Annotated in this window: 43 protein-coding genes, 4 tRNA genes and 1 pseudogene; 34 read left to right on the top strand and 14 right to left on the bottom strand. The window is 61.2% G+C overall.

From position 1 onward, the window contains the following. On the top strand, positions 1-205 hold a 205-nt coding region (locus tag KIH75_RS06265), incomplete at its 5' end, for a hypothetical protein (protein ID WP_219055904.1). A gap of 89 nt (positions 206-294) precedes the next feature. On the opposite strand, the gene KIH75_RS06260 is transcribed toward KIH75_RS06265, so the two are convergent. After that, a tRNA-Pro gene (locus KIH75_RS06260) sits at positions 295-368 on the bottom strand. 192 nt (positions 369-560) lie between these two features. Here KIH75_RS06260 and lysS point away from each other — a divergent pair. The 5 genes from lysS to KIH75_RS06235 all read left to right on the top strand — a co-directional run bounded on the left by lysS (position 561) and on the right by KIH75_RS06235 (position 5,946). Further along, positions 561-2,234, top strand: coding sequence for a lysine--tRNA ligase (lysS, locus tag KIH75_RS06255; RefSeq protein ID WP_219055903.1), 1,674 nt, complete (start codon positions 561-563; stop codon positions 2,232-2,234). Positions 2,235-2,610: 376 nt separating this feature from the next. After that, the gene (locus KIH75_RS06250; protein ID WP_219055902.1) at positions 2,611-3,309 is read left to right on the top strand and encodes an Abi family protein; all 699 of its coding nucleotides are present in this window, start codon (positions 2,611-2,613) and stop codon (positions 3,307-3,309) included. 81 nt (positions 3,310-3,390) lie between these two features. After that, a complete protein-coding gene (gene menA / locus KIH75_RS06245) occupies positions 3,391-4,347 on the top strand; it encodes a 1,4-dihydroxy-2-naphthoate octaprenyltransferase (RefSeq protein ID WP_219055911.1) in 957 nt (318 codons plus the stop codon). 167 nt (positions 4,348-4,514) lie between these two features. Next, the gene (locus tag KIH75_RS06240; RefSeq protein WP_173552377.1) at positions 4,515-5,255 is read left to right on the top strand and encodes a phosphoglyceromutase; all 741 of its coding nucleotides are present in this window, start codon (positions 4,515-4,517) and stop codon (positions 5,253-5,255) included. Positions 5,256-5,391: 136 nt separating this feature from the next. Next, positions 5,392-5,946, top strand: coding sequence for a TetR-like C-terminal domain-containing protein (locus tag KIH75_RS06235; protein ID WP_219055901.1), 555 nt, complete (start codon positions 5,392-5,394; stop codon positions 5,944-5,946). A gap of 530 nt (positions 5,947-6,476) precedes the next feature. On the opposite strand, the gene KIH75_RS06230 is transcribed toward KIH75_RS06235, so the two are convergent. Together KIH75_RS06230 and phoU are read right to left on the bottom strand one after the other, a co-directional pair. Beyond that, positions 6,477-8,354: an oleate hydratase gene (locus tag KIH75_RS06230; RefSeq protein WP_219055900.1), complete on the bottom strand. Its 1,878-nt coding sequence runs from the start codon at positions 8,352-8,354 to the stop codon at positions 6,477-6,479. 246 nt (positions 8,355-8,600) lie between these two features. Further along, positions 8,601-9,281, bottom strand: coding sequence for a phosphate signaling complex protein PhoU (gene phoU / locus KIH75_RS06225; protein ID WP_219055899.1), 681 nt, complete (start codon positions 9,279-9,281; stop codon positions 8,601-8,603). A 224-nt stretch (positions 9,282-9,505) separates the two neighbouring features. On the opposite strand from phoU, the gene KIH75_RS06220 reads away from it, so the two are divergent. Beyond that, positions 9,506-10,783 carry a sensor histidine kinase gene (locus tag KIH75_RS06220; protein ID WP_219055898.1) on the top strand — a complete coding sequence of 426 codons (1,278 nt, stop codon included), beginning with the start codon at positions 9,506-9,508 and terminating at the stop codon, positions 10,781-10,783. A 126-nt stretch (positions 10,784-10,909) separates the two neighbouring features. Here KIH75_RS06220 and KIH75_RS06215 read toward each other — a convergent pair whose 3' ends face one another. Together KIH75_RS06215 and serC are read right to left on the bottom strand one after the other, a co-directional pair. Next, on the bottom strand, positions 10,910-11,164 hold the full coding sequence (locus KIH75_RS06215; protein WP_219055897.1) for a DUF2530 domain-containing protein: 255 nt from the start codon (positions 11,162-11,164) through the stop codon (positions 10,910-10,912). A 10-nt stretch (positions 11,165-11,174) separates the two neighbouring features. Continuing rightward, positions 11,175-12,317 carry a phosphoserine transaminase gene (gene serC, locus KIH75_RS06210; RefSeq protein ID WP_219055896.1) on the bottom strand — a complete coding sequence of 381 codons (1,143 nt, stop codon included), beginning with the start codon at positions 12,315-12,317 and terminating at the stop codon, positions 11,175-11,177. Between the two features lie 231 nt (positions 12,318-12,548). Between serC and KIH75_RS06205 the strand changes: the two genes are divergently transcribed. The 3 genes from KIH75_RS06205 to KIH75_RS06195 all read left to right on the top strand — a co-directional run bounded on the left by KIH75_RS06205 (position 12,549) and on the right by KIH75_RS06195 (position 15,680). Then, the gene (locus KIH75_RS06205; RefSeq protein WP_219055895.1) at positions 12,549-13,463 is read left to right on the top strand and encodes a CHAP domain-containing protein; all 915 of its coding nucleotides are present in this window, start codon (positions 12,549-12,551) and stop codon (positions 13,461-13,463) included. A gap of 203 nt (positions 13,464-13,666) precedes the next feature. Next, the gene (locus KIH75_RS06200) at positions 13,667-14,404 is read left to right on the top strand and encodes a C40 family peptidase (protein ID WP_236028085.1); all 738 of its coding nucleotides are present in this window, start codon (positions 13,667-13,669) and stop codon (positions 14,402-14,404) included. Positions 14,405-14,645: 241 nt separating this feature from the next. After that, on the top strand, positions 14,646-15,680 hold the full coding sequence (locus KIH75_RS06195) for a universal stress protein (RefSeq protein WP_219055893.1): 1,035 nt from the start codon (positions 14,646-14,648) through the stop codon (positions 15,678-15,680). Between the two features lie 116 nt (positions 15,681-15,796). Here KIH75_RS06195 and KIH75_RS06190 read toward each other — a convergent pair whose 3' ends face one another. After that, positions 15,797-16,210, bottom strand: coding sequence for an OsmC family protein (locus tag KIH75_RS06190; protein WP_219055892.1), 414 nt, complete (start codon positions 16,208-16,210; stop codon positions 15,797-15,799). Between the two features lie 334 nt (positions 16,211-16,544). Here KIH75_RS06190 and KIH75_RS06185 point away from each other — a divergent pair, with 334 nt between their 5' ends. The 3 genes from KIH75_RS06185 (at position 16,545) to KIH75_RS06175 (ending at position 18,722) form a co-directional block, all read left to right on the top strand. Further along, the gene (locus KIH75_RS06185) at positions 16,545-17,345 is read left to right on the top strand and encodes a thymidylate synthase (RefSeq protein WP_219055910.1); all 801 of its coding nucleotides are present in this window, start codon (positions 16,545-16,547) and stop codon (positions 17,343-17,345) included. A gap of 75 nt (positions 17,346-17,420) precedes the next feature. Next, positions 17,421-18,083 (top strand): dihydrofolate reductase, encoded by a 663-nt coding sequence (locus KIH75_RS06180; RefSeq protein ID WP_219055891.1) that lies wholly within the window; start codon positions 17,421-17,423, stop codon positions 18,081-18,083. 117 nt (positions 18,084-18,200) lie between these two features. Next, positions 18,201-18,722, top strand: coding sequence for a low molecular weight protein-tyrosine-phosphatase (locus KIH75_RS06175; protein WP_219055890.1), 522 nt, complete (start codon positions 18,201-18,203; stop codon positions 18,720-18,722). Between the two features lie 226 nt (positions 18,723-18,948). Here KIH75_RS06175 and KIH75_RS06170 read toward each other — a convergent pair. Continuing rightward, positions 18,949-19,024 (bottom strand) — tRNA-Phe (locus KIH75_RS06170). A 44-nt stretch (positions 19,025-19,068) separates the two neighbouring features. Continuing rightward, positions 19,069-19,142: transfer RNA gene (locus KIH75_RS06165), tRNA-Asp, on the bottom strand. Positions 19,143-19,320: 178 nt separating this feature from the next. Between KIH75_RS06165 and trmB the strand changes: the two genes are divergently transcribed. Both trmB and KIH75_RS06155 read left to right on the top strand, forming a co-directional pair. Continuing rightward, positions 19,321-20,181 carry a tRNA (guanosine(46)-N7)-methyltransferase TrmB gene (gene trmB / locus KIH75_RS06160; RefSeq protein ID WP_219055889.1) on the top strand — a complete coding sequence of 287 codons (861 nt, stop codon included), beginning with the start codon at positions 19,321-19,323 and terminating at the stop codon, positions 20,179-20,181. Between the two features lie 167 nt (positions 20,182-20,348). After that, a tRNA-Glu gene (locus tag KIH75_RS06155) sits at positions 20,349-20,420 on the top strand. Positions 20,421-21,407: 987 nt separating this feature from the next. Here the strand turns inward: KIH75_RS06155 and KIH75_RS06150 are convergent. Together KIH75_RS06150 and mscL are read right to left on the bottom strand one after the other, a co-directional pair. Continuing rightward, positions 21,408-21,968 (bottom strand): 3'-5' exonuclease, encoded by a 561-nt coding sequence (locus tag KIH75_RS06150; protein ID WP_219055888.1) that lies wholly within the window; start codon positions 21,966-21,968, stop codon positions 21,408-21,410. A 41-nt stretch (positions 21,969-22,009) separates the two neighbouring features. Further along, positions 22,010-22,546 (bottom strand): large conductance mechanosensitive channel protein MscL, encoded by a 537-nt coding sequence (mscL, locus tag KIH75_RS06145; RefSeq protein WP_219055887.1) that lies wholly within the window; start codon positions 22,544-22,546, stop codon positions 22,010-22,012. A gap of 293 nt (positions 22,547-22,839) precedes the next feature. Here mscL and fucO point away from each other — a divergent pair, with 293 nt between their 5' ends. Further along, positions 22,840-23,991 carry a lactaldehyde reductase gene (gene fucO / locus KIH75_RS06140; RefSeq protein ID WP_219055886.1) on the top strand — a complete coding sequence of 384 codons (1,152 nt, stop codon included), beginning with the start codon at positions 22,840-22,842 and terminating at the stop codon, positions 23,989-23,991. Between the two features lie 259 nt (positions 23,992-24,250). Here fucO and KIH75_RS06135 read toward each other — a convergent pair whose 3' ends face one another. Together KIH75_RS06135 and trxA are read right to left on the bottom strand one after the other, a co-directional pair. Next, complete coding sequence (locus KIH75_RS06135) at positions 24,251-25,246, bottom strand: aggregation-promoting factor C-terminal-like domain-containing protein (protein WP_219055885.1); 996 nt, start codon at positions 25,244-25,246, stop codon at positions 24,251-24,253. A 142-nt stretch (positions 25,247-25,388) separates the two neighbouring features. Continuing rightward, on the bottom strand, positions 25,389-25,736 hold the full coding sequence (trxA, locus tag KIH75_RS06130) for a thioredoxin (RefSeq protein WP_219055884.1): 348 nt from the start codon (positions 25,734-25,736) through the stop codon (positions 25,389-25,391). A 128-nt stretch (positions 25,737-25,864) separates the two neighbouring features. Here trxA and KIH75_RS06125 point away from each other — a divergent pair, with 128 nt between their 5' ends. The 15 genes from KIH75_RS06125 to KIH75_RS06055 all read left to right on the top strand — a co-directional run bounded on the left by KIH75_RS06125 (position 25,865) and on the right by KIH75_RS06055 (position 44,886). After that, on the top strand, positions 25,865-26,482 hold the full coding sequence (locus KIH75_RS06125; protein ID WP_219055909.1) for a DUF4916 domain-containing protein: 618 nt from the start codon (positions 25,865-25,867) through the stop codon (positions 26,480-26,482). 122 nt (positions 26,483-26,604) lie between these two features. Beyond that, complete coding sequence (locus tag KIH75_RS06120) at positions 26,605-27,450, top strand: alpha/beta fold hydrolase (RefSeq protein WP_219055883.1); 846 nt, start codon at positions 26,605-26,607, stop codon at positions 27,448-27,450. A 3-nt stretch (positions 27,451-27,453) separates the two neighbouring features. Then, the gene (gene nudC, locus KIH75_RS06115) at positions 27,454-28,584 is read left to right on the top strand and encodes an NAD(+) diphosphatase (RefSeq protein ID WP_219055882.1); all 1,131 of its coding nucleotides are present in this window, start codon (positions 27,454-27,456) and stop codon (positions 28,582-28,584) included. A 140-nt stretch (positions 28,585-28,724) separates the two neighbouring features. Continuing rightward, positions 28,725-30,347: a L,D-transpeptidase gene (locus KIH75_RS06110; protein WP_219055881.1), complete on the top strand. Its 1,623-nt coding sequence runs from the start codon at positions 28,725-28,727 to the stop codon at positions 30,345-30,347. Positions 30,348-30,401: 54 nt separating this feature from the next. Further along, positions 30,402-30,803, top strand: a complete 402-nt coding sequence (gcvH, locus tag KIH75_RS06105; RefSeq protein ID WP_219055880.1) for a glycine cleavage system protein GcvH — start codon at positions 30,402-30,404, stop codon at positions 30,801-30,803. Then, the gene (locus KIH75_RS06100) at positions 30,800-32,017 is read left to right on the top strand and encodes an App1 family protein (protein ID WP_236028083.1); all 1,218 of its coding nucleotides are present in this window, start codon (positions 30,800-30,802) and stop codon (positions 32,015-32,017) included. The genes gcvH and KIH75_RS06100 overlap by 4 nt, the downstream gene beginning before the upstream one ends. An 88-nt stretch (positions 32,018-32,105) precedes the next feature. After that, entirely contained in the window at positions 32,106-34,649 is a 2,544-nt protein-coding gene (locus KIH75_RS06095; RefSeq protein WP_219055879.1) for a S9 family peptidase, read from the top strand. 76 nt (positions 34,650-34,725) lie between these two features. Beyond that, positions 34,726-35,772: a 3-isopropylmalate dehydrogenase gene (locus KIH75_RS06090; protein ID WP_033522276.1), complete on the top strand. Its 1,047-nt coding sequence runs from the start codon at positions 34,726-34,728 to the stop codon at positions 35,770-35,772. A 210-nt stretch (positions 35,773-35,982) separates the two neighbouring features. After that, complete coding sequence (locus tag KIH75_RS06085) at positions 35,983-36,654, top strand: TM2 domain-containing protein (protein ID WP_219055878.1); 672 nt, start codon at positions 35,983-35,985, stop codon at positions 36,652-36,654. 20 nt (positions 36,655-36,674) lie between these two features. Beyond that, on the top strand, positions 36,675-37,862 hold the full coding sequence (locus KIH75_RS06080) for a lipoate--protein ligase family protein (RefSeq protein ID WP_219055877.1): 1,188 nt from the start codon (positions 36,675-36,677) through the stop codon (positions 37,860-37,862). A gap of 150 nt (positions 37,863-38,012) precedes the next feature. Then, complete coding sequence (locus tag KIH75_RS06075) at positions 38,013-38,708, top strand: Crp/Fnr family transcriptional regulator (protein WP_219055907.1); 696 nt, start codon at positions 38,013-38,015, stop codon at positions 38,706-38,708. 260 nt (positions 38,709-38,968) lie between these two features. Further along, positions 38,969-41,308 (top strand): transglycosylase domain-containing protein, encoded by a 2,340-nt coding sequence (locus tag KIH75_RS06070; protein ID WP_236028082.1) that lies wholly within the window; start codon positions 38,969-38,971, stop codon positions 41,306-41,308. 123 nt (positions 41,309-41,431) lie between these two features. Beyond that, the gene (locus tag KIH75_RS06065) at positions 41,432-42,799 is read left to right on the top strand and encodes an NADH:flavin oxidoreductase/NADH oxidase (protein ID WP_219055876.1); all 1,368 of its coding nucleotides are present in this window, start codon (positions 41,432-41,434) and stop codon (positions 42,797-42,799) included. A 30-nt stretch (positions 42,800-42,829) separates the two neighbouring features. Continuing rightward, positions 42,830-43,978, top strand: coding sequence for a quinone-dependent dihydroorotate dehydrogenase (locus KIH75_RS06060; RefSeq protein ID WP_219055875.1), 1,149 nt, complete (start codon positions 42,830-42,832; stop codon positions 43,976-43,978). Between the two features lie 89 nt (positions 43,979-44,067). Next, a complete protein-coding gene (locus tag KIH75_RS06055) occupies positions 44,068-44,886 on the top strand; it encodes a DeoR/GlpR family DNA-binding transcription regulator (protein WP_219055874.1) in 819 nt (272 codons plus the stop codon). A gap of 110 nt (positions 44,887-44,996) precedes the next feature. On the opposite strand, the gene KIH75_RS06050 is transcribed toward KIH75_RS06055, so the two are convergent. After that, complete coding sequence (locus KIH75_RS06050) at positions 44,997-45,974, bottom strand: YihY/virulence factor BrkB family protein (protein ID WP_219055873.1); 978 nt, start codon at positions 45,972-45,974, stop codon at positions 44,997-44,999. A 398-nt stretch (positions 45,975-46,372) separates the two neighbouring features. On the opposite strand from KIH75_RS06050, the gene KIH75_RS06045 reads away from it, so the two are divergent. From KIH75_RS06045 to KIH75_RS06035, 3 genes are all read left to right on the top strand, one after another. After that, positions 46,373-47,749, top strand: coding sequence for an MFS transporter (locus tag KIH75_RS06045; RefSeq protein WP_236028081.1), 1,377 nt, complete (start codon positions 46,373-46,375; stop codon positions 47,747-47,749). Between the two features lie 307 nt (positions 47,750-48,056). Further along, complete coding sequence (locus tag KIH75_RS06040) at positions 48,057-48,329, top strand: ACT domain-containing protein (RefSeq protein ID WP_003827114.1); 273 nt, start codon at positions 48,057-48,059, stop codon at positions 48,327-48,329. A gap of 57 nt (positions 48,330-48,386) precedes the next feature. Next, the gene (locus KIH75_RS06035) at positions 48,387-49,751 is read left to right on the top strand and encodes a PFL family protein (protein ID WP_070122717.1); all 1,365 of its coding nucleotides are present in this window, start codon (positions 48,387-48,389) and stop codon (positions 49,749-49,751) included. Positions 49,752-50,171: 420 nt separating this feature from the next. On the opposite strand, the pseudogene KIH75_RS06030 reads toward KIH75_RS06035, so the two are convergent. Beyond that, positions 50,172-50,354: pseudogene (locus KIH75_RS06030) on the bottom strand (hypothetical protein); the annotation flags it as partial.

Below are 50,354 nucleotides of genomic sequence, written 5' to 3'. Positions count from 1 at the left end.
GGTTCCGTCTCCTGGCTTCCAATCGCGGTTTTTTGTTTTGGCGAATGAAAATCGTACACAGGACGCGGGCCATGCCCTCCTGCGTCAGGGCCGGAATCCGAAAGTGCGCAAGATTTCGGACGTTATCATTGTAAAACGGAAGTACCTTGTGGGATTGGTAAAGAAAGTAAAAGTCCGGATGTCGGAAACGGGCTGCTGGGCGTGAGCGCAGACTGCCGGATGGCCGCCGGATGGGTGGGGAGTGGATGCTGGTGATACGAAAAAAGGCGGAACCGAAGTTCCGCCTTTCAGTTGTCGGGCTGGCGGGATTTGAACCCGCGGCCTCTTCGTCCCGAACGAAGCGCGCTACCAAGCTGCGCTACAGCCCGTTTGGCAACGTCCGCTAGTTTACGTCACTTGGTGGATATTGCCAAATCGGCGTGTCGGTGTCTGGGAGTGTGCGTGATAAGTGGTGCGTGAGACGCGCGATAATCCGCCTTCCATAAGGCTTTGCAAGCCGGCCGCAGCCAACTTTGCGTGACCCGCGTCAAATTCCCCCGTGTTGCGTACACTTGGCAACCATGTCTGAAGTAGTTGAGAACACTGAAAACGAAGAGGGCGAACGCGCCCCGCACATGACCACCGTCGAACGCGCCGAGATGCTGCTCGCGCAGGATGGCACCATCGCCGAACGCATCAACGGCGGTGCCACGCTGGATGAGGCCGTCGACCCGTCCAATAAGGAATTCGGCCCGCTGGCTCACTCCGAGCAGGTGCAGATGCGTGTCGCCAAGCGTGCCATGATGCTCAAGGACGGCGTTCAGCCCTACCCGGTGACCCTTGACGTCACCGCCACCATCGAAGAGGTGCGCGCCAAGTACGATGGTAAGCTCGAAGCCGGCGACGAGACCGAGGATGTGGTCGGCATCGCCGGCCGTGTGCTGTTCCTGCGCAACGCGGGCGGCCTGTGCTTCGTGCAGCTTTCCGCCGGCGACGGCACCAAGATCCAGGGCATGATTTCCAAGAAGGAGATCGGCGCCGACTCCCTGAAGCAGTTCAAGCAGCTGGTCGACCTGGGCGACCACCTGTTCATCAAGGGTCGCGTGATCGCCTCCAAGACCGGCGAGCTGTCCGTGTTCGCCACCGAATGGGCCATCGCCGCCAAGGCGCTGCAGCCGCTGCCGGCCCTGCACAAGGACCTGAACGAGGACACCCGTACCCGCAAGCCGTACATCGGCATGATCGCCGACGAGAAGATCCGCAACATGGTGCGCAACCGTTCCAAGGCCGTCGCATCCCTGCGCAAGACCTTCGCCGATCATGACTTCCTCGAGGTCGAGACCCCGATGCTGCAGACCGTGCACGGCGGTGCCGCGGCCCGCCCGTTCACCACGCATATGAACGCCTTCGACCTTGACCTGTACCTGCGCATCGCGCCGGAACTGTTCCTCAAGCGCTGCCTGGTCGGCGGCATCGACCGCGTGTTCGAAATCAACCGCGACTTCCGCAACGAAGGCGTCGACGCCACCCACGCCCCGGAGTTCACCATGGTCGAGGCCTACCAGGCCTACGGCAACTACGACACCATCGGCGCACTCGTCAAGCAGCTCGTGCAAGACACCGCCATGGACGTGTTCGGCACCCACAAGGTGACCCTGCTGGACGGCACCGAATACGATTTCGGCGGCGAATGGAAGACCATCAGCATGTACGATTCCCTTTCCGAAGCGCTCGGCGAGGAAATCGTGCCGAACGGTGGTCCGGACAATCCGGGCACTTCCGTGGAACACCTGGGCGAGATCGCCGACAAGCTCGGCGTGGAACGCGATGACGTGGAGAACCACGGCAAGCTCGTCGAACACCTGTGGGAGCACTTCTACGAAGACAAGCTGTACGAGCCGACCTTCGTGCGCGACTTCCCGGTCGAAACCTCCCCGCTGGTCAAGGGCCACCGTTCCAAGGCCGGCGTGGTCGAGAAGTGGGATCTGTATGTGCGCGGCTTCGAGCTGGCCACTGGCTACTCCGAACTCAACGATCCGGTTGTGCAGCGTGAACGCTTCGTGGCCCAGGCCAAGGATGCGCTCGCCGGCGATGAGGAAGCCTGCGATATCGATGAGGACTTCCTGGAGGCTCTCGGCGTGGGTATGCCTCCGGCAGGCGGCATGGGTATGGGCATCGACCGACTGCTCATCGCCCTGACCGGCGCCACCATCCGCGAAACCATCACCTTCCCGCTGGTGAAGCCGCTGAATTAAGGCAAAGCCTTAATTCAATATCGGCTTCACGCGAAGGCGGAATAGCGTACGGCCCTGTGGGCCGTGCGCCCGCCGGAACCTCTTCTCATGAAGCCACTGAATTAACGCAGATTTGTTAAAAGAGCAAGGCCTCCGAATCATGAACGATTCGGAGGCCTTGCTCTTGTTTGGTGGCTTGGCGATAATCAATAATCGTCTCGTATTGTCTGTCTAGGCATAAAGTTCACGGGATTTTGATCTGATCTCAATCTGAACCTATGGCGTTCAGCTGAAGCTTTTTATGCCTGTAAAAAGAAATCCCCGGGGTTTCATGATATTTCGCATGAGTGACGTTCCGGGGCATTCATCTGTATTATACCTCTCAATTATATCTCCCATGGCAGACGTTACATCCACATCCTTGCAGGATTTACAAGAGTGGTTTTCCGCGGAACGAATGGAAACGTATATCCGTTCGGCGCAGAACACCAGATGTGATGCGGTCGATTTATACGTTTGGAACGAACGAATATCCAAGGCTTTACTGGAAGACATAGCACATGTCGAAGTATTGCTGCGTAACTTCATCTCAAAACGACTGGCAGAAGATAGTGGTCGTGCCGACTGGTATCACGATAATGATCGTTTTCGTTTCAGCACGTCAAAATCAACGAAATTCAGAGATTCCGTAGTGGAAATTGAAAGAAACATCAGGCATGCCGGTAAACAGGTGCTTCCTGGTCGTGTAATCAGTGGCATGATGCTTGGGTCGTGGTGCTTCCTGCTGACCGGGCGACTTGAGCAGACGGTTTGGAAAGCCATAGTGAATCCCAGAAACGGTGGTATGCCTAACTATCCGTTACGCAAGCGTTCCGTATTCGAGCGTCACGTCAAAATGATGCGGGACTTAAGGAATCGGCTCAGCCATCAGGAGCATATTGTGATGTCGGATTTTTCCGAGGAAAGCCGATATCTTGATGAATGTTGTGACAATCTTATATGGATTGCAAGAATGATTGATCCCAAGGCCGCTGATTGGATTCAGGAACAATCGCGGGTTCGTGCATTGCGTCACATTCGCCCATTGAATCAATGAAATACAGTCCTGTCGTGAACGCGGGACCGCTGGTAGATGGTTGGAGGGTTGAAGGACGAACATGATTCTAGAATGGCCTTCATGGGAATTTCGACTTGGGTTCGGGGCGCTCGCCCGAGGACCTTGCCGTTGGCGATCGCGCCGGTGATGATCGGTGCGGCGCTGGCTTGGCGTGATGCGGGCGAGTATCGCATTGTGGTAGCGGTGTTGTGCGCGTGTGTGGCGCTGTTTCTGCAGATCGCGGCGAATTTTGCGAACGACTATTCCGACGGCATTCGCGGCACGGATGAGGGACGCGCGGTCCCGCCTGAAAGCACGTCCAATTCCATGGCCGCTGGCAAGGCAATGCCGTCACGCGGCCCTGCCCGCCTTGTCGCATCGGGCGTGAATCCTAGGAAGGTGCTGGCCGCGGCGGGCGTCAACGCGTTGATCGCCTGCCTGTGCGGTCTGGCCGTCATCGCGCTGACCGGCTACTGGTGGTTCATTCTCGTCGGCATTGCTTGTCTATTGGCCGGCTGGTTCTATGTCGGCGGCAAACACCCTTACGGCTACCGCTATTTGGGTGAGATATTCGTGTTCGTCTTCTTCGGTCTCGTCGCCACGTGCGGCACCATGTTCGCCCTGACCGGCACGATCTCCCCGGATGGCCTGATCGGCGGTACTGCGGCTGGTCTTATCGCCGTCACGGTCCTGTGCGTCAATAATCTGCGCGATATCGAATCCGACCGTGAACACGGAAAACATACCTGGATGACTGCTTTGGGACGGCAAAACGGCACTGTTCTCGCGATCATCATGCTACTGATGTCGGCTTTGCTTACGGCATATTGCCTGCTGGGGCGTCGAACCGTTTCTTCGCCGGTGCCGGAACCGACTGCGGCAATCATAAGAATCGTGATGTTCGCCGTTCTCTGCGTGGCGCAGGTTACCGCGGTTCGCGCGATCGCGAAAAGGAAGTATGGTAGCGCGTTGCCGTTATGTTCGCTGGACTCGCTGGCGGTCGCCCTCATATTCGTAGTGTCGTCGGCTCTTGCATAACGCTCGTGCAAGCGTTCGCGCAGCGAGGCGAGTACGTTGAAAAACGATGCGCGGTAACGGCAAAACGTGCGATATTACGCCATCATGACCCGTATGTGGTGCGAATACGGCTCGAATAATCGACAGATGCTTTATTTTTGGCCGTGCGGGGCGCTAGACTGGGCAGCATGAGTTACAAACTAGTACTGCTCCGTCACGGACAGAGCGCATGGAACAAAACCAATCAGTTCACCGGCTGGGTCGACGTCCCGCTGACCGAGCAGGGTGTCGAGGAAGCCAAGAACGGCGGCCGCCTGCTCAAGGAGAAGAACGTCCTCCCGGATATCGTCTTCACCTCGATGCTGCGTCGCGCCATCAACACCGCCAATGTGGCTCTGGATGAGGCCGATCGCCTGTGGATCCCCGTCCAGCGCAGCTGGCGTCTGAACGAGCGTCACTACGGCGCTCTGCAGGGCAAGAACAAGACCGAGATCCGCGAAGAGTACGGCGACGAGAAGTTCATGCTGTGGCGTCGTTCCTACGCGACCCCGCCGCCCGAGATCGATCCGAACGACGAGTACGCGCAGAACAACGATCCGCGCTACTCCGGCGATCCGGTTCCGGAAGCCGAGTGCTTGGCCGACGTGGTCAAGCGCGTTGAGCCGTACTTCAAGTCGGACATCGAGCCGCAGCTCAAGGCCGGCAAGACCGTTCTGATCGCCGCTCACGGCAACTCCCTGCGCGCCATCGTGAAGATGCTTGACAACCTCTCCGAAGAGGAGATCGCCAAGGTCAACATCCCGACCGCAATGCCGCTGCTGTACGAGCTGGACGAGAACTTCAAGCCGATCAAGCCGCGTGGCGAGTACCTGGATCCGGAGGCTGCCGCCGCCGGTGCCGCCGCCGTCGCCGCTCAGGGCCAGAAGTGATGCTTTCCGCGTAAACGCGGGCGCATACGACAAGCGGGAACCCGTACGGGTTCCCGCTTTTGCATACCGTCGCACGGCAAGGTGCGCGAGACGAGGAAGCCTCAAGCTAGGAAACATCAGGAAACAAAGGGGATGCATGGCATCGACCACCAAACGCGCGTTGGAATCGTCGCTGAAGAAACTGCTGCTGGAAAAGCCGCTGAACAAGATCACCGTCACCGACATCTGTGAGGATTGCGGCATCAGCCGCATGACGTTCTACTACCATTTCCAAGACATCTACGATCTGGTGGAATGGTCGTGCCAGGAGGATGCGGGCAAGGCGTTGGCGGGCAACCGCACTGCGGACACTTGGCAGAAGGGGCTGTTGAGCATTTTCCAAGTGGTGCGCGAGAACAAGCCGTTCGTCATGAACGTCTACCATTGCGTCAGCCGTGAGCGCGTGGAACGTTACCTGTATGACATCACCTATGATCTGCTGCTCGCCGTGGTAGACGAGGAGGCCGAGGGGCTGCAGGTGCATGAGGAGGACAAGCGGTTCGTGGCGGGGTTCTTCCGCTACGCGTTCGTGGGCGTGATGCTGGAATGGGTAGCCAAGGACATGAAGGACGATCCGGAGGGTATTGTCGAGCGGATCGACACGATTGTCAAAGGGGATTTCCGTAGCGCGTTGGAGCGGTTTGCCCTGTAGCGGCAGACGGGAGGGCACGGTCGGCGGTGAAAACGGGCGGCTGCCGCCCTTTTCGCCCGGTTTCGCTTATTGCCGCCCGTATTACTGCCCGCATCGCCGCCCATATCGCTTCCGCGAGGCGTGATTGTTTGCCGTTGGGCGTGATATTGGCCGCTACTTCGCTTATCTATGGCGGATTTCGGCCCTTGAAAACAACCAGGTGGCTTATATATGGCACCTAAACGGCAATAGCCCGAGTATGACCGTTGGAATTCCAATGCGCATACTTGGCCTAACACCCGATGGGTGCCATATATAAGCCACCTGGCAACGCGCAACCCCCTGAATCTGCCACATATAGGCGGAGTACCGCGTGAACATGCTCGCCGGCGCCCCGGAAACGAAGCAGAGTGCATAACAGGGAAGCAAGGAAGGCCTTCGACCCGGCTGTTGTCGGATCGAAGGCCTTCCTCTTATTGCTTGACCGGTACGCCCATGGGGAGCGCCGAAGCGTTCAGAGAGCGGGAGCGCTCAGGAACGTTCGGGAGCGCTTAGATGACGCCGGTTTCCCGAAGCAGCTTCGGAATGTCGGTGTCCTGCAGCTTGCGGCCGGCCACCTTCAGCGCGAGCCGTTCCGCAACGTTCAGGCCATCCTCCAGCGGTTTGCCGTCGCGCAGCTTCACCACCGCGTTGAGCAGGTTGCGCACGTCATACACCGAGCCCCACACTTCGGGTACGCCGCGATCCACATCACACAGCGTGTACACGGCCTCCATGCCGGTGCGCATCGAATATTCGGTGGTGAAGATCGTGTCGCGCGGCGTTTCCGCGAACTGGCCGAGGAAGGCGAAGTTCACGGCACCGTCCGGCACCACGTCGGGGCGGTCGCCCGCGGAGCGCGGCATGAAGAACGCGTCGATGTACGGCATCATCACGGGTATGGTGTTCGCATGGTTCTTGGCCAGATCCTCGATCTTGTCCGTCGGCACGCCCATGTGGTACAGCCATTCCTCGCAGATCTCCTCGCCGGTGCAGTCGCGCATCGGCTTCTTCACGTAGTTGCCGGGCTCGTCGGGGAACAGGCCGTACACCCAGACGCACAGCTGGTCCTTCGGCTGGTCGCGGAACTGCTGTTGGCGGTTCAAGGTCCAGCTCATCAGCCAGTTGGAATCCTTGACTGTCACGATGCCGCCGGTGACCACATGGCCGGTGAAGGGGTCGCGCTTGCAGATCTTGCGGATGTACGGCGGAATCTCCATGTCGAGCGTGGTGACGGTGGCGCTCATCCACTTCGAATGCTCCGGGTCGCCGCAGAACACGTCCGGACGTCCGAAGCTCGGATCCTGCCGGGCGATGCGACGCCACATGTCCCAGCCGCCGCCGGGGCGCAGCTCCGGATCCCACTTGGCGGGGGTGGTCTGGGAACCCATGGAGGAGTTCTCCACGCAACCGCCGTTGGTGATGAACACGAGATCGTTTTCGGTCAGATCAAGGTCGGTGTTGGCGCCGTCCGGGCCGATGAGGGTGATGCGCTTGGCCATCTTCTTGGTCGGTGTGCTGTACGGGTTGCGTGCGAACACGCCGGATTCCGCCTGCGCGAGCAGGATCTCGTCCTGCCCGACCGCGGTGTTCGGGCGTTCCGGCCCGTCTCCTCCGCCGATTTCGAATTCCACGTTCTCCACTTTGGTGTTGTAGTGGAATTGCACGCCGTGGCCTTCCAGGTACGTGATCATCGGCAGGATCATCGACTCGTACTGGTTGTATCGGGTGAAGCGCAGCGCACTGAAATCGGGCAGGCCGCCGATATGGTGGATGTAGCGCTTGATGTACAGTTTCATCTCCAACGCGCTATGCCAGTTCTCGAAGGCGAACATGGTGCGCCAGTACATCCAGAAGTTGGAGCCGAACACCTTGTCGTCGAAGAAGTCGGAGATCTTCTTGCCGTACAGTTCCTCGTCGGGCGTGAAGAACAGTTTCATGATCTCCTGGGAGGCTTCGTCCGAGAGCGCGAATTTGCCGTCGGTTCCGGCGTCCACGCCTTGATCGACGGTGGCGCGGCACAGCGAGTAGTTCGGATCCTCCTTGTTGAGCCAGTAGTATTCGTCCAATACGGACACGCCTTCGGTTTCGATGGAGGGGATGGAACGGAACAGGTCCCACATCACTTCGAAGTGATTGTCCATTTCGCGCCCGCCGCGCATCACATAGCCCACGCCGGGGATGTTCGCGCCGTCGCATGCGCCTCCGGGGACCGGGTCCTTTTCGAAGATGTGGATGTGGTTGCCGGGCATTTGGGCGTCGCGCACCAGATAGCATGCCGCGCTCAGGGCGGCCAAGCCGGTGCCGATGATGTAGGCGTTCTTATGGTCGATGCCTTCGGGCTTCTTCGGACGGGCGAATGCTTCGTAATTGCCGCTGGAATAATACATGGTCTCCTCCTTTGGAAACGCTTCGAATGCAGCCCATTATTCGCGTTGGCGGCCGGTCGCGCCATGAACAGAACAGCGGGTCTGTTCAGTTTTCGTGCATTTCGGTCGGATTGTCAGGGTGGTTCGCGATTGTGGCTGGAGGGATGGGAGGGAAAGCGCAGGCGCGCATACGCCGACGGCCCCCGATCAGGATTACCTGATCGGGGGCCGTCGGTCGAAAACGCGGATGACGAAGGGCGCGTGCCGTTACTCGGTCATGCCTTCCTTGTCGGGGCCGGGGGTCTTGGAGGGGTCGAAGCCGGAGACGATGAACACCACCTGACGTGCGGCGGAGACGGCGTGGTCGCCGAGACGCTCGAGGAAACGGCCGAGCAGCACGAGGTCGATGATCTGCTGACGGGTCATCTCCACGTCCTCGTTCAGCGCCAGGTCGAAGGTGCGCTGATGCAGGGCGTCGAGCTTGTCGTCTTCCAGAATGATGCGTTCCGCGGTCTTGGCGTCGCGGTCGGCCAGCATGGCGACCAGATTGTCGCTGGTCTCGTCAAGGAACTCCTGCATCTGGGTGAAGGATTCCTTCGCCTCTTCGGGCAGCGGGGAAGCGGGGTATGCGCGGCGGGACGCTTCGGCCACATGCTTGGCCAGATCGCCCATGCGCTCGAAGGTGATGGCCAGACGCATGGTGGAAACCACGACGCGCAGATCGGTGGCCACCGGGTTCTGCTTGGCCAGCAGCTTCACGCACTGGTCGACGACGCTTTCCTGCAGCGCGTCAAGTTCGGCATCGCCGTCGATGACGGTCTGGGCGGCTTCGACGTTGGATTCGAGCAGCGCCTCACCGGCACCGCGAATGGCTTTGCGCACGTTCTGTGCCATGTGGTCGAGGTCGTCGGCGACGGCCTTCATCTCTTCGTTGAAAATAACGCGCATTGGTTTGTTCGGCCTTTCGTATCATGCTGTGTGCGATATTGTGTGCAACCTTGCTCCAGTCTATTCGCTGCACCTCCCGCAGACGAGAGGTGACACGTAATCGCAACCTGAAATTGGTGCGGAATTCAACTCGATGTTCACCTTGCGTTCATGTTTGCCGCCGATTCGCGCCACGTCTCGTGTGTTGCGCGGTGGAGGCCGGGCGCGTGTGGAACAATGGGCGTATGTCTGATTCTCCTGTTCCCTCGCTGATCGTATTCGCCGTGTTCGCGATCGTGGGGTTCTGCATCATCGTGCTGTTGGGCACTACGCTGCTCGGCTGGCTGGAACCGCTGGTCGAACGTTGGCTGGGCGGTGTCTCCTTTACGGAATGGGTGAGCGAACGTCTGCACAAGGTGCGTCGACGGCGTTCCGAAGACGAGGACGACGCCGATCTCGACCAATCGACGTTCGGCCTGCTGTCCATTTTGCAAAGCGCATCCCTGGTCGTGGGGGACGACGATGAGGTGATCAACGCGAACCCCGAGGCGTACCGTTTGGGCATCATGCAGGATGATCGCATCGTGAACGCGAAGGTGCTCGAAGCGGTCCACGACGTTCGGGAGCATGGCGGCAGACGATTGTTCGACATCCAGACGGTCACCGCCACGCGCTTCGAATCAAGCGCCGAACCGTCCGAACGCGACCGCGACTACGACCATGGCGCGGGCGCGTACGGTGTGCAGCGGCCGAACTGGCTGAACGTCACCGTCGGTCGCGTGGATTCCCGGTACGTGGTGGTGCTGCTGGACGATGTGAGCGAAGGCGTGCGCTTCAACCAGATCCGCGACTCGTTCATCGTCAACGTGTCCGAACAGCTGCTCAAACCCACCGAAGCGTTGAACAAGCTCGCCGACGAGCTCGAACACGACGATCTTGACATCCAACGCGTCCACGCCACCGCGCATGAGGTGCGCACCGCCAGCGTCCACCTGAACCACATGGTCGCCGACCTGCTGCTGCTCATCAAAGCGCAGGAGCCCATCGTGCCCAGCGCGGCGAACCGCATCAACGTGATGGAACAGGTCGACGACGTGGTCGAATCCATGGATGGTGCGATACGCGAAGCCGGCGTTCGCGTGCACGTCGAAGGCGACCGTTCCCTGAGCATCAACGGCGATGTCTCGCAGATCAGAACCGCATTGACCAAACTGTTGGAGAACGCGATCCAATATTCGCCGCGCGGCGGGTATGTCGGCGTGTCCGCCGAGCCGAGCGACAACGGGGAGGACGTGCTCATCCGCGTGCTCGACCAGGGCAAGGGCATTCCGAAGGAGGAGCAGTCGCGCATTTTCGAACGGTTCTACCGCGGCTCCGACCAGTCCGGGCGCAGCGTCGACGGCGTGGGCCTCGGCCTGGCCATCGTCAAACATGTGGCGCTCACCCATCATGGTGCGGCGAGCGTATGGTCCGTGCCCGGGCATGGCAGCACGTTCACCCTGACGTTGCCGCGCGCTCGCTGATTGCGCTGATCGGGCCCAAGCGCAGCGCAATTCAGCGCAATTCAACGAAACACAACGAAACGCAACAAAAAACGTCCCCCATGGCAATTCATGGGGGACGTTCATGATGAACGGCGTATCTCGTATCTACTGGCCCAACCGGCGGTAATCCCAACGGTCGAAATGCTCCCAGACGAGGAGCAGCAACCCGATGATCACACCGGAAACGCACACGATGCAGGCTTCCTTCGTCTGAAATCCCATCGTGCCCAGCACGATGAAGGCGATCAGCGCGACGGCCCACAATCCGGTGCCCAGCGAGAATACGATGCGCAGGTCCACGCGCACCGGCTTGGGAGCCGGTTTGCGTGCGGCCGGATCGATGATCGGAGCAAACTTCATAGGGAGTAGCTTACATCCGTTCCGCCACATAATCGATGCAGCGGGTGAGCGCCAGCACATCGGAGGGTTCGACCGACGGGAACACGCCGATGCGCAGCTGGTTGCGGCCGAGCTTGCGGTATCCGGCGGTGTCGACGATGCCGTTCTCGCGCAGGATGGAGATCATCTGGCCGGCGTTGATCGACTCGTCCAGATCCACGGTGACCACGGCATGCGAACGTGCGTCCTCGTCGGTGACGAACGGCTTGGCATATTCGCTGGCCTCGGCCCATGCGTACAGCGTGGAGGCGGACTTGGCGCAACGTGCGGTGGCCCAGGCCATGCCGCCATTGTCGTTCAGCCAGCGCACCTGGTTCTCCATCATGATGAGGGTCGCCACGGAAGGCGTGTTGAGCGTCTGATCCTTGCGGGAGTTCTCCAACGCGCTCGTCAGCGAGAGGAACGGCGGAACCCAACGGCTCGCGCCGGGCAGGTTCACGTTGGCTTCCACGCGGCTCGCGCGTTCCACGGCGGCGGGGGAGAGGACCGCGACCCACAGGCCGCCGTCCGAGCCGAAGGCCTTCTGCGGGGAGAAGTAGTAGGCGTCGGTCTGGCTGATGTCGACCGGCAGCGCGCCAGCGGCGGAGGTGGCGTCGATGAGGGTCAGCGCACCCTGTTCCACACTGCCTTCGATCCTGCGCACGGGGGCCGCCACGCCGGTGGAGGTCTCGTTATGCGCCCAGCAGTAGGCGTCGACGTATTCGGTCAGTTCCGGCAGACGGTAGGTGCCGGGCTCGCCCTCGTAGATCACCGGGTCTTCGAGGAACGGTGCCTTGGCTGCGGACTTGGCGAACTTGGAGCTGAACGATCCGTAGGTGCCGAAGGCGGCCTGACGGGTGATCAGGGATGCGCAGGCGATCTCCCAGAAGCAGCTGGCGCCGCCGTTGCCGAGCGCGATCTCGTAGCCGTCGGGTACGTTGAAGAAGGACGCGAGTCCTTCGCGGATGGATCCCACGAGCTGACGCACCGGCGTCTGACGGTGGGATGTGCCCAGCAGGTTGGTCGCGCCGTCGTCGAGCGCGGCGATCTGTTCGGGGCGTATTTTGCTCGGGCCGGAGCCGAAACGTCCGTCCTCGGGAAGCATGTCGGTAGGAATCTTCACTGTATTGGCCATGGGAACAACCCTAGCCACTAGGGCGGATGGGGCTGGTGCGCCACGCATGCCCAAGCGCTCCACGGTGCCCTGTGAGGGCTTGCCGGGGCATGGGTGAGCGGCGTTTGATGGAACGCCCGTGGAAGCGTGGTGTTGCACGATGGTCATGCCGGCTTGTACAGTTGAACGGGAGAATGAGGCGCGACCATATCTCGGGTGCGTTTCACGATCATGGTTAAGGAGTGATTTTTTATGAGGCATGCTGCGCCGAAATCGGCCAGGACTTCAGGCACCCCGCTTGCGTTGCTGCGCAGTGCCCGTCCGAACAGGCTGAGCCATGCAGCACGGAGAATAGAGGGCAATGGCGCGGTGCTGGGTCTTGAACCCGCCGTCGCCGAAAAGCTCAATGAGCTGGTGCCTCAGACCAGGCGCTCCATGCGCGAGGCGGCCCGTGCCGCCGAACGCCGTAATCTTCTTCTCGGCTCCGCGTCGCTCGCCGCTCTGGTGGGCACCGCGGCCACCGCCATCAGCCTGACCGGGCCCGAACGTGGTTTGCCTGTGGCCAGCGAGGCGGAATTCACCACCACCCAGATCCATAGCGTGAAGGCTGCAGCCTCCCGTTCCAGCGTGCGTGACGCCATCGCTTCCGACGAGACCCAGCAGTCCACCAACGAGGGCACATGGTCCTTGGGCGATAACGCCGAACTTGATGTGAAGCAGATGTCCCGCTCGCTGGCGAACAACGAGAACGTGGCCAAGCTGATGGATCAGGACGGCAGTCTGCTGCCCGCAGGGTTCAATCCGAACCACGACACCGGTGATTCCGGCAACGCATACGAGTTCAGCCAGTGCACGTGGTGGGTGTATGTCCGCCGCCATCAGCTTGGCCTGCCCGCGGGCTCCTACATGGGCAATGGTTGCCAATGGGCCGCCACGGCGCGTTCGCTGGGGTATTGGGTGGATACCACGCCTCGTCATGTCGGCGACATCATGGTGTTCCGTGCCGGTCAGGAAGGTTCCGACAGCACGTACGGTCATGTCGCGATCGTCGAGAAGATCAACGAGGACGGTTCCGTCACCACTTCCGAATGCGGCTCCGTCATGCAGGGCAAGACTTATTCGAAGACGTACAGCAACGTTTCCGATTTCGAATACATTCATTACTGATCGTTCAATATCAATCACGGATCCGTTCGGCCGATTCGCCGCCAATCCGTTGTGATTTGTCGACACCACAGGTTGTTGTGACCGCTTTTCCCCACGGCGTGTCGCGTTATTTACAGCGAAGCCCATGACTTTGTGCATTATCGACAGGAAACCCTCGCTGGTATTGTAGGAAAGCGATGAAGACTGTAAAGCAAACCGTGTCAATGTTCGTAGCCGCCATCGCCGTCTGCGCCACGCTTGTGGCGGCGGCCCCGGCAGCCACCGCGGCCGATCAGGCCGGCGTGGTCGCATCCGAGCGTTCCTTCCCCAAGACCTCGGTTGCTCGCAAGAACGTTCTCAAGGAATCCGTGTCCACCGACGTCAGCGGTAATTGGGGCGGCATCGAGTCGCTCGATGTGCCGAAGACCAAGTCGCAGGCCGAGAAGGACGCCGAAGCTCGTGCCGAGCAGGAGCGTCAGGAAGCCGAAGCCCGTGCACAGCTGCAACAGCAGCAGGCGGCCGCGGCATCCCGTTCCGCCTCTCGTGACGCGCTTGATTCCTCCTCCACCAGTACGTCCGGTTCCGCGGTCACCGTGAACCCGCCGGATAGCAAGACCGCCGCCGCGCTGGTCTCCTACGCCGAACAGTTCGTGGGCAAAGTGCCCTACGTGTGGGGCGGCTCCACCACCAGCGGCTGGGATTGCTCCGGTTTCGTGATGTACGTGTTCGCCCAGTTCGGCATCTCCCTGCCGCACAGCTCCGGTGCTCAGGCAGGCTACGGCACCGCCGTGTCGTCGCTCGCCGAAGCCCAGCCCGGCGACATCATCGCCAACAGCATGCATGCCGGCATCTATGTCGGCAACGGCATGGTGGTGAATGCGCTGAACCCGAGTCAGGGTACGCAGATCACCCCGGTCGCATGGGCGTACACCGGCAGCTATTCGATTCGTCGACTGCTGTGATCGGTCGGTTCATAGTCGATTGAACATCGTTGGAAAGGGACGTGCCCGTTGTGGGCGCGTCCCCTTCGTTTTGCTTTGAATTTTCCGCAAAAGGATTGCCGTTGTCGGGTTTTCGACATGCCGCAGGCACCCGCGAACCGCCGTGATTCCTTGCATTTCCAATGTTTTATGAAAAACCGCGCTATTCTTGACTGTAGTGACGGCTCACAGCGGTGCCGTCAGCAATCTCAAGGAGGTCGCCATGATCAACGACAAGGCCGTTCTTGTTGGTGTGGATGGTTCGAACGCCAGCTACAAGGCCACGTGGTGGGCAGCAAATTACGCCAAGCACGCGGGTCTTACCCTGCAGATCGTCTGTGCCTATTCCCTTCCCAGCTATGCGGCGGTGAGCTTCGATGCCACCTATACCGCGATGGGTGATGATAATGCCGCGCACGCCGATGCACAGGAGATTCTGTCCAAGGCCAAGGCCATCGCCGACGAGCAGGGCGTCGAAGCCACCACGCTCATCGTCACCGGTGACCCTGCGTCCGTGTTCGTGGAACTGTCCCGCAACTACAACCTCATCGTCATTGGCAACCGTGGCAAGGGCGGCCTTGCGGAGCGTCTGCTCGGCACCACGTCCTCCAGCCTGCCCGCATACGCGTACTGCCCGATCATCGTGGTGCCCTACACCGACGATGACGGCAACCTCATGCATCTGAACAACACCATCACCAAGGTCGCGGTCGGCGCCGACGAATCCAAGTGGGGCATCAAGGCCCTGCAGATCGCGGCCGACTTCGCCGCCTCCTGGAACGCCGAGCTCGAAGTCATTTCAGCCGTCCCCGAGGTCAAGGGCGTGAGCGCCGACGACAGCGTCTACGATTCCTACATGGACGATCTGAAGACCCGTGTGGCCCCGCTGCAGGAGGAATACCCCGATCTGTCCGTCAACTGCCGTATCGTTCCGGGTTCCGCAGTGCATACGCTGACCGAAGCCAGCTACAACCATGACGTGGTGGTCGTCGGCTCCCGTGGCCGCGGCGGCTTCACCGGCCTGCTGCTCGGTTCCATCAGCCAGGGTCTGCTGCAGCATGCGGTGAGCCCGGTGTACGTGGTGCCCCGCAAGTATGTGGAGGCCGCGGAAAGCCGTCTCGACACCGTTCCGAGCTCCCCGGCCGAGGTCGCCCCGAAGCCGCTGGACGACATCTCCGGCGTTGTGGAGGCTCCGGTGGATACCGCGCCGAGCGAGGTCGTCACCGAAATCGAGAAGACCATCGATCCCAAGCGCTGATCGCCGATCACGCCCATAGCGTATGTGAAAGCCGGTCGAACCCGTATTCTGAAGGTTCGACCGGCTTTCGTCGTATTCGTATCGTCTCGCCGCCGATCGGCGACTGGACCATGCTGTCAGTGCTTGACGGTGACGTTCATACGCACCGGGGTTTCCTGCACGTACGTGTGCTTGACCGTGCACGCCTTGTCTACGTGGCGGGTGATGCGATCGGCCAGCTTATCGGCATCCTCGTCGCTCAGACCGGCGTCGGTGGCGTCGATCTCCACCTGCTCCTCGAAGGACGTGTAGGCGTCGTTGTCGGCGTCGTAGGTGCCGTCCACGACGATCTTCGCGCCCTTGCCCTCGCCCAGGGCGTGCTCGACGGCGAACTGGCTGGACAGCGCGGCGCAACCGGCCAGCGCGATCTTCATCAGATCGCCCGGAGTGAACTGGCCACGGCCCTTGCCGAACTTGATATGCGCCCCGTCCTCGCTGAAGGCGTCCCAGGAACCGTCCTTATTGCGCTCGACCCACAGTCGCTTTGCCATGTGCTTCTCCTTAGATTCGCGTGTCCGTTTGGGCTATCGTGCTCAATTATGCCGCACGGGCGGCTGATTCGATGGCGTGGTTCCATTCCTCGTGGCATTGCGCGGAACGGATACGCCGTAAGCGAACCATGCCGGCGCCACGGTGTGCGGACCGGTGTTCCACGAAAGGTGTGGGAATCCGCCGGATGCGCGAGCTTCGGGGCATGATAGGTTAGGTAAGGCAAAGCAAGCATAAGACTATTAGAAATGGGTGTTGAATACCATGGCTTTGACTCCCGAGCAACTCGAAGAGATCCGTTCCCGCATTCCGGCGCGTCCGGAAACGGATATTCCCATGCCCTATGAGGATCTGGTGCGCAAGATCCTCACGGAAGGCACGTTGAAGTCGGATCGCACCGGCACCGGCACCATCTCCCTGTTCGGCCAGCAGATGCGGTTCGATCTGAGCGAATCCTTCCCCCTGCTCACCACCAAAACCGTGTTCTTCAAGGGACTCGCCTACGAGCTGCTGTGGTTCCTCAAAGGCTCCAGCAACATCAACTGGCTGCTGGAACACAATGTGCACATCTGGGACGAGTGGGCCGATGAGAACGGCGATCTCGGCCCCGTATACGGCGTGCAGTGGCGCTCCTGGCCGGCACCCACGCCGGACGACCCGAATCGCACCATCGACCAGATCTCGAACGTCCTGGACCTGATCAAGAACCATCCCGATTCGCGCCGCATGGTGGTTTCCGCATGGAACCCCGCCGAAGTCGAGAACATGGCGTTGCCCCCGTGCCACGCGCTTTTCCAGTTCTACGTGGCCGACGGCAAGCTCAGCTGCCAGCTGTACCAGCGTTCCTGCGACATGTTCCTCGGCGTGCCGTTCAACATCGCCTCCTACTCGCTGTTGACGCTCATGATGGCCCAGCAGACCGGTTTGAAGCCCGGCGAATTCGTGTGGACGGGTGGCGACTGCCACGTCTACGACAACCATGTCGAACAGTTCCTGGAGCAGCTTGGGCGTGAACCGTACCCGTACCCGCGCATCGAGATCGACAAGGCGCCCTCGCTGTTCGACTACCGTTACGAGGACTTCCATATCATCGACTACAAGCACCATCCCACCATCAAGGCGCCCGTCGCCGTCTGACACCGGCCGCGGCGGCGCGTCTCCGCCGTCTAATAGAGTGGTGAGCCAGTTCCGCGAACCCAAGGAGTGAGTGAAATGGAGCATGACAGTAGTAGCCGCAGCGGCTATCACGAACCCGAGCCCGGAGATGCCGGGCTGGAGGAGGCCGAGGATTGGGGTGACGATTTCCCCAAGACGTTCTCGGTGAATTTGATTTGGGCGCAGGCCCGCGATACGTCGGGCAGGCCGGGAGCCATTGGATACAAGGGTGGTATGCCGTGGCACCTTCCCGAGGATCTCAAGCATTTCCAGGAGCTGACGGTGTCGCACCCGGTGATCATGGGGCGGCGCACGTGGGAATCCCTCTCGCCGAAGTACCGCCCGCTGCCGAACCGCGACAATATCGTCGTCACGCATGACCCGATGTACCGTGCGGTCGGTGCGACGGTTATCGGCAGCCTGGAGGATGCGCTCGATCTGGCGCGTCAGGAAGCCATCCCGGATGACGGGCTTGACCGTTCGGAGATCTGGGTGATCGGTGGCGCGGAATTGTTCCGTGAGGCGATTCCGATGGCCAACAAGGTGTACGTCACCGATATCGATGCCGAGGTCGAAGCGGACACCTACGCTCCCGACATCGCGGCGCTCGCACAGAGCGGCGACTGGGAGGTCATCGACCGTTCGGAGCGTTTCACCCCGAAGAACGCGAACGACGGCATCGGCGGGTACCGATTCCGTACGTACGCGCGCGTGCGCTGACACGATTGATATGGCGGATGCCGCAGGAGCACTGCGGCATCCTTTTTATTTACCCAGGTATTTGGTAGAAACCTATCTGTAGAACCTGTAGAACCGTCTTGTGGATAAGGAGCAATCATGGCCAATGACATCTATACGGTAATGACCGTCTGCACCGGCAATATCTGCCGTTCCCCGATGGGTGAGATCATTCTGCGCCATTTCTTCAATGAGCGCGGGCTCGGCGACCGCGTGAACGTGGAGTCCAGCGGCGTCTCCGACGAGGAGTGGAGCCATCCGATCGACCCGCGCGCCGTGCATGTGCTGCGCCAGCGCGGGTATGGCGACGAGATCCCGCGCGACCATTTCGCGCACCGCATCAGCCGTGAGGAGATCGAACGCACCGACCTCTTCCTGCCGATGACCGCCTCGCATATGCGTGCGCTGCTGCGCCAACTGCCGCCGTCGAAGCGTGGCGAAGTGCACATGTACCGCAGCTTCGATCCGGATCTACCCACGCCGAAGGCCGGCCGTGAGGATCAGATCGACCTGGTGGACCCGTGGTACGGCGGCCAGCATGAGTTCGAAGTCGCCATCGACCAGATCGAGCATGTCGCCCCGTACATCGTGGATTGGGTGGCCGAACAGATCGGCGCGTGAGCCGACTGCGCCAGCCGGGCCCACAAAGAGGGACGTATAAGGCCGCTGGGAGCCGTAGAGGGGCTTCCAGCGGCCTTTTCGCGTTGCGTGGGCGTTCGACGCCGGTATGGCGGCGGCACGGCATGGTAATGGGGCGGCAGGGGAGAAGTGGTGATGGACAGGCGGTGCGGTGTGGCGGATTGCCGTGGATAACAGAAAACCCCTCTCCGAGGAGAGGGGTTTGAAGTGGTGGCTCCGAGCGGCATCGATCCGCTGACCTAACGATTTTCAGTCGTTCGCTCTACCAACTGAGCTACAGAGCCATAGAGTTGAAAAAACCCGGCGAACCGGGTTCTGACAATTCTAGCGACCCCGGCCGGACTTGAACCGGTGACCTCCGCCGTGACAGGGCGGCGCTCTAACCAACTGAGCTACGGGGCCGTGTTGTTTTCGTTTGTGCGAAGCAACGAGTAGTTATATTACAGACTTCTCAGCCGAGTGCAACTCTCGGCGTGTCGCGGTTGGCGGAATAGGCTGAAAACGGCTATTTTCCAACGTTTTTGGGCGCAAATCGAGATTTTCGCGGAAACTGACCTGCGGGCATGGATAATAGAGAACTATGCAAGAAAACAACGAAAAAAAGCAGGAAATCTTCGACACGCCGGAGGAAAGCCGGCCTGAAGGCGAGCGTAACGGCCATCCCATCCACCGGGTGCTGTCATTCGTGCGCAGATCCGGTCGCCTGGATGCCCGACTGCAGCGCGCATGGGATACCTATGCGGGCGAGTATCTGCTCGATATCAACGCGGGCGAAGGTTCGCTGGACGTGCGTGAAGGATTCGCCTTTGACGGGGAATACGTGCGCAAGGTGTGGGGCAACACCAATCCGCTCATCGTGGAAATCGGTTCCGGCCAGGGCGAGAACGTCGTGGCGGCCGCCGAGGCGAACCCCGGTACCAACTTCCTTGCCTTGGAGGTGTATGACCCGGGTGTGGCCCATACGCTTCTGCTCGCCGGCAAGAAGGGGCTTGGCAATCTGCGCGTGGCCCAAGTGAACGCTCCCGAGCTGTTCAAGGTCATGGCTGACGGCGTGGCCGCCGAAGTGTGGACGTTCTTCCCCGATCCCTGGCCCAAGAAGAAGCATCACAAGCGCCGCATCGTGCAGCCCGAACTCGCGGGCCAGGTGCGTCGCTCGCTCGCCGATGGTGGAGTGTGGCGCATCGCCACCGATATCGAGGACTATGCGCTGCATGTGCATGAGGTGATGGACGGTCTTGACGGCTGGGAGAATGCCGGAGGGGTTACCGTGAGCCTGCCGGTGGAGCATGTGGGCAAGGGCAATGCCGATATGGCGGCCGATATGCCACATGCCGATTTCGCCGAATCCGAGCGCTTCGCCGGGCGCGTGCTGACGAACTTCGAGAAGAAGGGGCTTGCCGCCGGGCGTGTGATTCACGATTTCACCTATCGCAAGGCTTGATTGACCGGGGCATGGCCGGCTTGGCTGGAATCGGCATGAGGGCGCTGAAGGTGCGCCACGGCTGGTGTTTGCAGGGCCTTGCGGTCCGTTGAGCATGGCGCGACACGCCGAAGCGGAGTCTCGATTTGCATGCGAAAGCAACTCGTGTATTATTAATCGAGTTGTTAGCCCCCTTCGTCTAACGGTTAGGACACCAGACTTTCAATCTGACAACGAGAGTTCGACTCTCTCAGGGGGTACCGATGAAGCCGCTGGAGACAGCGGCTTTTCTTATATTTTCAAAAGTTTCCATTCCGCATCCACGGTGATGCTCAACCAACGCTAACCATCAGCGAAATATGGATAAAATGCAAGCGTGAAATATGTTGCAATATTGGCGGAATCACAACATAGCTACGTCGTAACCCCGCCAATATCAGTTATTGCGCTCATTGTGGCATGGAAAGTGCCCAAATCATCAGGAGACTCATCTACCTGCGTGTTTGAGCGGACTATTTATTTTTTCCGAAATCAGGCTTGTAAGATGTCGTTCGAAGTCGGATAATGCAAAGGGCTCCGGAAAGCAGCAGTGCACAACAGGCAAGAATGACTCCGGCGCTTACTTGATGTTGACTTGCCAATGTGCATGCCAGCCATTCATCACCTCCAAGAGGCGGCTTTATTCCTGCTTGCCAAGTTGTAAAGGCGCTATCGATGCACATGCCCCCGGAGACCGTGGGGGTAGTGAAAAACAAGAGAACTCCTGCTGCGCTGAGGGCTAGTTGAACTAGCCCTATCGCGATCTTCCACATTTTCCCTCGGAACAAGGATGGTATTATCTGCATAATGCCGATGATTGGCGATATGCAAATGATGCAGTACGGCAGCCAAATTTGCCAACAATATGTGGGGAATGGCATTAGATAAACCTGACTTTTGCGTTGGCCGATAGCCCAAACCATGAAATGGTGTCTTTGGGATGTTTCTTGTGAGCGTATGTCATTTCTGTAGATAGAGGCACTGCGTTACGGTTGTTGCTTTTTTATGCTTTCTCTCTGATCTTTTGAATGATACGGCTTCATAATAAGCCTTGACGTTTTGGCTTTGGAAGTAAAGCAACGAATGTTGTTATCGTGGATTTGTGCTCGCGAATGGGAGGTATGGCGAAGCATAGTTGCATATCACAAAGGCCCAGCAGGAAGTCATCCTTGCTGGGCCTGTAATCATGCCGGGCATGCGTAGCCGTCTCAGAGGCCCGCCAACATCGGTTTCATGCGTTCATAGCATTCCACGGTCTGCAGGGCATCGCTCAGACCGCGGTGCTCCTCCTCGTCGGCGATGCCGAAACGCTGGATCAGATCCACCAGGCGGTGCTGGCGCTCATCGGGGAACAGGGCGCGGCTCATCCTCAGCGTGTCGATGAAATCGTAGGAGAACGGCCTGTCCAGGACGCGCATGCAGTTGTCGTACAGGAAGTTGACGTCGAAGTTCGCGTTATGGGCCACGATTGTGTCGTTCGGGCGCAGATGGTCGAGGAAATCCGGCAGTACGTCGTCGATGGGCGATGCGGTGCGCACCATCTCGTCGCTGATGCCTGTCAGATTGGTGATGAACCCTCCCACGGGGCGACCGGGATTCACCAGCTTGCTGTATTCGGCGGTGACGGTTCCGCCTTCGACGCGGACCGCGCCGATTTCGATGATGCGGTCACGCGCCGGGCTGACGCCGGTGGTCTCCAGGTCGACGACCACATAGTCGTCGACCGCGATAAGCAGGCTGTCGCCCTTGAACGTACGTTGAATGGCCATGAATGCTCCGATACGGTCTGGAATGGGTGGAAGTGGGGAGGTTACCGTTCGCCTGCGGAAGCCGCCTGCGAGCCGCGCTTGAGCTCGTCGCGGATCTCCTGCAGCACAGCGAGCGTCTGCTCCTCGGTGGACGGTTCCGCGCTCTCCTCCTGCTCGTTGCTGGTCATGTCGCGCACCTTGTTGATCGGCAGCACGATGCAGAAGTACACGGCCACGCCGATGAGCAGGAAGTTGATGATGGCGTTGAGGATCGCGCCGAAGGAGATGGTGGCGCCGTTGAACGTGATCGTCAGCACGCCGGACATGTCCGGCACGCCGCCGACCATGCCGATCAGCGGGCTGATCAGATTGTTCACGATCGACGTCACCACGGTGGTGACGGCGGAGCCCATGACCACGCCGACCGCCATGTCGATCATCGAACCGCGCGAGATGAACTTCTTGAACCCCTTGATCGGGCCCTTGTCGGTGAGGGAAACCACCTTGCGGGCCGCCTTGTCCACGCTTTTGGCGAGATCGGCCGCCACGTCCTGCGCGTTGACGTTGCTGGTGCCTTCGTTGCCGTCGCTACTGGTCATGATCGAAACTCCTTCGTGTTGGATGCGGATATCGTGATTGCGATGTATCGCCTCCATTATGCATAACCGGAGAAACCTTGGCGGGGCACGGCGGAATAAGAAGTCTGCGGCGGAATGGTGAGCTTTTGCCGGCGTGTCGCGCTGAGGGTGGGCCGCGGCGTGGAAAAACGAAACGCTTGTGTGTCGATGTTCCCGCTCACATTCGCTCGCGCGTATACTGGGGTGTTGTTGGTCGCGTGAAGAAGCGCGAAGCCAAGTTGGATACAGAAACCGGCTTTCAAAGGAGATTAAGCATGGTCTACCGCATGATTTTCAACCAGACGGCGTATTTCGGTCGCGGCGCTATCAAGGAGATCCCGGGTGTCGCCAAGTCCCACGGATTCACCAAGGCGTTCATTGTCACCGATCCGGTGTTGTTGGAGACCGGCACGGTCAAGAAGGTCACCGACGTGCTCGACGAGGCCGGTATGCCGTATGAGGTGTTCGACAACGTCAAGCCGAACCCGCCGGTCGAATGCATCCAGGACGGCGTCGCCAAGTTCGCCGCATCCGGCGCCGACTTCCTGATCGGCCTGGGCGGCGGCTCCCCGCAGGACACCTGCAAGGGCATCGGCATCATCACCGCGAACCCGGAGTTCGCCGACGTGCTGAGCCTGGAAGGCGTGGCCGACACCAAGAACCCGTCCGTCCCGATCTTCGGCGTGCCCACCACCGCAGGCACCGCCTCCGAAACCACCATCAACTACGTGGTCACCGACACCGCCAACAAGCGCAAGTTCGTGGCGGTCGACCCGCACGACATCCCGATCGTCGCCTTCGTCGACCCCGATCTGACCGATTCCATGCCGCGCGGCCTCAAGGTCGCCACCGGTCTGGACGCGCTGACCCATGCCATCGAAGGCTACATCACGCCGGGCGCGTGGAGCCTGTCCGACTGCCTGTCGATGCAGACCATCCGCATGATCGCCAAGAACCTCGCCAAGAGCGCGGACGGTGACGTGCCCGCGGGCGAGCAGATGGCCTACGCCTCCTACATCACCGGCATGGCCTACTCCAACGTCGGCCTCGGCCTGGTGCACGGTATGGCGCACCCGCTGGGCGGCCGTCTCGGCGTGGCCCACGGCGTCGCCAACGGCATCCTGCTGGCCCCGGTCATGGAATACAACAAGGACTACACCGGCGAGAAGTACCGTGACATCGCCGACGCCTTCGGCGTGGAGGACGCCTACACCGGCGACATCGAGAAGGTGCGCGAGGAGGCCGTGCAGGCCGTGCACAAGCTCACCGTGGATCTGGGCAACCCGACCACGATCTCCGAGGTCGGCGCCACCGAGGCCGATCTCGAACCGCTGGCCCACGACGCCTTCCACGACGTGTGCACGCCGGGCAACCCGCGTCAGGCCACGCAGGAGGACATCCTCAAGATCTACACCAGCCTGATGTGATCCGGCCACCGGCGGCTGTGCGTATAGTCCCGCCGGCATGACCCGTACGTGCCCATCGGTTTCGTCCCGCGATTCGTGCGAAACCGGTGGGCACGTCGCTTATTGAGGCCGGTTCCGATCAGGAATCTGGTCGGTTCCGCTGTCAGCTGTGCGCATGATGTGCCGAACTGTCCGCAAACCCGTAGAAACGCCGAGGGGCGAGACCCGGTAAGGTCCCGCCCCTCGGCGTATTCGCGCGTGTTGCGCGGCGATCGGTCGATCAGTAGCAGTGATTCGCCAGCCAGTAGGTGTACGCGCCCTGCAGCGAGCCGTAGCGCTGGTTGCAGTAGCCCACGAACCACTTGAACTGGGTCTGGTAGTTGGTGGCCCAGTCGGCGCCCGCGGAAGCCATCTTGCTGCCGGGCAGCGCCTGCGGCAGGCCATATGCGCCGGAGGAGGCGTTGGTGGCGTCCACGCGCCAGCCGGACTCGTGGTTGATGATGTAGACGGCGGCGGTGAAATCGGCTTCGGTGTAGCCGTTCGAAATCAGGTAGTCATGCGCCCAGGACTGCATTTCGGAAGCGGGGACCGTGGTGCCGAGACTGGAAGCCGCGCTGGAAGACGAAGAAGACGAGGAAGTGGAACCGGTGCCGACCAGCACGATCTGATCGGTCGGGGCTTCCTTGACGTACGAGGCGAACGTGGTGGAGGAGACGATCTTGCCACCGGCGCGGGTGACGAGGTTCGTGGCCTCCATCACGCCCTTCTTGCCTTCCTGCTGCACCTTCTCGGTGCCCTTCGGCAGCGCGTCGGTCTCCTTCTTCACGATGTTGAACGCGATATCGGAATCGGTGGTCTCCAGCGTCGCGCCCGCGCGTTCGATGGAAATCACGGTGGATTCGGTGACCTTGGTGGTCAGCGAGGGGGAGATGGTGTCTTCCGGCTCAAGCACGATATCGCCGGCATCCAGCACGGACTTGACATCGGTGAACTTGGTGCCAAGCACGGTACGGGACTTGCCGTTGATCTTGACGGTGACGTATGCGGTGCCGTCGACCGCGCCGCGCTGGCCTCCACGGGAGACCTCCTTGGACGCGTCGGTGGCGGAGAACGAAGTGGCCGTCATCTGCGGGGATGCGGAATCCTGATAGAAGTTATGGGAGACGACGCCTGCGCCTGCAAGCAACCCCACCGCACCCAGCACCGAGATGATGCGCGTCCACTGACGCTTGCTCAGGGATGCGAGAGTAGGGGTGTTTTTGCGATGTTTCGCCATCTTACTCCTTAACAATGAATGCGCCTCCATGGCACACAACCTTCCTCCATGATAGTCACAGAGAGGTACATGAGCATGAGACGCATATAAAAGGCGCGGAACGGCCGGCTGGAGGCAGCCGGCCGTTCCGCGGAAAACGCGATTAGTTCTCCTGATCCTCGACCTTGAGATTCTTGGCCTGTTCGATCAGATCATCCAGATCGGCGGCCTGCAGCGCGCCGGCCTGCTTGAAGACGATCTGCCCCTTCTTCACCACCATGAGGGTCGGGACCGCCTGGATGCCGGCGGCCTGGGCGAGATCCTGGCTGGCGTCGATGTCGATCTTCGCGAACACGATGTCGGCGTTCTCGGGCTTATTGCTGGCCGCCTCGTAAATCGGGCCGAACGCGCGGCACGGTCCGCACCACGTCGCCCAGAAATCGACGAAAACCAGCTCGTTGTCGGTGATGGTCCGCTCGAAATCGGCGGAGGAAACCTGAATGGTGGCCATTGAAAAACTCCTTTGCGCGTGGATAAGCCGTCTCCAGTGTCCCACAATACGCGGCGAAATCAACCATTGAGCGAGGGGCGAACACGCGGCGCACATGAAAACGCGCCATAATGAGACGTATGCCAGTGATGAATGATGAAGTGCCTGAGGAAGGCGATTTCGACGCAGGCCGCTCCCGCGGGGAATTCGATCATGTCACTCCCGAGGATTTCATCCGAGGGAACGGCCATGGCAATCCTCCGGGGTGGCTCGGATCCGATGAGATCAACCGCGTGCGCGGCGAAGTGCCCATCGCCTACGTATGCGTGGTGCCCGTACGCACGGACGAGTTCGGCCGCATCACGCGCATCGGCTCGCTGCTGCACGTCACCGACGACGGCTCCGTGGAACGCGCGCTCATCTCCGGTAGAGTGCTGTTCCACGAAACGCTGCGCGAAGCCATCGCACGCAACGTGTCCAAGGACTTGGGCGATATCGCCCTGCCGGTGCTGCCGATCAGCCCGCAGCCCTTCACCGTGGCCGAATTCTTCCCCACACCCGGCGTAAGCGAATACTTCGATCCGCGCCAGCACGCGATCGCGCTGTGCTACGTGGTGCCGATCGCCGGCGACTGCCACCCGCAGGACGAAACGCTCGACGTGGAATGGATCGATCCGCATGACGAGAGGATCGACGTGTTCCTGCAGCAAATGGGCAACTGCCACGGGCGCATCGTCCGGTCGGCGCTGCGCTGGGCGGGCATCTGACGTATCGTTTCGGCACGACGCCGGTCAACGACCACAAGGCCGAAGCGACGGCGAACGCCGGAACGGCGCAATACCGAAACGCTGAAGAATAGCGAAGAGAGTCGAAGAGAAAGAGACGACGAATGTTCGAAATCCACAACCGCGTGCTGCGCGAAGGCGACGGCACCAGCACGCCGCTGATCCTGGCGAACGCCTACCCGGTGGACGGACGCATGTGGGAGCGCTGCGCGGAACGCATCGCCGCGCTCGCCGACGAGGCCGGGCTGCCCGATTTCGCCATCTGGGCACCCGACATGCCGGGCTCCGGCCTGTCCCCGGCGCCCAGCGACGCGCAATCCGGCCGCCGCGCGGCCAACGGCTCCTACCCGGACGCGCTTGACCGCATGGCCGAATCGTATGTGGCCATGCTGCATGAAGCCGGGTACGGCAAAGCCGTCTGGGTTGGCCTTTCCATGGGTGGCTATCTGGTCACCGACCTGTACCGTCTCCACCCCGAAGCGGTGGCGGGCGTCGCGCTGTGCGACACCATGGCATCCAGCGACGGCGTCGGCGGCGAGGCGCGACTCGAAACATCCGACGCCTGCGAATCCACGGATTCGGTGCAGCCGGTCATGCACTTCGCCCAAGCCGGACCGAACGATTCCACGGTGAAGCGCTCGCAGGAGTTCATCGACCGCATGACCGCATGGATCGAGGAACAGAACCCGGCCGGGCTCGCATGGCGTCAGCGTATGACGTACGGCCGCCCCGAGTTGGCCGGCGTTCCGGAAAGCATGGACGTGCCGGTGGCGGTGGTGTCCGGCGAACTCGATCCGACCAGTAATCCTTCCGTCATGGGCCCTCTCGCCGAACGCATCGGCAGCAACGCGACTTTCACCGCCATCCCCGATTGCGGTCATTTCAGCGCCGTCGAACACCCGAACACGGTTGCGGCGGCCTTGGTCGATCTGATGAGAAGAGTGGGCTGAATCATGGCATTGAACCCGTTGGCGCTTACCCAGGTGCTTCCCTTCCTGCCTCTTGCGCAGGGCGATATCGACTATGAAACCGAACGTCGCGGCGAACCCGACCTGCTGCAGACGGTACTGGCCGAACCGGCCACCACGGTCATGCTGACCTGTGATGGGCGCGTGGCGGTGCCGCGTGGGCAGGGCGCGATGGCCGACTATGAGAACGCGTCGATGCGACTGGCCACGCTGCCCGGCGCCTACGCGGCGAAGGCCTTGGAGCGGCACCCGCAGGCAGTGGCCATGTTCCTCGGCGGGTATTCCGGCGCGAAGGGCGTGCGGCATGTGATCGCGGTGGATATCACGCGTGTCGTGGCCGCGAACGGTGACGACGATTGCAACAATGGGGACAGCGGTACCGTCGACGGGCAGCTTGCCGGCTACGGCAGGTCCACGCCGGGCAGTGCGGCGGGCCAAGGCGATGATGCGGCGGCAAACGGCGGCGCGGATCTGCTGCAGCAGGCGGAACACCGGTTCGACTGGGTGGATCTGCGTGGTTTCGCCCCGCATGCCAACGCCCGCGAGGCAGGTCAGGCCACCAGTGCGGTGGCGTTGAGCGTCTGGCATAACAGACAGCGGCACTGCCCGGCCTGCGGCGCTCCCGTCGAAGCGGCCATGGGCGGCTGGGCGCAGCGGTGCACGGAGGGGGAAAACTGCGGCAGACTGTTGTTCCCGCGCGTCGAACCGGCGGTGATCACGCTTGTGGTCGATTCCGCCGACCGCCTGCTGATCCAGCACAATGCGGCTTGGAACAACCCCACGCTGTATTCGGTTTCCGCCGGATTCGTGGAGGCGGGCGAGAACCTGGAACATGCGGTGCGCCGCGAGGCGAAAGAGGAAACCGGCATCACGCTGGGCGAAGTCAAGTATCTCGGCTCGCAGCCGTGGCCGTACCCCGCCTCGTTGATGGTGGCGTTCAAGGCGCACGCGCTCGGCACGGATGTTCATGTGGACGGTTCGGAAACGGTCGATGCGCAGTGGATGACCCGGGACGAGTACACGTCGGCCATCATCACAGGGCGCATCAGCGCGCCGGGCAAGGCGACCATAGCCCGTTACATGATCGAGCAGTGGCTGGGCCACGAGCTCGGATGAGATGGCGCAGCGGTTTTTTACCGTATTCGGAAGGCCTGAGATTCCAGCCATTCACGGCACCTGATGGGGTGACGTCGTCGTATAGTCGTTGAAAGTTGCGTCGAGAGAGAAAAAGAAAACAAGAACCAAGGACTACGACAATGGCGAAGAATACGGAGCAAGTGTACCTGCAGGATATGGCCGACACCACGGTCATCAATCCGGTGGGTGCGAACACCGTCCAGGGGGTCGGTGGATTAGGTGGCTTCCCTCCTTCCGAGCCCGATGATTTCCCGGGATTCCCCGCGGAAGGCGACGGTGGCGCGAAGAAGAAGTCTCATAAGGGACTGATCGTGCTGCTGGTCGCGATCGCGGTGCTGCTAGTCGCGATCATCGCGGTGTTCTTCACCGCACGCTGGCATTACGCCGATCGCGTGGCTCCGGGCGTGCGTTTCGGATCCGTCAAGGTGGTCGGCCAGGATCGCGCCGCGCTGACCTCCACGGTGAAGAAGGCGGTGGAGGATTCCTCCATCGTCGTCAAGGGCGACCACGACAGGCAGGTGTCCGCCACGCTGAAGAACCTCGGTGTGAGCGTGGACGTCAACAAGACGGTGGACGATCTGCTGTCCGCCAAGAAGTCCTCGAACATCCTGCAGGACATTTCCCGCCTGAACCCGTTCTCCCATGAGGACGTCAAGCTCTCAGCGAAGGTGAACACCTATGAGATGAGCAGTTTCCTGTCCTCCAAGCTGATCAGCGACGATGAACGCGCCGTGGCATCCTCCATCGCCTACGACGCGAACTCGCAGTCCTTCGTCGCCACCGAAGGCCGTGAAGGCGACGCTCCCGACGTGCAGCCGGTCAGCGAAGCCGTGGAACAGGCCATCAAGAATCCCGGCAACAACGCCACGGTGGAAATCACCAACAAGCAGGTCGACATGCCCATTACCTTGGAGACGGCGCAGAAAACCGCCGATGAGGCCAACCGTCGCCTGACCAACAAGATCGTCATTTCGAACGGCGACACCAAGCAGTTCGAAATTCCCGTGGACGAGGTCGCCAAGTGGATCAAGCCCAACGGCGACCCCTCGCAAGGCCAGATCACGCTTGACTACGATGCCGAAGCCATCAAGACGTATCTCGCCGCCGCAATGCCCGAACAACTCAATCAGGAGGCCGTCAATCAGGAGGATCTCGTCGACAACAACGGCACCGTCATCCTCGAAGCCGCCACGAAGGGCGTGAACGGACTGACCGTCAAGAACACCGACAACACCGCGGCGCAGGTGCTCTCCGCCCTCAAAACCGGTGACGGCGCCACCCTGCAGGCGGAATCCGACGTCAAGAAGTTCGAAACCAAGCAGAAGAAGAGCGAATGGCGCATCGTGGTGGACAAGTCCAGCCAAAGCGTCACCGTGTACCAGAACGAGCAGGCGGTCAAGACCTTCCCGGCCTGCACCGGTTCGAACATCCACGAGACGCCCAACGGCAACTACACCATCTGGCTCAGGTACGCCTCGCAGACCATGCGCGGCAACAACGACGACGGCACCCCGTACGTCTCCCCGGGCGTGAAGTGGGTGAGCTACTTCACGAAGAGCGGCGTGGCGTTCCACACCGCCTCCTGGAACTACACCGGCATCAAGATCGGCGACCCGGTCAACTACGGTTCGCACGGTTGCGTGAACATGTACGAGCAGGATTCGAAGTGGATCTACGAGCACTGCGGTGAGGGTACGCTGGTGCAGGTGATCGGCTCCCAGCCCTCCGGCGCGGTCCGCTGAGCGAACCGCAGGGCCGTCGAATCGTAACCCATCATCTGATAAGGGGAATAGGACATGAGCGAAGCACAGGATACGCCATTGAACCTTGACGTTCCGGATCATCTGGAATATTCGCAGGACCACGTGTGGATCGATCGTTCCGCGGATCCCGCGATGGTCGGCATCACCGAGTACGCGGCCGAACAGCTCGGCGAACTCGTGTACATCGACCTGCCTGAACCCGGCACGCATGTCGAAGCCGGTGACGAAGTGTTCGAACTCGAATCCTCCAAGGCCGTCGAACCGCTGATCGCCCCCGTATCCGGCACGATCCGCTACGTGAACCAGGCGGTGAGCGACGATCCCAGCGTCGTCAACGGCGATCCGTACGGCGAAGGCTGGCTGTTCAAAATCGAGCTTGAGGACGATGAGCCCGAACTGCTGACCGCCGAGGAATACGCGAAGGTTATTCGATGACCATGCCTGCAGGCACCCCGGATCAAAGATCCGACGATATGCCCACCGTGCCGATTCCGGCGCGTCACGCGGTCACGACCTTCGACGCCGCGTCCCCCAGGGAGCGTATCGAAGTCAAACCGCCTCTGGTGCGTGCCGCGCGCCGTGCGGTGACCGGCGCGTTCGGCGGGTGGGCGTATTTCGCCACGCATGCCGCGAAGAAGCTCGGCTGGTTCCCCCGCGTCAACCCCTACGTGGGGTATGGCACGGAGGAGTTCTCGCGTTTGATCTGCCGCACCGTATATGCGCCGGAACGCAGCGAATACGGGCGTGCGACGAGGGGCATCCGCGGCATGTTGACCGTTCCTGCGCCGCAGACGCAGGTGAAGATCCGCATCGACGAGACGCCGTTGGAAACCGTTCAGGTCGGCGATAGGGAAACCTACGACAAGCCCGGCAACAGCCCGGACATCGACAGCGAATACGCGCTCTCCGACCGTTCCGGTTATCTGGATCTGCTGGCCGACTATCATCTCGACCCGGGCGTGCACCAGGTCTCGTACCGCGTGAATGGCCGCAAACCGGTGAAATCGCGCCTGTACACCATTCCGTCCTCCGCGAAGATCGGCGTGATCAGCGACGTGGACGATACGGTGATGATCACCCAGGCGCCGGTGCTGTGGAAGGCCGCATGGAACCTGCTGTTCCTCGACCCGTTCAAGCGCAGTTCCGTGCCGGGCATGAGCGTGCTGTTCAACAAGATCGCCGATTTGTTCCCCGATGCGCCGTTCTTCTACCTGTCGACCTCGCCGTGGAACGTCGAAGGGTCGATCCGCCATTTCATCGCCGACCATGGGTTCCCCGAAGGGCCGCTGCTGCTGCGCGACCTCGACCCCAGGCCGAAAAGTTTCGTCCCCTCCGGGCCGCAGCACAAGCTTGAATTCGCCGAACAGCTCATGTCGGATTTCCCTGACATGAAGTTCATCCTCGTTGGTGACGACGGCCAGCGCGATCCGACCACGTACGCCACCATCGCCAAACGGTACCCGGGGCGCGTGCTCGCCATCGCCATCAGGCAGCTCACGCCGCGTGAAACCTCGCCGTTGGGCATGACCACCGGTCTGACCGCCACGCAACCCATGCCGGTCACCGACGTGCCGGTGTTCGTCGGCACGACCGGCGTGAACCTGATGAAAACCATGCTTCCGTATCTGGCCATGCATCTCGACCAGTAGCCGTGCCATGCGGTTGGCGGGACACGCCGGTGTCGGGGGGATTGCATTCCCGGCCGGCCGCCTCGGGGAGCCGCTACAATGGACGGCTATGACCGAAAGCGGGAACAGAGAAGTGCCGATGGCGAAGCAGGTGCCGTTCAGGCGTGAACATCACGGCGATACGTTCGTCGACCCCTATGAGTGGATGCGGGACAAGCAGTCGCAGGATGTCGGCGACTATGTGGCCGCCCAGAACCGCCTGTGCGAGGAACGCAACAAGCCGTTGGCGTCGTTGCGAGACACCCTGTTCGAGGAGTTCAAATCCCATGTGCAGGAAACCGACATGTCGGTACCGACGCGCATGGACGGCTACTGGTATTTCACCCGCACGCAGCAGGGCAAACAGTATGCGGTGCAGTGCCGTATGCCGATCGACGGGCCGGACGATTGGGACCCGCCACAGGTGAACGCCGAAGGCGAACCGGGCAGTATGCCGGGCGAGCAGATCGTATTCGACGCGAACCGCGAATCCGAAGGCCATGATTTCTTCCGCATCGGCGGCATGGATATCAGTAAGGACGGGCGCTGGATGCTGTACGGCGTGGACGTCGCCGGCGACGAACGCTACGATTTCCGCATCCGTGACCTGTCCACAGGCGAGGAATTGCCGGAAGTGTTCAAGGGCATTTCGGGGGCGTGCTTCACGCCGGACGCGCAATGGGTGTTCTACACCGTGCTCGACGACGCGTGGAGACCGTGCGCGGTGTTCCGCCATCGCGTGGGCACGCCGGTCGAATCCGACGTCGAAGTGTTCCGTGAGCAGGACGAGCGCTTCTGGGCCGGTGTCGGGCTCTCCTTCGACGAGCGCAGCATCGTGATCGGCACCGGTTCGAAAACCTCCACGGAGGTGCTCATGCTTCCGGTGGACGATCCGGAAGGCGAATTCCAGGCGTTCATCCCGCGCGAGGACGATGTGGAATACGATGTGAGCTTCGCCTGCTTCGAAGGCGCGGGGGAGAACGGGTCCGACATTCCGGTCGCAGTGGTGTACCACAACGCGCTGAACCCGAATTTCGAAATCGATGTCATCGACATGCGCGGGCATGAACCGCCGTACCGCCTGGGTGAGGGCGTATGCGTGGCCGCCGGTTCGCCTTACGGGTGCGAGCAGGGCGACGAGGTGGAGCCCGGCGCTTCCGCCAAACCCATCGGAGCGCCCTATTCGAACCCCGGAAACCCGGCGATTCTGCAGGGGGCGCACGGGTTGGGCATCGAAGGCATCGCCATCCACCGCAATTTCGTGACGATGTCGTACCGTGCGGAAAGCCTGCCGCATCTCGCGGTGATGACCAAGCGCGCCGCCGCCGAGGATTTCCTCGCGCACCGACCGTGGCGATTCACCGAACTCGTGCCTCCCGCGCTTGACGACGATTGGGATGTGGACGAATCCGTGGACGAGGTGAACGAGGAACGCGCCGCGGTCTGGAAGGCCGTGGGTGGCATGGAGGACGATACCGCCGGTCCCCATGCGGTGCGTGACGCCTCCGAGACGATCGACGATTTCGTGCGTGCCCAAGGCGACGGCAATGCGGTGCACGGCGCTTCCCGCAAGGCGATGACCTCGTCGGACGGCGCGACCGCCGACGCGATGCCGGGCGAGACGAGACGACTGTATTCCATCGGTGCGGGCGGCAACCCGTCGTATGACGCGCCGCGCATGCGTTACTCCTTCTCCAGCTACACCAGGCCGGGCGAACTGCATGACGTGGACCCTGCCACCGGCGAGGACCGTCTGCTCAAACGCGCCACGGTGCTCGGCGATTTCAATCCGCGCGATTACATGGAACGCCGCGTGTGGATCACGGCCCGCGACGGCGAACGCATCCCCGTCTCGCTGGTGTGGCGCAGGGATGTGCCGACCTGCGATTCCGCGATGTTCGTCACCGGGTATGGCGCCTACGAGATCAGCTCCGACCCCAGATTCTCTGTGGCGCGCATCAGCCTGCTCGACCGCGGCGTGCTGTACGCCGTGCCGCATATCCGTGGCGGCGGCGAGATGGGCCGTGCATGGTATGAGCAGGGCAGAAGACTGAACAAGAGGCACACGTTCGAGGATTTCGTGGACGCGACCGCCGCCCTGCAGAATGCGGGATTGGCGAATCCTTCGCGCACGGTGGCCGATGGCGGTTCCGCCGGTGGACTGCTCATGGGCGCGGTGGCGAATCTCGCGCCGGAGAGGTTCGCCGGTATCGAAGCGGACGTGCCGTTCGTGGACGCGCTGACTTCGATCCTCGACCCGTCGCTGCCGCTCACCGTCACCGAATGGGACGAGTGGGGCGACCCGCTGCACGATGCCGAGGTGTACCGGTACATGAAGTCGTACACGCCGTACGAGAACGCGCCGGAACGCCGGGACGACCCGCGCGTGAAGGTCTTCCCGAAGATCTTCATCACCACGTCGATGAACGACACCCGCGTGCTGTACGTGGAACCGCTGAAATGGCTTGCCCGCCTGCAAGGCGCGGGCGTCGACGCCATCGCCAAGATCGAGGTGGAGGCCGGGCACGGCGGCATTTCCGGCCGCTACAAGCAGTGGCGGGAGCTCGCCTACGAGAATGCCTGGTGTCTTGGTGTGATGGGTATCGCGCACTGATCGCGGCATATCCGTGCATGTCCACGAATTGAACGGCTTCGTGAGCGGCGGCAACGGGATGTGTAACGTCTCAGGCATGAGTGAAAACACCACATCGAAGAAGTACAAGATCGCCGTCATTCCCGGCGATGGCATTGGCAAGGAAGTGACTCCGTGGGCCCAGAAGGCTCTGGAGAAGGCCGCCGAAGGCGTGGCCGAATTCGAGTACGAGAAGTTCGATCTCGGTGCCGAGCGTTACCTGCGCGACGGTGCGATCCTGCCCGAGGATGAGGAGGAGCGCATCAAGAAGACCGACGCCATCCTGCTGGGTGCCGTCGGTGATCCACGCATCAAGGCCGGCATCCTGGAACGCGGCCTGCTGCTCAAGCTGCGTTTCGATCTGGACCAGTACGTCAACCTGCGTCCGTCCAAGCTGTACAAGGGCGTCACCTCGCCGCTCGCCAACCCGGGCGACATCGACTTCGTGGTCGTGCGTGAAGGCACCGAAGGTTTGTACTGCGGTGCCGGCGGCGCGGTCCGTCGCAACACCCCGAACGAGGTGGCCACCGAGGTCTCCATCAACACCGCCTACGGTGTCGAGCGTGTGGTGCGTTACGCTTTCCAGCTCGCCATGAAGCGCAGGAAGCACGTCACCCTGGTGCACAAGAAGAACGTGCTGGTCAACGCGGGCGACATGTGGCAGCGCATCGTCGACAAGGTGGCCGAGGAGTACCCCGAGGTCACGCACGACTACCTGCACATCGACGCGACCACCATCTTCCTGGTGTCCAACCCGTCTCGCTTCGACGTGATCCTGACCGACAACCTCTTCGGCGACATCCTTACCGATGAGGCCGGTGCGGTGGTCGGCGGCGTCGGATACTCCGCATCCGGCTGCATCAACGCCTCCGACGAATACCCGTCCATGTTCGAGCCGATCCACGGTTCCGCGCCGGATATCGCCGGCCAGAACAAGGCCAACCCGACCGCGGCCATCCTGTCCGCAGCCATGCTGCTCGAGCACCTCGGCTTCGATGAGGCCGCCGCGAAGATTCACGCCGCGGTGGAAGCCGATATCGAGGAACTCGGTTCGACCACGCGTTCCACCGATGAGGTGGGTCGCGACATTCTCGCACGCATGTGACATGTGACGCATACGTGGCGTGACGTTTAAGGCCCGCTTCGATTCCGCATATGGCGGAATGGGGCGGGTCTTCGTATACCGTGGACCGCGGCGTGGATGGTGCGGATGGCGCAGGCAGGACGATTGGTGCGTGAGAGCCGAGCGAAATGGCGGATTACGCGATGTGATAGACGGCATAGGGCGGCGAGCGACTGATGTTATAGTCGGTGCATGAGTGATTTCAACGATCCGGGTAACCCCGACAATCAGTTCTTCAACGGCGGCAACGGCGAGCCGTTCCAGTCCGGCAGCCAGCAGTATCAGCAGAATCCGTACACGCAGAATCCGTACACGCAGAATCCCCAGAATCCCCAGAATCCGCAAGGTCAGCAGTACGGTCAGCAGTACAGTCAGCCCTACGGTCAGCAGACCGCTTACAGACAGCCCCAACAACCACAGCAACCTCAACCACAGCAGCCTCAGGCGCAGCCGTACGGATGGCAGCAGAACACCTACGGCCAGCCACAGTACGCGCAATACCAGCAGCCGTACCAGCAGCCGAACCAGGCGGGCTATGGTCAGCAGACATACGACCAGTACGCGTACCGCCAGATGCCGAACCCGCAGCCCGCTCCTCAGAGCGTGTACGCGCCCGGGCAGAAGTCCAAGCTCGCGGCCGGGCTGCTGGGCATCTTCCTCGGCTCGCTCGGCGTGCACAACTTCTACCTCGGTAATACCGGCAAAGCCGTGGCCCAGCTGCTGTTGACCCTGCTCGGTTGGATTGTGCTCATCGGCCCCGCCATCGCGGGGATCTGGGGCCTGATCGAAGGCATTCTCATCCTGTGTTCCACCTATGGAAGCAGCTGGCATAGGGACGGCAACGGCATCGAGCTCAGGGATTGACGGCGCAGGCGGACGGCGGCATGTCGAACGTTATGCGAGGCGAATGCAAAACCCCCGGCGGCAAACTCGCCGGGGTTTCCATGGTGCGTGGCGACGGTGGTTCATGGCGTTGCCGCCTGGACGGCGATTTCTTCATCGACGGCAATGATATGGAGATTCGGACGGTCCTGAACCAGATCGAACGGACCATGGAGTGTTGTATTCCGGCGATTCTTGGCGATTCTGACGATTCCGACGCGAGCGGCGGCGCGGAAGCGAGGACTTCCGGAACGGAAACGCATGTGGAACATCGCGTGGAACATGTAATACGCGATGTGTTGGAAGACCATCCGGACGTACGGTTGCTGGGAGCCGATGCCCATGCCATAGCCACCGCGTTCATGCGGGCGTTCGTACATGGCGATGCGGGAACGCCACAGGCCGTGTTTGAGAGCGGACGCAAGCCCAACATGCTCGCCGGTGCGGGAACGGAAAACACGGGGGAGCGGGATGCGCAATGGCATGAACGTTGGCTACGGCTCGCCCCCGACGTGGTGCTCGATACGCCGCGCGACCCGCAGGAACAGATGGACACCGACGTGCGATGGGCGCGCGAAGTGGCCGAAGGACTGCGCAAACCGACCATGCGATTCTGGCAGTGGTCGGCACCCTGCGTGGTGATCGGCAGATTCCAGTCGATGCGCGACGAAGTGCATGAGGACGTGGCGCAAGAGGAGGGGCTGCGCATCGTACGCCGTTCGACGGGCGGCGGCGCCATGTTCATCGAACCCGGCAACACCATCACCTATTCGCTGTACGCGCCCACGGATTTCGCCGCAGGCATCGACATCGCGCATTCATACCGCCTCTGCGACGCGTGGCTCATCGACGCGCTGCGGGGATTGGGACTCGACGTACGTTTCTCCGGATTGAACGACATCGCCTCGCAATACGGCAAAATCGGTGGCGCCGCGCAACGCAGGTTCCCCGCCCCGCATGGAAACGCCGATGCCAAGGCACACGGTTCGATTCTCCACCACGTGACCCTCGCCTACGACATCGACGCCGAGAAAATGGGCCGCGTGCTCAACGTCTCCCAGGAGAAAATGCGCGACAAGGCGGTGCGGTCGGCGGTGAAACGCGTCGACCCGCTGAAACGGCAGACGGGAATGGGGCGCGACGAACTCGTCGATTATCTCATGCGTTCGCTGCTGGCATACACGCGGTGAGCGCGGCGGCCCGCGGCACTACGCGCACGGGGGCACCCTCAGCGCGGAGATATTGCAGGAAGCGCGTTAGAATATGACGGATGGTTGCGAAACCGACCGACCAAGGGCGGTTCAAGGAAGGGGTGCAAGGTGTCGGACAAGCCGAACGCGATGCCGGAGCAGGAGAACATCCTGTTCCACACCGCCCTATTCGAGCAGGTGTCGCCGGAACAGGCCAAAGGGCTGATCGAGCATCTCAACAGGGGAACATACGACAAGGGCGACGTCATCTTCCAACAGGGCGCGACCGACCACCGCATGTATTTCCTGGAATCGGGAAGGGTCAAGCTGATCCGCGAATCGTCCGACCACCGCGTGCAGCTGCTGTCCATCCACGCGCCGGGGGAGATGCTCGGCGAAATCCCCGTGTTCGACCCGAAAGGCGGGCCCAGAACCGCTTCCGCACTGGCGATGCATGACGGCACGAACGTGGTCTGGCTGGAACGCGAAGTGCTGTTCCATTGGCTCGACGAACACCCCAAGGTCGCGGTGGACATGCTGCAGGTACTGGCGGGAAGAATGCGCGACAACAACGAACGCATCTCCGACCTGGTATTCAAGGACGTTCCCGCACGTCTGGCGAAAACCTTGATCAACCTCGCCTCCCGCTTCGGCGAACCGGTCGAAGCCGGTCTGAAAGTGCCGCACGACCTGACCCAGGAGGAAATGGCGCAGCTGGTCGGTTCGAGCCGCGAAACCGTGAACAAGGCGCTGATGGATTTCGCGAACCGCGGCTGGATCGCGCGTGACGGACGTTCCATCATCATCTACCAGCCGGGCATGCTGATTCGGCGCTCGCGAAGATAGCGAAGATGAAAAAACGAATGTTCCGCGCAAGCGGACGATGGCATTGCCGAAGACAAACGTTTGCGATGTCGGAACGTGAACAGCACCGTTCACGCCCCCCCATCTGGACGCGGGTTGCGCGTCGGCTGGATGAACGCTGAACGTTGGAATACCGGCATTATGACGCAAATATGTAAGTTGCGTGCACATTCCGCGCAAGCGTTCCGCATTTGAGCTCGCGGCCGTGGGAGCGGTACAGTCGCCCCTATAGTATGGGCACCATGCCGAAAAAGAACTCCCTGACACTTCGTCGCGTGCTCTCATTGCTGTTGACCTACGTCATGCTGTGCGTGGGCGGCGGCGTGCTCGTGGCCGCGTTGTTCGCGCCGGGCGTATTCCTTGCGAATGAGACCGCCAAAGCCGTGGTGCCTTCCCTGAAAGTCGAAGGCGTTGATTTTGATGTGACGTCGTTGCCCCAGAAGTCCGTGATGTACGCTTCGGACGGCAAGACGAAAATAGCCGAATTCTATGCAGATAACCGTACCGTCGTCCCGCTGAAGAAGATCTCCAAGCCGATGCGCCAAGCCGTGGTCGCGCGTGAGGATCGTCGTTTCTTCCAACATCACGGCGTCGACGTCCAAGGCGTGATGCGCGCCTTCGTCCAGACCTTCGTGAAGAAGGGCAGTATGCAGGGCGGTTCGTCGCTGACCCAGCAGTATGTGAAGAACGTGCTGTCCATGCAGGCGAGGGAAAGCGGCGACTCCATCGCCCAGTACCACGCCTCCGAACAGACCATCGCGCGTAAGGTGCGCGAGATGCTCATCGCAGTGCAGATGGAAAAGAAGTACACCAAGTACGAGATCCTGCAGGGCTATCTGAACATCGCCCAGTTCGGAAACCACAACCTGTACGGCGTGGAAAGCGCCGCGAAACGCTACTTCAACACCACCGCGGCGAAACTGAACATCGGCCAGGCCGCCACCATCGCCGCCATCACGAAGAACCCGGCAAGATACGATCCCTCCGAGGAAGGCAACCTGAAGGAGGCGCAGAAGCAGCGCGACATCGTGCTCGACCTGATGTTGCAGGAAGGCTACATCTCCCAGAAGCAGCATGATGACGCCCAGAGCATCCCGCTCAAGGACATGCTCGACATCCAGAACGTCGACTCCGGCTGTCAGGTGGCCGGCGACGCCGCGTTCTTCTGCGACTACGTGACCCGCCAGATCCTGAAGAACAAGGAGTTCGGCGAAACCGAGGCGGAACGCAACAAGCTGCTGAGGGAGGGCGGTCTGACCATCGTCACCACGATGGACGTGCATGCGAATGCGGCGGCCATGAGCGCCGCACGCGAAACCATCCCGCCGGATGATCCCTCCGGTTTCGAAGTCGCGATCGCCGCGGTCAGACCGGGGACCGGCGAAGTGCTCGCCTTCGGTCTGAACCGAACCTACGACGCCACCGATCTGGCCAAAACCGATTCCACACGTACCGCCGTGAACTATGCCGTCGACGAGGCCGATGGCGGCGGCTGGGGCTTCCAGGTGGGTTCGACATGGAAGCCGATCAACCTTGTCGCCTGGATGCAGAAGGGCAAGCCGATCAATCAGGTGCTGCGTACGTCCACGGTGTACAACATCGCCAACTTCAGCTGCAACGGGTACGGCTTCTCCGGCAGCTGGTCGGTGCAGAACTCCGGTGGCGGCACGGTGGCCAACGAAACCCCGTTGCAGGGTTTGGTCATGTCCCACAACACCACCCAAGGTGCCATGGCGCAGCAGATCGGCCTGTGCTCCATCGCGGACGCGGCCAAATCCATGGGCTACCACAACTCCATCCAGGGCAAGGAGGACGTGTACGATTCGAACTCCTTCCAGGCTCCTATGACCATCGGCGCCGTGCAGGCCTCGCCGCTGACCATGGCGAACGTGTACGCCACCATCGCCGCGAACGGTGTGGAATGCACCCCGATCGCCATCACCAAGATGACCGACCAGCGCGGCAAGTCCTATAAGGTGCCGTCCGCGAACTGCCATCAGGCCATCGATCCGCAGATCGCCCAGACGACCGCATACGCGATCAATCAGGGCGTGACGACGCCTGGCGGCAACGCGACCGACGCCCAGTTGTCAGGTAACCGCAAGACCTTCGCCAAGACGGGTACCAACGAAGACACGTACATGCTGACGGCGGGCTTTGTCCCGCAGGTTTCGGCCTTCGTGGCCGTGGGTAACGCGGAAAGCCCGCAGTCGTTCAATTACAGGACGATCAACGGCCAGACCCATGCCACGTGGTACGGCATGTATGTCGCCGAGCCCGCATGGAAGAAGTTCATGCAGACCTATCTGGACACCGCGAAGATCCCCATCGACAATAATTACGGCAATGCGGATCCGAAGTACCTGACGGGTACCGGTTCGAAGACCGGGTCGAGCGTCATTTCGAGCGGCGGCGTGACCTACAACAGGAGCACCACCACGAACAACGGCACGACCACCAACAACGGCACCACGAACAACGGCACCGCCAACAATGGAACCACCGATAACGGTGCGACCACGAACAACGGCGGTACCACGGACAACAACGCCGCGAACAACAACACCAACGCCGGAAACTGATCCGGGAACCGGCATACAGGCAAGGGTTTCGCCCGCCATGCACGATCGCATGGCGGGCGAAACCCGTATAGGGGCCGTTCGATACAATGAATGCGGACCATCGCACGGCAGCAAGGAGGGCGCATGGCTGAGGAATTGGATTTCGATTTTCGGGGATTCGGCAACACGGACGTTCGCAAAGATCCCGCGGCGCAGACGGGCGCTTCGGCAAAACCCGGCAAGAACGGCAAAACCGATAAAACCGATAAGAACGGCAAGGATGCCAAGTCCGGGAAAACCGGCAAGTCCGGCAAGGGCGATAAGCCCGATAAGCGCAAAGGCGACAAGGACAAGCATCGCAAGGACGGCAAGGCCAAGGACCACAAGGCCAAGGATCACGGCAAGCATGCCGGCAAGCCGGCGCTTTTCGAGCCGATGACGCTGCGCGGCCTGACCGTCCGCAACCGCGTCTGGCTGCCCCCGATGGACACCTATTCCGTGTTCGAATGCGACGGCAAGCCCACGCAATTCCACTACCAGCATTATGTTTCCCGCGCATTGGGCGGATTCGGCATGGTCATCGTCGAAGCCACCGCGGTCTGCCCGGAAGGCCGCATCTCGCCGCATGACGTCGGCCTGTGGGAGGACGGCCAGATCGACTCCTGGCGTTGGATCGCGGAAGGCATCAAGGAGACCGGCGCCACGGCGGCCATCCAGCTCAACCATGCCGGTCGCAAGGGGTCCACCGGATGTTTCGGCCTCGGCTATATCGCCAACACCGTGCCCGAAGAGGCCGGCGGATGGCCCACCGTCGCCCCGAGCGAAGTCGCCTACGGGCGGTACGCCACGCCTCGTGCGCTGAGCGTGGACGAGATCCACGGCATCACCTGGGCGTTCGCGGCGGCCGCACGCCGTGCCGTGGAAGCCGGATTCCAAGCCATCGAAATCCATGCCGCGCACGGCTACCTGATCTCGCAGTTCCTCGACCCGCTGAGCAACGTGCGCGAGGACGAGTACGGCGGAAACTTCGAAGGTCGTATCCGCTTTCTGGTGGAGACGGTGGACGCGGTCCGCAGCGTCATCCCCGGCGACATGCCGCTGCTGGTGCGCGTTTCCGCCACCGATTGGGCGGCCGGCGGCTGGGATCTCGACCAGACTGTGGCGCTGGCGAAGGTGCTCAAGGATCATGACGTCGACCTGGTGGACGTGTCCACCGGTGGCATCGTCTCCGGCGTTTCCGTACCCGTCAAACCGAAATATCAGGTGCCGTTCGCACAGCAGGTGCGCTCCCGCGCCGACGTTCCCGTCACCGCTGTCGGTCTGATCACCAAGCCCAAGGAAGCGGAGCGTATCCTTGAGAAAGGTGAAGCGGACGCCGTGGAGATCGGACGCGCCGCGCTGCGTGACCCGTACTGGCCGCTGCGCGCCGCGTACAAGCTCGGCGTACCGAAGGCCGAAGCCCCGTACCCGTCGCCGTACGTGCGTGGGGCCTACGGAACCGGCGTACACTGACGTGTGCCACCGCATTGCGAAAGGACGACTATGAGCTACGTTTCCGAAAGCTTCTGGCATGATGCCGTGAACAAGGCCACCACGGACCTGTTCACCTTCGGCTATAAGAACATCATCAAACCGAATTTCGTGTTCAACGTGCCGCCGGACCAGGCGCATGACAATATGATCACGTTCTGCAAGGTCACCAAGCGCGTGCCGCCGCTGATGTGGGCATGTCGCGAGATGCTCAACTACACCGACCCGGTGCTGGAGACCGAAGTCATGGGCGTGAAGTTCACCAACCCGTTCGGCCTGTCCGCCGGCTTGGACAAGAACTGCGAGATGCCGGTCCTGATGGACAATGTGGGCTTCGGTTTCGAGACGGTGGGTTCCACCACGTCCCGCCCGTGCCCGGGCAATCCGAAGCCGTGGTTCCACAGGCTCCCGGAATACGATTCGATGATGGTGCATGTCGGCCTGGCCAACATGGGCTCCGACAAGGTGATCGACCGTGCCGAGCAGGCGTGGACGAACGCCCGTGACATGCAGGTCTCCGTGTCGATCGCCCGCACCAACGACGACAAGGTCGGCGATATGGACGAGGGCATCGAGGATTACTGCATTTCGATGCGTCGTGCGGCGGGCCGTACTGCCATGGTCGAAGTGAACGTCTCCTGCCCGAACACCACGGCCGGCGAACCGTTCACCGAAAAACCGGAGAACCTCGACAGACTCTTCTCCGCGCTGGATGAGATCGACCGCCCGCAGCCCACGCTGGTGAAGCTGCCGTTGAACAAGTCGTGGGGCGAACTGCATGAACTGCTCGATGTTCTCGCCGAGCATAACGTGCAAGGCGTGTCGCTGGCCAATCTGCAGAAGGATCGCACCGGTATGGAGATTCCGCGCGATTGGGAGGGTGGCCTTTCCGGCGGCCCGTGCACGAAGGCGTCCGAGGCGCTGGTGGCGCAGGTGCGCCGCACGTACGGCGACCGTTTCGCCATCGCGGGCATCGGCGGCGTGTTCACCCCGGAGCAGGCGTACGCGAAGATCCGCGCGGGTGCCGATCTGGTGATGTTCATCTCCGCCCTGATGTACCGCGGTCCGCAGCAGATCACCGTGCTCAAGCGCGGCCTGGCGCAGCTGCTCAAGCGCGACGGCTTCGAGCATGTGGCCGATGCGGTGGGAGCCGATCTGTAAACGGACGCTCCGGCGAAACAGCACATAATCCGACATGAAAACGTACAAGCTGTTTTGATTAATGGTGTATTGCGTGCGATAATGTGCACATGATTTCGTCACAGCGTCAACACCTGATCCTTAGCCGTCTGCGCACCCGCGGTGCCGTCCGCATCACGGCACTGAGCAAGGAACTTGGCGTTTCCGCGATGACCGTTCGACGCGACATCGCGGAACTCGCCGACAAAGGCCTGCTCAAGCGGGTGCACGGCGGCGCGGTCACCACCAGCACGCTGCTGAGCGAACCCCTGTTCTCCGTCAAATCGCAGATGGACATCGGGCTGAAAGACGCCATCGCGCAAAAAGCCGTAAGCTACGTGTCGCCCGGCGACGTGATCGCCATCGGCGGCGGCACCACCGCCTACGTATTCGCTCAACACCTGCTCGAAAGCCAGCAGGCGAGCGGCATCACCATCCTCACCAACTCGATCCCCGTGGCGGAACTCGTACAGGCGCTCGAATCGAAAGACGTCGAAGTCATCGTCACCGGCGGCGTGATCACCCGATCCAACTCGCTCGTCGGCCCCATCGCCGACAAAGTGATCGCATCACTGCGCGTCAACACCGTATTCCTGGGAACACACTCCGTCTCAATCCCCAGAGGCTTCCTGATGCCGAACTCGCTCGAAGCCGCCACCGACATGGCAATGATGGACATCGCCGACCGCACCATCATCCTCACCGACCACACAAAGTGGAGCTGCACGTCGCTCTCGCTGTTCGCCAGATTCGAACAGGTGGACACGGTGATCACCGACGACGGCCTCGACCCCGAAACCGCGGCGAAAACCCGCGAACTGGTGAACGAACTCGTATTGGCCAAGCAGATCGAACCCTCCACCGAGGAAACCTCCGACATCCGCGAATAAACGGCCAAGCCGCCACCCGCCACTGAACGACGAACGCCGAACTGGCGAACGTCGAACAGACGAACGGTCGAGTGCGCCCGGGCGGCACCGCACGACGCCAGCGCCGCCGCTCAAACTTCCTTCGAACGCTTCCGCCGTTTGACCACAGCCATCCTCGACTCGATGGCCTTCAACTCCCGCTCGCCATCACCCCATTCATCAAGCGTGGACTGCGCCTCGCCAATGAACGCGGCGCAATACATCAGAATCTGCGCAATGAAACTGAACCAGATCAGCACGCCGATGAACATGCTGAACGGAGCCAACAACGGATTCGACGTCGCACCGCCCAACAGACGGCTCCCCAACAGCTGAAGCACGGAAATCGACAAGCCGCCGATCAAACAGACGAAAACAATCAGCCGCCTATCGCAACGAATACGCGCCACAAAACAGAACATCAACGCGATCAGCAGAACATTCAACACCAAACCGATCGTGAACGCGGAAAGATCAAGCAACACCGAATTCGTGATCGCGGTATTGGTACCCCTCAACATATTGAACCGCTGCAGCAGATTGACGATACGCCGCACAATACCACCCGAAACCACGCCGGCGATACTGGAAACGATAAACAGCAACGCCACCAGAATGAACGCGACACCATCCCACAAGCGAATCTGAAACGGGTCGAAAAACGGTTTCGGATCATCCATCATCGTCCACGCGGCATTACGCCACGCATCAAGACAACACAACACCTTCCACACGAAAATGCAGAACGTCAGCACGCCGGTCCACGTCATGGTGAAAGAAACGCCGCTCACCATGGAATCGGTGATGCTCAACCCCGGAATCGCATGTTCAAGCGAAGAAACAAGCCAATCCAACAAAGCGATGTTCTTGGTGAAGAACAACGCGACAACGGCGAACACCGTCCAAATGCCCGAGAAAAACGCGAACAGCAGATTGTAAGCCATGCCGTTGGCGAGCGTCCCGCCGTTACGACGGCCATAACGGCTGATGATGCGCCCGGGAAACGTATTGTTCCAAAACACGAACGCGTGGTCGATCAGCGTCAATATCCGCGTTATCTTGCTACCCATGACTCCACTGTAGAGGAGATTCGCCCGCAACCCGGGAATGCCTCGCCGTCGAAACGCGACACGCCCAAGCAGCTTACGAAGCAATCGTAATCATGATAGCGTGACCGATGTTTTCGAAAACCGCATGGCATAGCCGATACCAATCAGCATGACATGCGGTTTTTCTTTGCCGCGAAACCGAAGCGTCACTACAGCAGAGCTGTTTCGTTGGCACAAGTACCGAGTGAATAACGCGCGGATTGTGCCAATGAAGGAACGATAGGACGGGCACGAGCGCGCATTGAGAGAAAACAGAGGTCACGTTGTCCGAACATCAGACAACCCCCGCAGTCAGTGAAACTGCACGCGTAAACAAGAATTCCGAACACAATATCGCATCCAACGGCGCGCACGGCGCCATGCAGCAGCCCCGCTTCGAACACCCCCACAAAGTAATGCTCGGCCTGTATATCGGCGCATTCCTCGGCATGCTGTCGGAAACATCCATGAACATCGCGCTGCCCGACCTATGCACGGCATTCGACATCACCACAGGCACAGCGCAATGGATGGTGGTCGGCTACATGCTCGCCATCGGCGTGATCCTGCCCTGCGTAGGCTTCCTGCTCAAATGGATCAAAGCGAAAGCCCTCGTACTAATCGCACTCGCATGCTTCCTCGTGGGATCGGTGATGTCTGCCGCGGCACCGATCTTCCCGCTGGTACTGGCCGGACGCATCATCCAAGGCATCGGCACAGGCATCGTGCTGCCGACCATGTACGCCGCCATCATGCGCGTCTTCCCGCCGAAGAAAATCGGCGCGGCCAACGGCGTCGCCGGACTGGTCATCATGTTCGCGCCAGTCATCGGACCCACCCTGTCCGGCCTCATGATCGGCGCATTCTCCTGGCGTGCGATCTTCATACTATTCGCCATCGTCGCCGTCATCGCGATCATCTGCACCGCGGCGTTCTTCATCACCCCGATCGAAACGACGCATCCGAAGATCGACATGCCGTCCGTCATCGCCTCCATCATCGGCTTCGGCTGCCTCGTGGCAGGCGTGAGCCTGGTAGCCGACATGGGCTTCTCCGCCCTGGTCATCGCCCTACTGGCAATCGGCATACTCGTCATCGCATACTACGCCTACCGTCAGCTGCACATCGGCAACCCCGTACTTGACCTGCGCGCGCTCGGCATCGCGACCTTCCGCATCCCGGCGCTGATGGTGACCTGCTCGTTCGCCTGCACGCTGGCGATCATGTACCTCGCCCCGCAGGAACTGCAGCGCGGACTTGGCCTCAGCACCTCCACGGCAGGCATGCTGATGCTCGCCGGCGGCGTGGTCAACGCCGTCTGCTCCTTCGCATCAGGCCGCATGTACGACAAGGTCGGAGCCCGGCCGCTCGTATGGGGCGGCATCGTATTGGCGTTCATCGGTTCGCTGCTGTTCCTCGCCATCGGCGTCGACACCGCGCCGGCCTTCTTCGTGCTCGCACACGTCGTATTTATGATCGGCATTCCGCTCATGCAGCAATCCGCACAATCCGCCGCGCTGAAAGGTCTGCCCAGGGAACTCGCCGCCGACGGATCCACCATCCTCAACACCATGCAGCAGGTCGTGGGCGCGATCGGCACGTCCGTGGCGACCTGCCTGCTGGGCTTGGGAACCGGCGCGACCGAAGCGCAAGGATTCGTCGCAGGCTCCCGATACGGCTACATATTCGGCCTGGTGCTGATCGTGCTCGTGGCGGTGCTGTCGCTCTTCCTGAAAGAGGAGCGCGCGCACCGGTAAACGCCGGGCATACCGGGCGGCGCTTTTCGATACCGGATAGCGCCAACCGGCAACGGGCATGGGATATAAGGGCGAGACGACGGGCAATGCGCTCGGCGCCTCGCCCTTATTCCGCTATGGCCTCATCGCGACACGGAATCCAGCAAACGTTTGACGCCGCACGGGCATGAAGCGCGGCGTCTCAACATGTAACGCGAAAGCGGCAAAAAAGCGCGCTTTGGCGCGTGCCTTTCCTATACTTGGGGGCACGTCCGGCAATTCGCCGAGGCGGTAACTGGATATTCGCACCTAACGATTAGGGAGTTCCATGAACAAGGCAATCATCACCGTCGTCGGTCAGGACACTGTCGGCATCATCGCACGCGTCTGCACCTATCTTTCCGCGCACAAGGTCAACGTACTCGACATTTCGCAGACCATCATCGACGGTTTCTTCAACATGATGATGATTGTGGACTACTCCAACGCCGACGAGGAATTCGGCACCGTCGTCGACGATCTCGACAAGCTCGGCGAGGAGATCGGCGTGCGCATCCGCTGCCAGCGTGAAGAGATCTTCACCAAGATGCACCGCGTCTGAGCCGCACGCCAGGCAAGTAACCGAATCTTCGAATCCGAGCAACCATAAGGAAGAACCATGCTGAATATCATGGAGGTCCACGAGACCAACAAGATGATCGAGCAGGAGAAGCTCGACGTGCGCACCATCACCATGGGCATCAGCCTGCTGGACTGCGCCGCCGACAGCGTCGACGAGGTCTGCGAGAACATCTACAACAAGATCACCACCTATGCCAAGGATCTCGTATCCACCGGCCAGGCCATCGAACGCGACTACGGCATCCCGATCGTCAACAAGCGCATCACCGTCACCCCGATCTCGCTGGTCGGCGCAAGCTCTTGCAAGAGCTCCGAGGATTTCGTCAAGATCGCGCACGCACTCGACCGCGCGGCCAAGAAGGTCGGCGTCGACCTGATCGGCGGCTACTCCGCGCTCGTGTCCAAGTCCATGACCCCGGCCGAGGAGATGCTCATACGCTCCCTGCCGCAGGCGCTTTCCGAAACCGACATCGTGTGCTCCTCCGTGAACGTGGGCTCCACCAAGACCGGCATCGACATGAACTCCGTCGAACTGCTCGGCCACATCATCAAGGACATCGCGCACGCCACCGCCGACAACGACTCCTACGGCTGCGTGAAATTCGTGGCGTTCTGCAACGCCCCCGACGACAATCCGTTCATGGCCGGCGGCTTCCACGGCGTGACCGAAGGCGATGCCGTGATCAACGTCGGCGTTTCCGGCCCGGGCGTGGTCTCCCGTGCATTGGACGAGGCCAAGGGCAAGGACTTCGAGTTCCTGTGCGAAACCATCAAGCGCACTGCGTTCAAGATCACGCGCGTCGGCCAGCTGGTGGCTCAGGAAGCCTCCCGTCGCCTTGGCATACCGTTCGGCATCATCGATCTCTCGCTCGCCCCGACCCCGGCCGTGGGTGATTCCGTCGGCGAAGTGCTGGAGAAGATCGGCCTCGAACAGGTCGGAGCTCCGGGCACCACCGCGGCGCTCGCCATGCTCAACGACCAGGTGAAGAAGGGCGGCATCATGGCGTCCTCCTACGTGGGCGGCCTGTCCGGCGCGTTCATCCCGGTTTCCGAAGACAAGAACATGATCGATGCGGCCACCAACGGCTGCCTGAAGATCGAAAAGCTTGAGGCCATGACCTGCGTATGCTCCGTCGGTCTTGACATGATCGCCATCCCCGGCGACACCACCGCATCCACCATTTCCGGCATCATCGCCGACGAGGCCGCCATTGGCATGGTCAACCAGAAGACCACCGCCGTGCGCGTGATTCCGGTGGAAGGCAAGGGCGTGGGCGAGATGGCCAACTTCGGCGGCCTGATGGGCTATGCGCCGATCATTCCGGTGAACCAGACCAGTTGCGAGGCCTTCGTGACCCGTGGCGGCCGCATTCCGGCGCCGATCCACTCCTTCAAGAACTAGCGCATCTTCACGCATGAGTGCATTGCTTCGGCCCCTCCGCGGAGGGGCCGTTGTGTTTGTGTTTGTGTTTGTGTTTGTGTTTGCGTGTGGATGTGGATATGGGATACGCGCTTGGTGGGGGAGTGCGGATTCCAGGCATGTGGATTGTGGCGGGCATGTGACTGTAGGCGTGCGACTGCAGGCATGTGGTTGCGAGCATGCGGCCGTGCGTGCCAAGGAGCGTGGATTCTCAGGAAACTCGCAGAAAAACATGGTGGTTCCTGAAGGTTGGGGAGGTTAACTGTGTCTCAGCTGCAAAAAGCCCCGAACCGCAAGGTTCCCGATAATTGAATCCCCTTCTTCTCTCTTCTCTCTCTAAAGCCCGGAGGTTGTCGCCTCCGGGCTTTTCTGTTGATTGCATATTTTCTTGATGCAGCTGGTTTATTCGTCTGTTTCCGTTTTGCCTGGCCGGATGGTCGCGGCGCGCGCGATCCGCAGGAGCTCTCCCTCCCAGCGTTCCGCGGCCCTGGGGCGCCGGCCGGGCCGGGCCGCGTCCAGGCACAGCATGACGGCCAGCCCGCCCGTCAGGGGCGCGAGCAGCGCGACCGTCAGGCACGAGCCGTT

Origin of the sequence: Bifidobacterium pongonis (genome assembly GCF_019331805.1) — a bacterium.
Taxonomy (GTDB): Bacteria; Actinomycetota; Actinomycetes; order Actinomycetales; family Bifidobacteriaceae; genus Bifidobacterium; species Bifidobacterium pongonis.
Note: the sequence above shows the minus strand (reverse complement) of the source record. Positions and strands in the feature narration are given on the sequence as shown.

Bases quoted from the DNA above. Each gene is read 5' to 3' on its own strand.
- lysS (WP_219055903.1), top strand. From the start codon at position 561: ATGTCTGAAGTAGTTGAGAACACTGAAAACGAAGAGGGCGAACGCGCC.
- KIH75_RS06250 (WP_219055902.1), top strand. From the start codon at position 2,611: ATGGCAGACGTTACATCCACATCCTTGCAGGATTTACAAGAGTGGTTT.
- menA (WP_219055911.1), top strand. From the start codon at position 3,391: ATGGGAATTTCGACTTGGGTTCGGGGCGCTCGCCCGAGGACCTTGCCG.
- KIH75_RS06240 (WP_173552377.1), top strand. From the start codon at position 4,515: ATGAGTTACAAACTAGTACTGCTCCGTCACGGACAGAGCGCATGGAAC.
- KIH75_RS06235 (WP_219055901.1), top strand. From the start codon at position 5,392: ATGGCATCGACCACCAAACGCGCGTTGGAATCGTCGCTGAAGAAACTG.
- KIH75_RS06230 (WP_219055900.1), bottom strand. From the start codon at position 8,354: ATGTATTATTCCAGCGGCAATTACGAAGCATTCGCCCGTCCGAAGAAG.
- phoU (WP_219055899.1), bottom strand. From the start codon at position 9,281: ATGCGCGTTATTTTCAACGAAGAGATGAAGGCCGTCGCCGACGACCTC.
- KIH75_RS06220 (WP_219055898.1), top strand. From the start codon at position 9,506: ATGTCTGATTCTCCTGTTCCCTCGCTGATCGTATTCGCCGTGTTCGCG.
- KIH75_RS06215 (WP_219055897.1), bottom strand. From the start codon at position 11,164: ATGAAGTTTGCTCCGATCATCGATCCGGCCGCACGCAAACCGGCTCCC.
- serC (WP_219055896.1), bottom strand. From the start codon at position 12,317: ATGGCCAATACAGTGAAGATTCCTACCGACATGCTTCCCGAGGACGGA.
- KIH75_RS06205 (WP_219055895.1), top strand. From the start codon at position 12,549: ATGAGGCATGCTGCGCCGAAATCGGCCAGGACTTCAGGCACCCCGCTT.
- KIH75_RS06200 (WP_236028085.1), top strand. From the start codon at position 13,667: ATGTTCGTAGCCGCCATCGCCGTCTGCGCCACGCTTGTGGCGGCGGCC.
- KIH75_RS06195 (WP_219055893.1), top strand. From the start codon at position 14,646: ATGATCAACGACAAGGCCGTTCTTGTTGGTGTGGATGGTTCGAACGCC.
- KIH75_RS06190 (WP_219055892.1), bottom strand. From the start codon at position 16,210: ATGGCAAAGCGACTGTGGGTCGAGCGCAATAAGGACGGTTCCTGGGAC.
- KIH75_RS06185 (WP_219055910.1), top strand. From the start codon at position 16,545: ATGCCCTATGAGGATCTGGTGCGCAAGATCCTCACGGAAGGCACGTTG.
- KIH75_RS06180 (WP_219055891.1), top strand. From the start codon at position 17,421: ATGGAGCATGACAGTAGTAGCCGCAGCGGCTATCACGAACCCGAGCCC.
- KIH75_RS06175 (WP_219055890.1), top strand. From the start codon at position 18,201: ATGGCCAATGACATCTATACGGTAATGACCGTCTGCACCGGCAATATC.
- trmB (WP_219055889.1), top strand. From the start codon at position 19,321: ATGCAAGAAAACAACGAAAAAAAGCAGGAAATCTTCGACACGCCGGAG.
- KIH75_RS06150 (WP_219055888.1), bottom strand. From the start codon at position 21,968: ATGGCCATTCAACGTACGTTCAAGGGCGACAGCCTGCTTATCGCGGTC.
- mscL (WP_219055887.1), bottom strand. From the start codon at position 22,546: ATGACCAGTAGCGACGGCAACGAAGGCACCAGCAACGTCAACGCGCAG.
- fucO (WP_219055886.1), top strand. From the start codon at position 22,840: ATGGTCTACCGCATGATTTTCAACCAGACGGCGTATTTCGGTCGCGGC.
- KIH75_RS06135 (WP_219055885.1), bottom strand. From the start codon at position 25,246: ATGGCGAAACATCGCAAAAACACCCCTACTCTCGCATCCCTGAGCAAG.
- trxA (WP_219055884.1), bottom strand. From the start codon at position 25,736: ATGGCCACCATTCAGGTTTCCTCCGCCGATTTCGAGCGGACCATCACC.
- KIH75_RS06125 (WP_219055909.1), top strand. From the start codon at position 25,865: ATGAATGATGAAGTGCCTGAGGAAGGCGATTTCGACGCAGGCCGCTCC.
- KIH75_RS06120 (WP_219055883.1), top strand. From the start codon at position 26,605: ATGTTCGAAATCCACAACCGCGTGCTGCGCGAAGGCGACGGCACCAGC.
- nudC (WP_219055882.1), top strand. From the start codon at position 27,454: ATGGCATTGAACCCGTTGGCGCTTACCCAGGTGCTTCCCTTCCTGCCT.
- KIH75_RS06110 (WP_219055881.1), top strand. From the start codon at position 28,725: ATGGCGAAGAATACGGAGCAAGTGTACCTGCAGGATATGGCCGACACC.
- gcvH (WP_219055880.1), top strand. From the start codon at position 30,402: ATGAGCGAAGCACAGGATACGCCATTGAACCTTGACGTTCCGGATCAT.
- KIH75_RS06100 (WP_236028083.1), top strand. From the start codon at position 30,800: ATGACCATGCCTGCAGGCACCCCGGATCAAAGATCCGACGATATGCCC.
- KIH75_RS06095 (WP_219055879.1), top strand. From the start codon at position 32,106: ATGACCGAAAGCGGGAACAGAGAAGTGCCGATGGCGAAGCAGGTGCCG.
- KIH75_RS06090 (WP_033522276.1), top strand. From the start codon at position 34,726: ATGAGTGAAAACACCACATCGAAGAAGTACAAGATCGCCGTCATTCCC.
- KIH75_RS06085 (WP_219055878.1), top strand. From the start codon at position 35,983: ATGAGTGATTTCAACGATCCGGGTAACCCCGACAATCAGTTCTTCAAC.
- KIH75_RS06080 (WP_219055877.1), top strand. From the start codon at position 36,675: ATGTCGAACGTTATGCGAGGCGAATGCAAAACCCCCGGCGGCAAACTC.
- KIH75_RS06075 (WP_219055907.1), top strand. From the start codon at position 38,013: ATGCCGGAGCAGGAGAACATCCTGTTCCACACCGCCCTATTCGAGCAG.
- KIH75_RS06070 (WP_236028082.1), top strand. From the start codon at position 38,969: ATGCCGAAAAAGAACTCCCTGACACTTCGTCGCGTGCTCTCATTGCTG.
- KIH75_RS06065 (WP_219055876.1), top strand. From the start codon at position 41,432: ATGGCTGAGGAATTGGATTTCGATTTTCGGGGATTCGGCAACACGGAC.
- KIH75_RS06060 (WP_219055875.1), top strand. From the start codon at position 42,830: ATGAGCTACGTTTCCGAAAGCTTCTGGCATGATGCCGTGAACAAGGCC.
- KIH75_RS06055 (WP_219055874.1), top strand. From the start codon at position 44,068: ATGATTTCGTCACAGCGTCAACACCTGATCCTTAGCCGTCTGCGCACC.
- KIH75_RS06050 (WP_219055873.1), bottom strand. From the start codon at position 45,974: ATGGGTAGCAAGATAACGCGGATATTGACGCTGATCGACCACGCGTTC.
- KIH75_RS06045 (WP_236028081.1), top strand. From the start codon at position 46,373: ATGCAGCAGCCCCGCTTCGAACACCCCCACAAAGTAATGCTCGGCCTG.
- KIH75_RS06040 (WP_003827114.1), top strand. From the start codon at position 48,057: ATGAACAAGGCAATCATCACCGTCGTCGGTCAGGACACTGTCGGCATC.
- KIH75_RS06035 (WP_070122717.1), top strand. From the start codon at position 48,387: ATGCTGAATATCATGGAGGTCCACGAGACCAACAAGATGATCGAGCAG.